Source organism: Ellagibacter sp. (assembly GCF_048412355.1).
Taxonomy (GTDB): Bacteria; Actinomycetota; Coriobacteriia; order Coriobacteriales; family Eggerthellaceae; genus Ellagibacter.
Genome location: NZ_DBFSAP010000007.1, coordinates 1 through 43,769, shown reverse-complemented (window position 1 = coordinate 43,769; position 43,769 = coordinate 1). Strand labels below are relative to the sequence as shown.

The 43,769-nt window shown below is 59.1% G+C and carries 36 protein-coding genes and 3 tRNA genes; 10 read left to right on the top strand and 29 right to left on the bottom strand.

Translation table 11 applies throughout. From position 1 onward, the window contains the following. Positions 1 to 350: 350 nt before the first annotated feature. From ACMRQN_RS00965 to ACMRQN_RS00950, 4 genes are all read right to left on the bottom strand, one after another. Positions 351 to 1,109, bottom strand: a complete 759-nt coding sequence (locus tag ACMRQN_RS00965; RefSeq protein ID WP_418733430.1) for an ABC transporter ATP-binding protein — start codon at positions 1,107 to 1,109, stop codon at positions 351 to 353. Then, positions 1,103 to 2,092: an ABC transporter permease gene (locus tag ACMRQN_RS00960; protein ID WP_418733429.1), complete on the bottom strand. Its 990-nt coding sequence runs from the start codon at positions 2,090 to 2,092 to the stop codon at positions 1,103 to 1,105. The genes ACMRQN_RS00965 and ACMRQN_RS00960 overlap by 7 nt, the downstream gene beginning before the upstream one ends. A gap of 44 nt (positions 2,093 to 2,136) precedes the next feature. Next, on the bottom strand, positions 2,137 to 3,147 hold the full coding sequence (locus ACMRQN_RS00955; RefSeq protein ID WP_418733428.1) for a radical SAM protein: 1,011 nt from the start codon (positions 3,145 to 3,147) through the stop codon (positions 2,137 to 2,139). Between the two features lie 201 nt (positions 3,148 to 3,348). Next, positions 3,349 to 4,089 (bottom strand): leucine-rich repeat domain-containing protein, encoded by a 741-nt coding sequence (locus ACMRQN_RS00950; RefSeq protein ID WP_170264482.1) that lies wholly within the window; start codon positions 4,087 to 4,089, stop codon positions 3,349 to 3,351. Positions 4,090 to 4,564: 475 nt separating this feature from the next. Between ACMRQN_RS00950 and ACMRQN_RS00945 the strand changes: the two genes are divergently transcribed. Then, the gene (locus tag ACMRQN_RS00945) at positions 4,565 to 5,935 is read left to right on the top strand and encodes a transposase (protein ID WP_418733427.1); all 1,371 of its coding nucleotides are present in this window, start codon (positions 4,565 to 4,567) and stop codon (positions 5,933 to 5,935) included. Between the two features lie 354 nt (positions 5,936 to 6,289). Here ACMRQN_RS00945 and ACMRQN_RS00940 read toward each other — a convergent pair whose 3' ends face one another. From ACMRQN_RS00940 to glf, 16 genes are all read right to left on the bottom strand, one after another. Next, positions 6,290 to 7,576 (bottom strand): type II toxin-antitoxin system HipA family toxin, encoded by a 1,287-nt coding sequence (locus ACMRQN_RS00940; RefSeq protein WP_158048582.1) that lies wholly within the window; start codon positions 7,574 to 7,576, stop codon positions 6,290 to 6,292. After that, the gene (locus ACMRQN_RS00935; RefSeq protein ID WP_170264483.1) at positions 7,566 to 7,832 is read right to left on the bottom strand and encodes a helix-turn-helix domain-containing protein; all 267 of its coding nucleotides are present in this window, start codon (positions 7,830 to 7,832) and stop codon (positions 7,566 to 7,568) included. Before ACMRQN_RS00935 ends, ACMRQN_RS00940 begins: the two co-directional genes overlap by 11 nt. Positions 7,833 to 8,229: 397 nt before the next feature. After that, positions 8,230 to 8,306, bottom strand: a tRNA-Pro gene (locus ACMRQN_RS00930). A 52-nt stretch (positions 8,307 to 8,358) separates the two neighbouring features. Further along, positions 8,359 to 9,621, bottom strand: coding sequence for a bifunctional phosphopantothenoylcysteine decarboxylase/phosphopantothenate--cysteine ligase CoaBC (gene coaBC, locus ACMRQN_RS00925; RefSeq protein WP_418733426.1), 1,263 nt, complete (start codon positions 9,619 to 9,621; stop codon positions 8,359 to 8,361). A 4-nt stretch (positions 9,622 to 9,625) separates the two neighbouring features. Then, a complete protein-coding gene (gene hemH, locus ACMRQN_RS00920; protein WP_418733425.1) occupies positions 9,626 to 10,648 on the bottom strand; it encodes a ferrochelatase in 1,023 nt (340 codons plus the stop codon). A 12-nt stretch (positions 10,649 to 10,660) separates the two neighbouring features. Beyond that, on the bottom strand, positions 10,661 to 11,713 hold the full coding sequence (locus ACMRQN_RS00915; protein WP_418733424.1) for an RluA family pseudouridine synthase: 1,053 nt from the start codon (positions 11,711 to 11,713) through the stop codon (positions 10,661 to 10,663). Then, positions 11,714 to 12,268, bottom strand: a complete 555-nt coding sequence (lspA, locus tag ACMRQN_RS00910) for a signal peptidase II (protein WP_418733423.1) — start codon at positions 12,266 to 12,268, stop codon at positions 11,714 to 11,716. It abuts the gene before it with no gap. Between the two features lie 3 nt (positions 12,269 to 12,271). Next, a complete protein-coding gene (gene ileS / locus ACMRQN_RS00905) occupies positions 12,272 to 15,112 on the bottom strand; it encodes an isoleucine--tRNA ligase (protein ID WP_418733422.1) in 2,841 nt (946 codons plus the stop codon). 176 nt (positions 15,113 to 15,288) lie between these two features. Further along, the gene (locus tag ACMRQN_RS00900) at positions 15,289 to 15,651 is read right to left on the bottom strand and encodes a helix-turn-helix domain-containing protein (RefSeq protein ID WP_418733421.1); all 363 of its coding nucleotides are present in this window, start codon (positions 15,649 to 15,651) and stop codon (positions 15,289 to 15,291) included. A 117-nt stretch (positions 15,652 to 15,768) separates the two neighbouring features. After that, entirely contained in the window at positions 15,769 to 17,556 is a 1,788-nt protein-coding gene (locus ACMRQN_RS00895) for an ABC transporter ATP-binding protein (protein ID WP_418733420.1), read from the bottom strand. A 5-nt stretch (positions 17,557 to 17,561) separates the two neighbouring features. After that, positions 17,562 to 18,437, bottom strand: coding sequence for a DegV family protein (locus ACMRQN_RS00890; RefSeq protein ID WP_418733419.1), 876 nt, complete (start codon positions 18,435 to 18,437; stop codon positions 17,562 to 17,564). A gap of 155 nt (positions 18,438 to 18,592) precedes the next feature. Further along, entirely contained in the window at positions 18,593 to 19,882 is a 1,290-nt protein-coding gene (dinB, locus tag ACMRQN_RS00885; RefSeq protein ID WP_417062671.1) for a DNA polymerase IV, read from the bottom strand. Between the two features lie 7 nt (positions 19,883 to 19,889). After that, positions 19,890 to 20,708: a type III pantothenate kinase gene (locus ACMRQN_RS00880; protein WP_418733418.1), complete on the bottom strand. Its 819-nt coding sequence runs from the start codon at positions 20,706 to 20,708 to the stop codon at positions 19,890 to 19,892. A gap of 81 nt (positions 20,709 to 20,789) precedes the next feature. Next, positions 20,790 to 23,474: an NTP transferase domain-containing protein gene (locus ACMRQN_RS00875; protein ID WP_418733417.1), complete on the bottom strand. Its 2,685-nt coding sequence runs from the start codon at positions 23,472 to 23,474 to the stop codon at positions 20,790 to 20,792. Positions 23,475 to 23,776: 302 nt separating this feature from the next. Beyond that, positions 23,777 to 24,799, bottom strand: coding sequence for a glycosyltransferase family 2 protein (locus tag ACMRQN_RS00870; protein WP_276995861.1), 1,023 nt, complete (start codon positions 24,797 to 24,799; stop codon positions 23,777 to 23,779). 5 nt (positions 24,800 to 24,804) lie between these two features. Next, the gene (gene glf / locus ACMRQN_RS00865; protein ID WP_417055774.1) at positions 24,805 to 26,022 is read right to left on the bottom strand and encodes a UDP-galactopyranose mutase; all 1,218 of its coding nucleotides are present in this window, start codon (positions 26,020 to 26,022) and stop codon (positions 24,805 to 24,807) included. A gap of 214 nt (positions 26,023 to 26,236) precedes the next feature. On the opposite strand from glf, the gene pta reads away from it, so the two are divergent. Next, positions 26,237 to 27,226 (top strand): phosphate acetyltransferase, encoded by a 990-nt coding sequence (gene pta / locus ACMRQN_RS00860; RefSeq protein WP_418733416.1) that lies wholly within the window; start codon positions 26,237 to 26,239, stop codon positions 27,224 to 27,226. Positions 27,227 to 27,370: 144 nt separating this feature from the next. Here pta and ACMRQN_RS00855 read toward each other — a convergent pair whose 3' ends face one another. The 5 genes from ACMRQN_RS00855 to rnd form a co-directional block, all read right to left on the bottom strand. Continuing rightward, a complete protein-coding gene (locus ACMRQN_RS00855; RefSeq protein ID WP_418733415.1) occupies positions 27,371 to 28,585 on the bottom strand; it encodes an acetate/propionate family kinase in 1,215 nt (404 codons plus the stop codon). Between the two features lie 225 nt (positions 28,586 to 28,810). Beyond that, complete coding sequence (gene xseB / locus ACMRQN_RS00850; protein WP_158048595.1) at positions 28,811 to 29,059, bottom strand: exodeoxyribonuclease VII small subunit; 249 nt, start codon at positions 29,057 to 29,059, stop codon at positions 28,811 to 28,813. 33 nt (positions 29,060 to 29,092) lie between these two features. Then, positions 29,093 to 30,652, bottom strand: a complete 1,560-nt coding sequence (xseA, locus tag ACMRQN_RS00845) for an exodeoxyribonuclease VII large subunit (RefSeq protein WP_418733414.1) — start codon at positions 30,650 to 30,652, stop codon at positions 29,093 to 29,095. A 5-nt stretch (positions 30,653 to 30,657) separates the two neighbouring features. Next, a complete protein-coding gene (locus tag ACMRQN_RS00840) occupies positions 30,658 to 31,326 on the bottom strand; it encodes a zinc metallopeptidase (RefSeq protein ID WP_418733413.1) in 669 nt (222 codons plus the stop codon). Positions 31,327 to 31,539: 213 nt separating this feature from the next. After that, positions 31,540 to 32,685, bottom strand: coding sequence for a ribonuclease D (rnd, locus tag ACMRQN_RS00835; RefSeq protein ID WP_418733412.1), 1,146 nt, complete (start codon positions 32,683 to 32,685; stop codon positions 31,540 to 31,542). A 79-nt stretch (positions 32,686 to 32,764) separates the two neighbouring features. Between rnd and ACMRQN_RS00830 the strand changes: the two genes are divergently transcribed. From ACMRQN_RS00830 to ACMRQN_RS00805, 6 genes are all read left to right on the top strand, one after another. Continuing rightward, the gene (locus ACMRQN_RS00830) at positions 32,765 to 33,730 is read left to right on the top strand and encodes a diacylglycerol/lipid kinase family protein (RefSeq protein WP_418733411.1); all 966 of its coding nucleotides are present in this window, start codon (positions 32,765 to 32,767) and stop codon (positions 33,728 to 33,730) included. Between the two features lie 515 nt (positions 33,731 to 34,245). After that, entirely contained in the window at positions 34,246 to 34,632 is a 387-nt protein-coding gene (locus ACMRQN_RS00825) for a helix-turn-helix transcriptional regulator (protein WP_418733410.1), read from the top strand. A gap of 35 nt (positions 34,633 to 34,667) precedes the next feature. Beyond that, a complete protein-coding gene (locus ACMRQN_RS00820; RefSeq protein WP_297151085.1) occupies positions 34,668 to 35,420 on the top strand; it encodes a DpnII family type II restriction endonuclease in 753 nt (250 codons plus the stop codon). 121 nt (positions 35,421 to 35,541) lie between these two features. Continuing rightward, positions 35,542 to 36,699, top strand: a complete 1,158-nt coding sequence (locus tag ACMRQN_RS00815) for an exonuclease domain-containing protein (RefSeq protein WP_418733409.1) — start codon at positions 35,542 to 35,544, stop codon at positions 36,697 to 36,699. A 161-nt stretch (positions 36,700 to 36,860) separates the two neighbouring features. Continuing rightward, the gene (locus ACMRQN_RS00810) at positions 36,861 to 37,778 is read left to right on the top strand and encodes an Abi family protein (RefSeq protein ID WP_418733408.1); all 918 of its coding nucleotides are present in this window, start codon (positions 36,861 to 36,863) and stop codon (positions 37,776 to 37,778) included. Between the two features lie 21 nt (positions 37,779 to 37,799). After that, the gene (locus ACMRQN_RS00805) at positions 37,800 to 38,006 is read left to right on the top strand and encodes a recombinase family protein (protein ID WP_418733431.1); all 207 of its coding nucleotides are present in this window, start codon (positions 37,800 to 37,802) and stop codon (positions 38,004 to 38,006) included. A gap of 60 nt (positions 38,007 to 38,066) precedes the next feature. On the opposite strand, the gene ACMRQN_RS00800 is transcribed toward ACMRQN_RS00805, so the two are convergent. Both ACMRQN_RS00800 and ACMRQN_RS00795 read right to left on the bottom strand, forming a co-directional pair. Next, positions 38,067 to 38,155, bottom strand: a tRNA-Leu gene (locus tag ACMRQN_RS00800). Between the two features lie 129 nt (positions 38,156 to 38,284). Beyond that, positions 38,285 to 39,181, bottom strand: coding sequence for a TerC family protein (locus ACMRQN_RS00795; protein WP_418733407.1), 897 nt, complete (start codon positions 39,179 to 39,181; stop codon positions 38,285 to 38,287). Positions 39,182 to 39,448: 267 nt separating this feature from the next. Here ACMRQN_RS00795 and ACMRQN_RS00790 point away from each other — a divergent pair, with 267 nt between their 5' ends. Together ACMRQN_RS00790 and ACMRQN_RS00785 are read left to right on the top strand one after the other, a co-directional pair. Further along, positions 39,449 to 40,249 (top strand): teichoic acid transporter, encoded by an 801-nt coding sequence (locus ACMRQN_RS00790; protein WP_418733406.1) that lies wholly within the window; start codon positions 39,449 to 39,451, stop codon positions 40,247 to 40,249. Between the two features lie 198 nt (positions 40,250 to 40,447). Next, positions 40,448 to 40,522, top strand: a tRNA-Val gene (locus ACMRQN_RS00785). 201 nt (positions 40,523 to 40,723) lie between these two features. Here ACMRQN_RS00785 and dcm read toward each other — a convergent pair. Together dcm and ACMRQN_RS00775 are read right to left on the bottom strand one after the other, a co-directional pair. Next, positions 40,724 to 41,983 carry a DNA (cytosine-5-)-methyltransferase gene (gene dcm / locus ACMRQN_RS00780; protein ID WP_418733405.1) on the bottom strand — a complete coding sequence of 420 codons (1,260 nt, stop codon included), beginning with the start codon at positions 41,981 to 41,983 and terminating at the stop codon, positions 40,724 to 40,726. Positions 41,984 to 42,092: 109 nt separating this feature from the next. Then, entirely contained in the window at positions 42,093 to 43,598 is a 1,506-nt protein-coding gene (locus ACMRQN_RS00775; protein ID WP_418733404.1) for a Sau3AI family type II restriction endonuclease, read from the bottom strand. Positions 43,599 to 43,769: the final 171 nt, after the last annotated feature.

The window sequence follows — 43,769 nt, the reverse complement described above, 5'->3', positions numbered from 1 at the left end:
CAGCCAAGAGAGCCTAAGAGCCTTCTTGCGGACAGGGACGATAAACAAGCCCAGCAGCCAAACGACCGTCCAAACGCCCGCGCACCCCAATAAGAAGGGCGCCCAATACTTCGGAACATAGGTTGCTGGATATACATTGGGAACAAGGACATGCACTAGATACGCAAGGAAGATGCCCGCAAAAGGTATGAGCATCTTCGCCGCTTCCGTCGAACGCGCCCGGAGAACCACCCTTCGCTCGGGGGGAACATCAGAATCGCGCATCATGAGGCTCTCGATTGAAGCCGTATCCTTTTGGTTTGAGCTGTCGGCTTCAGTTGAGGCAGAAAATCTCGCCATTGAACCTTCTCCTACTCAAACCTAAGAGCGTTGAGGATCTCGTGGCGCTTCGCGATGAACTCGCTGGATATGCGATCGCGGGGATGCGGCAAGTCAACGGGAATCTCGGCCACTTTCGTACCGGGACGAGGAGAGAGAACCACAACCCTGTCGGCAAGGTACACCGCCTCTTCAATGTCGTGGGTCACGAGCAAGACAATTGGCTTGAATTTCACGCACATAGCCAAGATCTCATCCTGAATAACGGCACGCGTGAAAGCATCAAGAGCCGAAAGAGGCTCATCGAGCAGCAGCACGTCAGGATCCATCACCAGCGTCTGGGCGATTGCCACGCGAGCGGCCATGCCGCCCGAGATCTGATGCGGGTATGACTTCTCGAAGCCGGCAAGGCCCATGAGGTCGATCATCTCCTGCACGCGATGCCGGTTTTCCTTGTACGTGCCGTTTGCCTTCAACCCGAAGGCGACGTTTTTCTCAACCGTCAGCCATGGGTAGAGGTTAGCCTGCTGAAAGACGAATCCGCGATTCGGGTCGGGGCCCGTGATAGGGCTGCCATTGTAGGTGAGCTCGCCTGACTGAGGTGTATCCAGGCCGGCCACCAAGCGCAAGAAAGTTGACTTTCCGCAACCGGAAGGGCCGATCAAGGCAACAACCTCGCCCTGTTTCGCCTCGAGATCGAAGTCACTCAAAGCAACCAATTCGGTTCCGTCGTCTGCTTTAAACGCGCGCTTGATTCCTTGAGCGATAAGATGATGATTGGGCGCTACCATTGGATGGCCCCCTTCGACCATTTCATGAGGTGTTTCTGACACTTGAACAAGATGGTCAGCAACACGAAAGCCATCAATATGAAAATGATTATGGTGCTGAAGATGAGATCGAACTCATTCCAACCCTGCGCGTAGTTAATGACCCATCCGAGCCCAGCCTGCACACCGAGCGTCTCGGCACCGACAAGCGACGTCATGGAAAAGCAAAGGCCCATGAACATCCCCGTGAAGATGTTGGGAAGGACCGCAGGGTAGATCACGTGAAGAATGATATGGAGCGGCGAGGCTCCCATGATCTGGGCGCGCTCTATGTATACCTTTCGCACGCCGCGAATGCCGCCCGACAGATTCACCGACAGCGGGAACCACGTGGTGAGCGCCACCAAGAACACCGAAGCGATGTGGCTTGAAGGCGCCAAAACCATGGCAATGGCCATCCAGGCCGTGGAAGGCACGGGACCTATTACCTTGATGATGGGCTGCAGCCAGTAATTGAAGAAGCGGCTGTAGCCCATGAGAGTTCCGTAAATCATTCCGGCAACGAAACCGCACGCTACGCCTTCAAGAAGAAGCGTGAACGAAGCCGAGAAATTCTTCCAAACCTTTGCGCCGTCTTCGAACACCGCTGCGATAATTGCATCGGGGCTCGGCATGACCGGCAAGAGCAGGTTTCCCGTTTTCGCCGTTTGGTAGGTGTAAAGCGACAACAGGGCAACTAGCGCAATGAGCAACCCCCAATATCGAACAACCCTCCTACGAATACCGGGAAACCAAACCGACAAGACGGAAAGCGCAAGATACGCGGCAAACAAGATGCGAAGAAATATCGGGTAATAGCGCTCCACATAACCTTCAGGATAAACCGTGGGCACAAGAGCATCGAAGCCTATCGCAACGGCGATGGCGGCAAGTGCGGCGAGAAGCTTCAGAGCGTCCTTCGCCTCGATGAAGTTAACCTTCCCGAAGATTGATTCTGTCGACATCATGTTTCCCAATTCACAACCGTCTCAGCAACACATGCGGGCTTTTAGAGCATCCAACCCGTTGACGGCCCCTCGAGAACCTTCCAGTCAGAGGCGGCAAACATCTTGCGCAGCTGCTTGATGTTGCCGCCGCGTCCGCCGTGCTCGGTGCGCTCGACGGTGTCGCGCGGGTTCGTGCCAACTTCCGCCCATGCCAGGTTGGCGCCTGCAGCAGCAGTCATCACCGTGTTTGCCGAGCAGTTCAAGCGCAGATCGCGGCCTGTCGCAAGGCGATAGACGGCAACCATGTTTGCGTTGACGATGTCGGTGAGCATGCCGCGGTCCTCCAGCAGGGTGCCGGGGACGGTGATGCGTTTGCCCACGCCAGCGGAAACCGGGTTGGTTGAGATGCAGCGCATCGTCGCCTCGGTAAGCTCCTCGGGCGTGTTCTCGGGACCGACCGGCTCGACGCACGTAGAGAGGGAAAGGCCTGCTTCGCGCATGTTGGCAAACGTCTGCATGCGATTCTCAACAGGGATGTCGGTGTCGATGCCCTCGCGCATGCGAACGGCATGGTAGGCGCCGTTCGCGCCCGCAGCCTTGAGCTCCTTGCACTGGGCAAGGTCCATGTCGGAAGTGTTGACGAGCAACGGCATGTCAGCCGGAATGACCTCGCGCACCGATCCCACCATGTCAACAAGCTTGTTGAAGCTGTAGCTTGCGGTGGTCAGCATGAGCAAAAGGTTCGCGCCCTCTTCCATATAGATCTTCGCGTACTCCAGCACGTCTTCTTTCGGGAGCTCATACTTGCCCTTGCGCACCGTGTTGCACGAGGCGAAGGAGCAGAACTTGCAGTTCATGGGACAGATGGTGCTGTTGAGGCCGATCTGCGCATGGATCTCGGCGGTCCCATTCGCTGCCTGCATGGACAGCTCCTGCCCTGCCCAGCGGATATACGCCGCTTCTTTGCTGCTGGCCTCAACGCGATAAAGGGCGAGCGTCTCCTCTTCGGTAAGCCCGTTGCCCTGAAGGCCCTTCTCGACGATGTCGTAAATGTGTTGGTCAAAAACCTGCATGTCTATGCTCCTTTTGAATTTGGTCTGAAAACGCACGATGCAATTGCGTTAAGCAATTGTATGTCATGATTCATTACTGGACAAGGTCTATTATAAAATCCAAGCGCATTCGCTCCCGAATGGCGCGGCAAGCGGAAGGGGGGCTGGTCTCCGTCGAGGTGGCGCGAGCGCAGCCTTACCCTATTCCCACACGCGTCCCTCCTAGCGGTCAGACAGCGTCGCCTTGTGCGGTAACGCCCCGGGGAAGGCCTCGGCCAGAGGCTGCATCCCCTCGATCGCATCAAGATCAAAGCACCCTGTGAATAGCCCCTTGCCGAGAGAGGCGACGTGATCGGGCATGCGAACCCTCGTCAGACGACGGCAGCTCCTGAACGCCTCGTCTCCTATCCGGTCCATCGAACGAGAGAGCGTCACCTCTTCCAACGCGGAGCATCCTGCGAAAGCTCCCCTGCCCAGTTCCTTGACGCCGGAGAGGAAGGACACTTCAGTTAAACGGCCACAGCCGCAGAAGGCGTCGCTCTCGACAGTGCCCACGCGCATGCCGCCCAAAACCGAGCGAAGGGAATCGCATTGGGCGAAGGCAGACGCGCCAATGCGAAATAGCCAATCCGGCAGCACGACCCGCTCAAGGGAGACGCAGCCGCAGAACGCCCCCTGCCCCAATTCGAACAGCGCCGGGGGGAGCACGATTTCGCGCAGGGAAGAGCACTGCGCGAAGGCTTTGCCCCCTATCGACTCCAAGCTCTCGGGCAACGTGATGGTCTCTATTTCGCCATGCCCCATGAATGCACTGGGAAGAATCTGAGTCGTTCCCTCGGGGACCGTGACGTGCTGGCGGTCATTTGAGCAATAGCGCTCGAGAATGAGAGAGAAGCGAGCGCCGCTGCCTGCGCCGCAGGACGAACGGGTTGCGGCGGCTTCCCTGTCGTTGAATGGATTCAAGGCATCTCCTAAACGTAGAGCCTGCAAGCGAAGAAGACAATACGGTCAATATGGCCAACAGCAAGGCTCTCAAGCAATAGGCGAACCAGTTTCGATCCGCGAAAGCAGCAAACAGCCCCGACCGAGTGGTAAAGCGAGACTCGGTCGAGGCTGTCCACTTGTGTTTCAGACAGTGGCTAGTGTATGACATTGTCCAATAGTTGTAAAGACCTTTTATTTATTTCTCGAAGAACCGCAGCCCTTTCCTCTCTTTCCGTGCTGGGGCCAAACTTTCCATACTCACCGCAACGCTAACCGCAAACTTGCAGACTAGACGCAACGGTTGCGGTCAGTTCGCATGCGGGGCGGGGCGCAAGCCCCCGGCAAACACGAGGGCCCTTCGGCCCGAGCGTTTGCCGCCGTACACAAGAAGGCCCTTTCCCGCTATGGTGCTTAGTCGCCAAACCTTGCCGTCCATAACAGATCGGAAAGAGCCATGGACAAACATTACAGCCAACTGACGCTGAGGGAAAGGAAGGAGATCAAGGCGGGCCTGGACCGCGGCGACCCGTTCAGGGGGATCGCGAGCCTGATCGGCCGCCAGCCGTCGACCGTCTCCCGCGAGGTGCGCGAGAACAGGCACCTGCGCGCCTACAAGGCGCGCAGGTCGGCATGCCGCGGCAGGAACTGGTGCAAGCGCGTCGGGGTCTGCGCCGAGTGCGTGCGCGAGGGCGCATACTGCGCCGGGTGCGACGCGCGCGACTGCCGGGACGAGTGCCCCGCCTACGCCGACCAGGTCGCCTGCGACGTGCTCGTCGGGGCCCCTTGGGTCTGCAACGGCTGCCGCAAGAACCGCTACGGCTGCAACCGCCCCAATCGCTACGTCTACGACGCCGAGGTGGCCCAGAAGGCCTCCGACGAGCGCCGAAGCGACTCCCGCAAGGGCATCGACATGCCCAGGGAGAAGGCGGAGGTCGCCCTCGCGCACATCAAGGACGGCCTGTCGCGGGGGCTGTCGCCCTACGAGATATCCGTGCTCTACGAGGACGCCGTGGGCGTTCACCGCTCCACGATATGCCGCTGGGTGGACGCAGGCTACGGCGGGCTGACCAACCTAGAGCTCGAGCGCAAGGTCGGCTTCAAGCCGCGCGACAGGAAGGCCCCGCGCAAGCCGACCCCGCACTCCCCCAAGCGCAGCCACGGCGAGTTCGAGAAGCTTCCGGGCGAGCGCAAGGGCGCCCGCACCGAGCTCGACAGCGTCGTCGGGAGGGCCGTCGACGCGCAGGCGGTCCTCACGCTCTACAACCTGCCCTGCCACGTGCAGCTCGCGCTGCTGGTGAGGGCGCACGACTGCGGCAGCGTGAAGAGGGCGATCGCGGACGTCAGGTCGGTCATGCCCGGGCGGATGTTCGAGAGGTGGATGCGCACCGCCCTCACCGACAACGGCGACGAGTTCGCCGACGAGGACGGGATCGGGAAGCTGCTCGGCGAGCGCGCCGAGGGCGGCGAGCTCAAGGTCCGCCTGTACTACTGCGACCCGCGCCAGTCCCAGCAGAAGGGCGGCTGCGAGAAGAACCACACGGAGGTCCGCCAGCTCCTGGAGAAGGGCATGTTCGCCTTCGACGAGCTCGTCCCGGCCGACATGGCCGTGCTCATGAGCCACGTCAACTCCAACCCCCGCGAGTCCCTCGGCGGGAAATCGCCCATCCAGATGCTGCGCTTCGTCTACGGCGACGGGGACGCCGGCGCGCTCCTCGACGCGCTCGGCATACGCGAGGTCCCGCGCGACGAGCTGACGCTCAGGCCGGAGATCCTCGACGTCGAGCGCGCCAGGCGCGGCGAGCCGCCGCTGACCCGGCTGAAGTAGCGGCGGGGACATAGAAGGGCGTTGCGCCTTGTCCGAAAGCCCCCGGGAGGGGGCTGGCGCGAGCGCGCCCTCGAACAGACCGCAACACCCCGGAAACCGGCCCGAGCCCGCGCCCGGCAGCAGAATCGGGCAGGGTTCAGCCCCGAGCCGTTGCGCCTACCTCGGGAAACACAGTCTCTCCACGCCCGTTGCGGTTACTTTGGAAAGTTACCTTCCGTGCTGGGGCTGGTTGTAGAGCGTTTGGCACTTCAGGATACGAAAGATCTTCGTTTTCGGCTGCGCGAGCCACCGGCGGCATCCCGATTTGTTTTTCGCAATACAAAGCAAGCGATTAATAGTCGTTAGCTTCCGATGTTAATTATTAACGCCGCAAAATATCCGGTCGATGCGCCGCAGCGCAGGCCCGCAATGCCTCGCGCCCGCCCTGGGATACAGTTCGGAAGCGCGCTTCATGCCCGTCTTCAGCTGATTGGCCACCTCGTCCAGAACGGCGCACGCACGTCTCCTTGGCACTCCCCACCTTACCGACTCCTCGACAAGGTCGTTTCGCCCAAGACGGTCTATGCGAATCAGGCCGTTGACGCGCATGCCCATATACGGCGTTTCGGGCGTAATCTCCAAAGCGGGAACAACGTCATACATAGGCGCCAGCGTAATCGTCTGACGATCGGGATGAAGCAACGCGTAGTTTTTTGCGTGGGCATCGGTATTGCCCAAAGCAACATTTACGGCCATCTGGCGAAGCAGCTGTTCGATTTCCCCCATAGGGTCAACGGAGTACATACGCAAGAGCTTGGCTATCCCCAAAAACGACGGGTCGCTTTTCTTCAGGGAGGAAACCGCGGCATACTTTCCCGATGGCGCCAGGCCAAGCGCCTGAGCGCAATCCTCCTGATGCAGGCGGACGACCCTGCCGTCAACCATTGCCCGGTCGAAGCGCTTTACCACCAGCGTCTGGGGCGCATCCTCGTTTTCGAGGAGGGCAACCTCAGAAGTGGCCGTCGCATACGCGGCGGCGCGCATCGCCCACGCCTCGCCCTCTATCATTCCCGGGAACTTATCCGGCTGCGGCTTCAGAATATGCGTCGAAATGGCCCCGTTCAGCGGAATGCCCACATGTTCCAACCGCACAAAACCGCTCTCGAGAGGGGGAGCGTCTTGCGCCGACACGCAGATCTTCTCTTGGAAACCGCCGAGAGAAACCCTCAGCGTTTTCGCGCTGTCGTAAGGATGGCCTGGAAGCGCCCCAAGTCGCTTGGCCAGGTCGACTTCGCCAATCTCTTCGAAACAGTCATCGGCAACCGCCGCACGATTTCGGTCCGGAGGCTCGACCGCAACGGCTCCGGCGCACTCCCACCCCACCTCTTCCAAAAGCGATAGATAGTCGTCGGCATCCACACCGAAGAACCGGGATATCTCTTCGGCGCGCGCATCCTCGGGCAACAGGCCGGCAAACCAATTCCTCGTTACATCCGAAGGGAACGGATTCGATGACACGGGAAGCGCGGTGGACAGAAGCGGAGAATCGGGATGGGCTGACGAAAGCGACTCTGCGAACCTAAAGCGCGCACCGTTTTTGAAGGGCTCCAAAAAACCAACCACTTCGCCATGAAGGCGCACAACGAGATTCTCAGATTTCATGTTTTGCCCCTTGCGACGGAACGGTCACGGAAACTTCGGCGTTTTTCGGAACGACCACAAGGCGAAGGCCCAACAACTGCAACGCGAGTTCAAGCGTTTTCGTAGAAACGCTCTTTCCGTTTTCGAGCGCGGAAAGCGTCGCATGGGAAACGCCAACCATTTCGGCAAATTCATCTTGGGTATAGCCGCGTTCACGGCGCCTCTTCTTCAGAAACGTCCCCACCTGTTTGACGGTGTAAGCGTTTGTCCAAGTCACGAAAACCAACTCCTCCGCTCAGTTTGTCAAACATATTAGACATTGTCAAACAGAATTGCAATATCAAATATCATTGATAATCTATTATTGCGGCGAAATATCAAGAATTTTTGCAAATTGCGAATATTCGGGCCAACTTTGGCGGAGCTAAAACGAGTTCTAGCAATTAAGGAAGCAGGTGCTCTTTGAGACGGCCTCAGCTGCGGTAATGCGCTTCAGCTTGCAGCAAATGGCGAACCACCCTTTCTGGTTCGGGCCATTTGCTCTCCGCCTGGTTGACCCTGTACAGGTAAACGTAGAAGTTCACCATGAGGATTCTTGCCCCCTGGGGCTTCACATTTGAGCGGGAAACAAAAAAGCAGGTCAGAAGATTTGTCTTCTGACCTGCTGTAATAGCTGGTCGGGTTGACAGGATTTGAACCTGCGACCCCTTGACCCCCAGTCAAGTGCGCTACCAAACTGCGCCACAACCCGATTCATTTGTTTGCCGTCCGCTTAAGACAGCTCGTTTATAATACCGTTACCCTTAACTGGTTTCAAGCCCCAATTTCAAGAATTCTAGGGCTTTATCGAGAATTCTGTCGGCAAGCTCGCGTTTTCCAAGCTCAGGAAGATGCTGCTCCCCCGAAGCAGACACAAAAGTCACCTCGTCCGAGTCGGCACCAAAACCTTGACCGCGAGAAACGTCGTTTGCCACGATAAAATCGGCCTTCTTGCGAGAAAGCTTGCTGAGAGCATTGCCGATGACGTCGTTCGTTTCGGCGGCGAAACCCACGACCACCTGGCCTTCGCGCTTCGCGGCCCCGCACGAGGCGAGGATATCGGGATTCTCGACAAGCTCGATATGCGCGAGCGCCTCGTCGTCGGCGCCCTTCTTGAGCTTACGGTCGGATACCGTGCGCGGACGGAAATCGGACACCGCCGCGGAGAAAACGGCGATATCGGCAGACGAAAACGCCTCGTCAACGGCAGTTTTCATCTCGAAGGCCGTGCCCACGCGCACCATCTTCGCACCAGGAACGTCCACAAGGGAAACAGGTCCCGTGACAAGCGTGACCTCGGCGCCGCGCTCAACGGCAGCCTCGGCGATCGCAAAGCCCATCTTGCCCGTCGAGGGGTTAGAGATGAAGCGCACGGAATCGATCGGCTCGACGGTGGGCCCCGCTGTCACAACGACGCGCTTTCCCACCAGGTCTTTCTCGCGTCCGAGCACTTCGAGGACATACGATACGATGTCCGCAGGGTCGGCGAGGCGACCTCGCCCCACGTCTCCGCAGGCCAGATATCCTTCTCCAGGCTCGATAAAACGCACCCCGCGCGAGGCGAGAAGCTGCATGTTGCGCTGCGTCGCCGCGGCCTCGTACATATGGACATTCATCGCGGGCGCCACCGCGATCGGCGCCGTGCAGGCGAGCGCGGTCGTCGAGAGCAGGTCATCGGCGATGCCCGCGGCCATCTTCGCCAAAACATTCGCCGTGCAGGGCGCGATGAGGAACAGGTCGCACTCCTCGGCAAGCGACACGTGATGAATCGGGTCGCCCGGACCGTCGCCGAACGTGTCGACGGCGACAGGTTCGTGCGTCAGGGCGCGGAACGTGGTCGGCCCGACGAACTCGCAGGCGTTTTTCGTCATGACGACTTTCACGCGCACGCCCGCCTTCTGCAAGCCGCGAAGGATCTCGCAGGATTTATAGGCAGCGATGCATCCAGTGACGCCGAGAAGCACCAACAGCCCGCTCGATGCCCTCCCGTCCGCATTCTGTATCTTCGCCAAATCGGTTTCGCCCATGACGTCATTTCCCTTCCCCAAGATACGGCTTCAAGACATCGCAGAGAGCGCGCACGTGCGCGCGGCTTCGGTTCAAGCACGGGACGTACACGAAGCGGGAGTCATCCACAGGATGCCCCGCCGCCCGCAAGTTGTCGCGGTAGAGCTCCCCGAATTCGATTTCCACGTCGAAGCGTGTCTCCAGGCAATCGACGGAGAAGCCAGGGCAGACGACGAAGGTGCGCCCATCGTCGACCTCGGCCAGGCGAGCGAGCGTGTCTTTCGTGAAAGGAGACAGCCACGTGCGCGCGTTGTCGAAGCGGCAATGGTAGCTTATCGTCCATGTCTTCCTGTCAAGACCCAGCTCATCGGCGACATGCAGGCTCGTAGACCCCGTTTGAAGCTCATAGGTGTCCCCATCTTCGATATCGACAAGCGGGATAGAATGGAACGAGAACACAAGGCGGTCGCCCGGCTGCTGGCCGAACCCGGCATGCTCGATAGAGGCAGCGAGCGCGCGGATATAGCTCGGGTGCTCGGCATATCCCCCCACAACCGTCGTCGGGTCTTTGAAGCGAGCCTGCCGCACGGCGCGAGCGACCCCGTCTTCCACGGAAAGCGTCGTGCTGTGGGCGGTTTGAGGGTACATCGGCAACACGACGATACGGTCGCATTCGAGCTCGCGAAACTCGCGGATCGCCTTTTTGATGGGCGGCTCGCCGTAGCTCATCGCGATGCGGACGGGGGCGTCGAATCCCTCGCTTTCAAGGCGCGCCCCGAGCGCTGCCGCGAGCGCCTTGTGCGTTACAAGCAGCGGCGAACCCTCTGGGGTCCAGATCTTTCGGTACTTCTCGGCCGACGCGACGCTTCGCTTCGGCAAGACGGCCAAATGGAGGATGAACCACCAGATGAAACGGTTCATGGGAGCGATGTGCTTGTCCATGAGAAATTGCCCCAGGTAGCGCTTGACGGCCTTCGGCTCAGGCGCCGACGGCGTCCCGGTGTTCACGAGGAGTACGCCCACTTTCTCTCTGCCATGCAACGCCATACCGCATCACTCCTATTCGGGTAGCTCGCCTTCGACCGAAGGGCGAGGCGCATCTGTCAAAAGGGCGGCAACTTCCCGTCCGGCGTCGGTCATGCCGAGACTTCGGTCGCCCAAGCTGCGAAGCGCTTCGTCAAGGTCGCGCGGCAGGTTATCGGCGAACTCGAGCTCCTCGGAGGTCTCGGGGTGGGTGAACCGAATCCTGAACGAGTGGAGGAATTGCCGCTTGAGCCCCAGCTGTGCGCGCGCGTCCTTCGGCCCGTTCGCCGTGTATACGGGATCGCCCACAAGCGGGTGCTTCGCGTACTGCATGTGGACGCGAATCTGATGCGTGCGGCCCGTGAACAGCTTGCAATCGATCAGCGTGTAGCCATCGTCGTGCTGGCGCGGCTCGAAGCGCTCGAGCACGCGGAATGTGGTGACGGCGTCGCGGGCGGAGGGCACGTCGCGCACAGCCATGCGCGTGCGCTCGTTGGCGCTTCGCGCGATGGGCGCGTCGATCATGCCCGTATCCGGTGCGATCACGCCGTGAACGAGCGCGAGGTAGTGGCGATCGACCGCGCGATCGCGGATATCCTCCATAAGGGCATAACCAGCCGCATCGGTCTTCGCAGCGAGCATAAGCCCCGACGTGTCGCGATCGAGGCGGTGCACGATGCCGAGGCGGTCGTCCTCGCCCTGCACATTGCAAAGGTGGTCGGCCCCGCAGTGGTAGATGAGCGCGTTAACAAGCGTCCCATCAGCATGGTCGATGGACGGATGGCACACGAGCCCTATCTGCTTGGACAGCACGATAAGGTCGTCGTCCTCGAAGCGGATGTCAAGGTCGATTGGCTGTCCCGTTACCGGGCCCGCCTCTACCTCTTCCTCTTCCTGGTACACGATCACGTCGCCCGCAGCGACCGCATACTTCTTGACAACGTTGGCCCCGTTCACGAAGACATTGCCCGACTCGATCGCCCGCGCGGCGGCGCTGCGGCTCGCAAAGCATGCGCGCGCCGCAAGAAGCGAGTCGAGCCGCTCCCCCGCATCAAGCGCCGTGACGGAATAACTCAACATACGCGCCATCTATTCCCCACCCCCGTTTTCGCTCCCACGCGCCGCGCGCTTCGCCTCGGTGCGCTCATGGATGAGAAGCGATACGATAAATAATATGATTCCGCAGGTCACACCAATGTCCGCAATGTTGAAGATAGGAAAATCGATAAACGTCGGCTCGATGAAGTCGACGACAAAGCCCAGGGTGAAGCGGTCGATCGCGTTGCCGATGCCGCCCGCGACGACAAGCGATATGCCGATAAGCTCGCCTGCGTTCGGGTGCTGCGGGGTAAGCGCAAGATACGCTGTGAGCGCGATGCAAACCACGAGCGAGAACGCGCCGAGAGCCCAGGTGGCGCCTGAGAAGATGCTCCAGGCACCACCCGTGTTGTAAACGAGATGGAAGCGGAATATGCCGAGAATCGGGTCGGAAATCACCTGTCCCGCATGGTATGAGCCGTTGAAGAACAACTTCGATGCCTGATCAAGGACAAGCCACACCACCACGATGGGGATAAACACGGCGAACCGCCGCGCAACTGCGCGCACGGTCCGCCCGTTCTCGAAATCTTTGTCGGCGCTCAAGCGCTAGTCCTCCTCGGAAAAGCCGATCGAGTCGAGCACGTCGCCGCAGCGCTCGCAGACATGCGGGTGATTGGCGTTGCCGCCGAGCTCGCGCACGTTCCAGCAGCGCGGGCACTTCTCGCCTACCGCAGGAGCGACAGCACAGGAGAAGCCCTCGCCCGCTACGACTTCCACCGCCGCGCAGACGAAGACCTCGGCGAGGTCGACATCGGCCAAAGCGGCGGCGACATCGGCGGGAAGGGTGAGCGTGGCGGAAGCTGCCTGGCTCGTGCCCTCCGTCACGACGCCCGCTTCCTTCGCTTCCTCAAAAGCCTTGGTGAAGACGTCGCGCGCGGTTGCGAGCTGGTTGTAAGCGGAAAGCAGCGCGGAGGCTTCCTCGGCGGACCAAGGGGCCTCGAACCAGTCGAACAAAGCCGCGCGGGTCTGGCCGTCGCGCATTGACTCAGGCAGAAACGTCATAACCTCGTCGCAGGTGAAAACAAGAATCGGCTGCAAATCGTGCACGAGCATCGAGAGGATCTGCGCCCACACGGTAAGAGCGCTGCGGCGATCGTGCCCGTCGGCCTGACCGCAGTAGACGCGGTCCTTGGTGGCGTTCAGATAACCGTTGGAAAGCTCGGTCACGTAATCGTAGAGGTTGCGGTACACCACGTTGAAGCGATAGCCCTCATAGGCTTCCGTCACGATCTCGTGTACCTGGCACAGGCGGGCAAGCGCGAGCTTGTCGTAGCCGGCCAGCTCTTCGGTCGCCACGGCATCGGTCGCGGGGTCAAAGCGGCCCTCGATCTCGCCGAGCAGGAAGCGAAGCGTGTTGCGGATCTTGCGATACGCCTCACCGACGTGGGAGAGGATCTCGCCATCGCACGTGACGTCGTTGGAGGTATCGACGGAGGAGACCCACAGGCGCATAACGTCGGCACCGCGGGTGTCGCATTCCTTGTTCGGGTCGATGACGTTGCCGAGCGACTTGGACATCTTGCGGCCCTGGCCGTCAAGCGTGAAGCCCTGGGAGACAACCGCCTTGTAGGGAGCTGTGCCGTACGCGCCCACCGAAGTCATGAGCGAGCTCATGAACCAGCCGCGGTGCTGGTCGGAGCCTTCGAGGTACATATCGGCAGGGAACTCGAGGTTGTCGCGGTGCTTGCAGACGGCGGTGTGGGAAACGCCTGAGTCCCACCATACGTCGAGGATGTCCTTGTTGGCCTTCAGGTGATGGCCTCCGCACTTGAGGCAGACGCACGCATCGCCGAGATAGCTTGCGGGGTCGTCGGTGAACCAGCAGTCGGAGCCCTTGCTCCGGAACAGTGCAATGACGGCGTCAAGCGTCGCGTCGTTCACGACCGTTTCGCCGCAGTCTTCGCAGGTGAAAGCAGGAATAGGAACGCCCCAGTTGCGCTGGCGGGAGATGCACCAGTCAGGACGGCCCTCCACCATGGACCCGATGCGCTTCACGGCATGAGGCGGATAGAACGCGACCTTCGAGAGCTCGTCGAGCGCCTCTTCGCGCAGCGTGTGACCGTCGTCGAGCGCTTTGTCCATCGAGACGAACCACTGGCTCGTCGCGCGGAAGATGACGGGCTGCTTGCAGCGCCAGCAGTGCGGGTAGCTATGGTTGATGTCCTCGTGGAGGATGAGCGTACCGCGCTCGCGCAGCCACTCGATGATCTTCGGGTTGGCCTCGTTGACCTCCATGCCGGACCAGGGACCGCCCGTGCCCAACTCATCGCCTTTGTAGAAGCGGCCGTCGTCATCGACGGGCATGACCACGGGGATATTGAATTTCATGCCGACGAGGTAGTCGTCGACGCCATGCCCAGGAGCGCCATGGACGATGCCGGTGCCGTCATCCAGAGTGACGTAGTCGGCGTAGACGAACTCGCCCTCGACTCCCTGGTCGCCGAAGATGGGCTGCTTATACTTGTTGTGGGCCAGCTCGATGCCGGTCATGCTCCAAGGCTCGCCGTCGGCGCCGCGCACAAGCTCGACTTCGCCATAGCCGAACTTCTCGCAGTCCTTCTCAACGAGCGCCTGCGCCATGATCTCGACCTTGCCGTCGTGGACGACCGCGACGTAATCGGCCTCGGGGTGCAGGATGACGATGTCGTCGGCGGGCAGGGTCCAGGGAGTGGTGGTCCAGATGTCGACCCAGAGCTTGCCTTCCCAGGCTTCAAGCCCAGCCGGCACCGTCGTCATCTCGAAGCGCACGAAGATGGCAGGGCTGACCTCGTCGCCGTACTCGATTTCCGCCTCGGCGAGCGCCGTGTGGCAGTGCGAGCACCAGTGCACCGGCTTGCGGCCGCGATAGATTGCACCACGGTCGAAGATAGCCTTGAAGATTTCGACGTCGGTGGCATCGTAGTCGTTCACGTAGGTGAGGTAGGGGTTGTCCCACTCGGCAAGCACGCCCAGACGCTTGAAGCCCTGACGCTGCGTGTCGACCTGCTCGACGGCCATCTTGCGGCAGAGCTCGCGGACCTTCTCGGTGGGCAGCTGGTTGAACTTCTCAGTACCGAGCATGGTCTCGACCTTATGCTCAATCGGCTGACCGTGGCAGTCCCAGCCGGGCACATAGGGGGTGCGGAAGCCGCGCATCGCCTTGTAGCGGTTGATTATGTCCTTCGAAATCTTGTTCTGCGCGTGGCCAAGATGAATGGGGCCGTTCGCGTACGGGGGGCCATCATGCAGGACAAAGGGCTTAGCGTCCTTGTTCTTCTCCTGCAGCTTCTCGTAAACATGGTCCTCTTCCCACTCCGCGAGGCGCTTGGGCTCGTTTTTCGGGAGATTACCCCTCATCGCGAAGTCGGTAGTGGGCAGGTTCATCGTTTTCTTGTAATTGCTCGCCATAAAAGCGGCCCAGCCTTTCCCGATCGGTTCCTATGCAAAGCGCACGAGTGCGCCATCCGTCAAACCACAAGAGTATAAGCCAAGAAGAAGGCTCGTTAATTGGAAGAGCGCACGGTTTCCCAAAAACACGATAGGCGGCATGGCCATCCCGCAGTCAAAACCGCGGCAATCCTCCGTCAACCGCAATCGGCATCCCCACCTCGAGAGGAGACAGGGTTCGCGTCACCGCAAAACGGCGCCAAGCCAGCATCACCGCCGCTGCCCAGCGGAGATTGGGGCGTGAGCAGATAGAGGGGGTCCACGTCGAGTGCCGCCGCAAAGCGACCGAGATACTCAAGCGTCGGGTTCGCTTTGCCGTGCTCGACTTTGTCGAGATACGGCCGCCCTACCCCGCAACGTTTGGCGAAATCTGTCTTCGTGATCCGCAAGGCCCTGCGAAGGCGGCGAACGTTGGCGCCGAACACTGCGCTGAGAAAAGACGAGCAATCGCGCTCGAGCAAGCCGTTTCTGTCCGCACTTCTTATATCCATAGATGCCATACTATAAGGCCCCGCACCGATAAGAAGGGAATCATGCTACGGCGCGCGCCCCGACACGAAATCCCAACAGGATACTAAACTTTTCTTGCTAGGCGAGAAGCGCCGGGAAACGCGAGGTCATTCCAGGTAGGCACCCGTCTGGCGCTCCCACAAGTTGGCGTACTCCCCGCCTTGAGCCACAAGCTCGGAATGCGGGCCATCCTCCACAATGCGCCCGTCGTCCAGAACGACAATGCGATCGAGGCTTGCCACCGTCGATAAGCGATGCGCCACCACGATACACGTGCGCCCGCGCATGAGCGTCGAAAGCGCATCCTGGACAAGCTGCTCGCTCTCGGAGTCGAGAGCACTCGTGGCCTCGTCGAGCACGAGCACAGGGCAGTCAGCCAAAAGGGCGCGCGCAATCGACACGCGCTGGCGCTGCCCACCCGAGAGTTTCACGCCGCGCTCGCCAGTGATCGTGTCGAAACCTTCCGGCAGCCGCTCGATGAACTCGAGCGCGTTCGCCAGCCGCGCCGCCTCGCGGATTTCCTCAGGCGTCGCGTTGGGGCGACCGTAGGCTATGTTCTCGGCGATCGTGCGGTGGAACAGCAGCGACTCTTGGGGGACGTAGGCGATCTGGCGGCGAAGCGATTGCTGCGTGCAGCGAGCGATGTCCTGCCCATCCACGAGAATGCTCCCCTCCTGGATATCGGAAAGGCGCAGCAACAGCTTCGTCAAGGTGGTCTTGCCCGCCCCGCTCATACCGACAAGGCCAACTCGCTCACCTGGGGCGATATGCAAGTTGAAATCCTCGAACACGCGCGTTGTCGCCGAACCGTCGGTATACCAGAACCCGATATCGCGAAAGTCGATTTCCCCGTTGCTCACCCGCAGATCGGGAGCGCCAGGAAGATCGGCCACGAGCCGCGGCTCGTCGAGCACCTGCGTCATCCCACTCGCGTCGCCGAACGCGCGGTTCATCTTCTGCAAACCGTTGTTGATGAAGTTGAACTGGTTCGTCACCGTATAGGTGTAGGTAAACATGAGCACGAGCGTGCCGGGCGTGATGCCGTACCAGGCATTCCCCCCGATGATGAAGACGGTGACCGCGCTCATGATGACCACGGCGATGCACGCCGTGACGATGCCGCGCGCAAGCGATGCGCGCATGCGCCGATTGTCGCGCTCGACGACGCAGCGGTTCGCCTCGTCGAAAAGCGCGCGCTCGTAATCCTCGCGTCCGTAGGTCTTCACAGCAAGGATGTTCGCGACCGAATCGGACAGCTCTCCCGACAGCTGGTTTTGTGCGCTCGCCGCCTTCTCGTTCAGCCCGAGAATCCTCTTGTACATATAGTAGGACACGCAGGCGTAAACCGCGAGCAGCACCATCAGGACGGCAACGTAGACGGGCACACGCGGGATTAACACGGCGCAGGTGAACACCACCGAGCAGAGCACCGGCAGGAAGGGAAACGACAGCGTCTCCAAGATGAGCTGATAGGCGCTCATGAACTTTGACGTCTGGCTCACGAGCGTCCCGCCAAAGCGGTTCGAATGGAACGACATCGACTGGTTGCACAGCGCGTCGAAGCTCATCGTGGCAAGGTCGTAGGAAGCTGCAATCTGCAGACGGTACATGCAGTAGTCCTGCAGCTTGCTCGCCGCCTGGCCGAGCACGTTCACGGCAACGAGCGCGAGCACGAAGGGACCGAACGCGGCGAACACCTCGTCAGCAGCAACGGGGTTCGCGCTCACCTGATCGACCACCATGGACATGAGGTAGGGATTCGCGTACGAAAGCAGGGCAACATAGGCAAGCGTGGAGACGACAAGCCCTGCGAACAGGCCGAAATGCGAGCGCGTGACCAGCCAGAAGTAATGGAGCGTACGACGAGTGGTCGCAGGCATTGCAGGGGCGGACATGATCGCTAGTTGCGGCTTTCCGCCATATAGAACAGGGCCATCGTGCCCGGGCCGGAATGTGCGCCAATGACGGGGTCGACGTAGTTAATGACGACATCGCGCACGCCGAAGCGCTCGCGCACCTTGTCGGCCACGTACTCGGCATCCTCAAGACAGTCGCCGTGCGTGATGAAGACCGTCTGGTCGGCAACGGGCGGAATGGCAGATTTCTCCATATGGTCGACGAGCGCATTCAGGGATTTCTTGCGGCCACGAACCTTCTCCATAGGAATGAGGTGGCCTTCATCGTCGACGTGCAACACGGGCTTGATGTTCAAAAGCGTGCCCGCCCAGGCGCTTGTCTTCGAGACGCGTCCGCCTCGCCACAGGAACATGAGGTCGTCGACGGTGAACCAGTGCGCCAGGTTGAGCCTATGCTGCTCCACCCAGTCGCGAAGCTCCTCGATCGAGAGGCCCTCACGCGCCTTCTGAACCGCATGCCATACGAGCAGGCCTTCGCCGCCCGACGCGGCAAGCGTATCGACGGAGAAAATCTTGCGCTCGGGAAATTCGGCGGCAAGCTGGTTGCACAGAAGCGAGATTGCCTCGTACGTTCCCGAAAGGCCGCTCGAGAATCCCAGGTAAAGAACGTCTCGCCCCGCTTCCAGAAGGCCACGCAAAAGCGCTTCGGAATCGGCCAGATTGGGAAGCGAAGTCGTGATGACCTTGCCCTCGCGCATCATCGTGTAAAACTGCTGCAAATCGGTGACCTGGCCTTTAAGGTAGCTTTGGCGCTGCTCACCATCGACCATGAACGTCAGCGGAAGCACGTGGAGACCGAACTCGTCGATCATTTCCTCTTTCAGGTTGCAGCTTGAGTCGGTGACGATCTCGAAATCCATGGCTATCCTTTCTTGACAAGACTCGTGCAAGCACCCCCAAGCGCGAGTCGTTTTCCTCCAAGAAGAAGTATACGGCATTGTGGTGAAAATCGGGGAATATGCCGCAGACGCCCGCGCAGCCAGTCGCAGGCGCCCCTGCAGCCCAGCCGCAAACCCTACTTGTAATCATCAGGGTTCTTAGCACCCGTACCCGTCGTGTTCCCCGCGTTGCGCAGCTCGTGCCCGAACCGCACGGCGCCTTCCCCAAAGCGGTCGCGCAAAGCATCGGTAGCGTCAAGCAGACCGCGTCGCTTCACATCGTCGACGATGACGGGCTCCGCATCGAGCGTCGTAGGTGCCTCGCGCGCGACGTCAAACAGCGTATCCTGAACGTATTCATCCTCGCGAAACCCGCTCATCCCCACGCCGAGGAGGCGAACGGGAATCCCCTCGCACCACACCTCATCGACCATGCGATAGAGAAGCGGGGTGAAGGCGAGCTCGTCGTCGCTCGGAGCAGGAAGGCGCTTCTGGACCGAGCGAACCGAGCGGTCACCGAAGCGCAGCTTGAGGGAAAGCGTGCGGCCCGCGAGCCCCTTCTTGCGCAGACGGCGGCCTACCTTCGCCGCCATCGTGGCGATCGCCGCCTCCACATCAACGCGCGATGTGAGGTCTTTCGCGAACGTCATCTCGTTCGATACCGACTTCGCGGCCTCCCCCTCCTCGACGGGCGTCATGTCGCCACCCTGCGCGCGGGTGCGCATCACGATCGCATTCTTCCCGAAGATGCGGCGCAAAAGCGACTCGTCCGCCAAGGCCAGGTCCCCCAACGTGCGCACACCGTGGCTTATAAGCTCGCGCTCGGCGACGGCGCCCACGCCGCTCATCTTCCGCACGGGCAGCGGCGCGAGAAATCCCTGTTCACATCCTGGGTAAACGACAGTGAGCCCACGCGGCTTGTCCATGTCGGAGGCGATTTTCGCAATCGTCTTCGACGTGCCCACGCCCACCGAGCATGTAACGCCGAGCGCCTCGACGCGCGATTGGATGCGCTCAGCGATGCGCACAGGATGCTCCGTATTCACCTTGGTGGGAGAGACATCCACGAACGCCTCGTCGATACTCACCTGCTGCACGAGTGGGGTCTCGTCCCGCAGAATGCTCATAATGGTTTCCGACATCTCGCGATAGCGGTCGAAGTGCCCGTGCGTCCAGATGGCATCGGGACACAGCCGCCGTGCAACCGATGCAGGCTGGGCACTGTGGACACCGAAGGCGCGCGCTTCGTAGGACGCCGTCGAGACGACCCCATGCTTGTCGGCGTCGCCACCGACGATGACAGGCTTTCCTCGCCAGCCAGGATGGTCGAGCTGCTCGACGGACGCGAAGAAGGCGTCAAGATCGACGAGCAGGATCGCCGGGCCCTCCCACGGCTGCAGGAGCGATTCGGCAAGAGCGTTCGACATAGGGAACCTACCTGCGCCGGTTCAATCGCTCGAGCATGCCGAGGCCGAGAAGGGTCAAGTCTGGCTCCACCTGCGCCTCATGGGAGCACAAGGCGGCGAGCGCCGCGGCGTCATCACCCGACATGACAACATCGCCCGCACACCCCATCTCCCGCCAGATCATATCGATGAGGCCGTCGATGCGCGCGACCTCGCCCATGACGGCGCCCGACTGAATAGCTGCGCGGGTGTTGGTGCCGACAATCGACGCCGGCGCCTTCATCTCGACCATGGAAAGCCTCGCCGCCGCAGACGAGAGCGCCGAGAGGGAAAGACGCAGGCCAGGCGCGATAATACCGCCCGCAAATGCGCCGTCCTCGTCTAAGACCTCGAAGTTCGTCGTCGTCCCGAAGTCGACGACGATAAGGGGGAAGCCGAAGAGCTCCTTCGCAGCAACCATGTCGGCGATACGGTCGGAGCCGACCTCGCCCGGGTCGTCGAAGCGCATCTTGAGTCCCGTTTTCAGGCCAGGCCCCACGACGAGTGGGCGTGATGCGCTCACCGCGTGAGCGGCCTGCACCCACGCATCGGTGATCGAGGGCACGACCGACGACACGATGGCGCGCTCAATCGAAATCCCGCGTGGACCGCTGGAGAACCCTCGGATGTGGAAGAACTCGCGCAGCATGGCATGGGCCTCGTCGACAGTGATGACAGGGCGCGTCGTTGCGCACCAGGTCGAAGCAAGCTCATTGCCCTCGAACAGCCCGAAGCGCGTAAGGGTGTTCCCCACATCGATCGCGAGCGCAAACGCCGAGCGGGCGGGCGCCTTCCTCGATTGAGTCATGATGCGATGGCCCCTTTCCCTAAAAGCTGCGCGCAACGTCCATGCGCGGTTCGTTTTGCTTGAGTTCCCCGATTATAGCCGCTAGGCGTCCTTGTGGCGCACGACGTATGCGGGATCGATGCGGCGCAGATCATCGAAATCGTCGATCTCCAAAATATCGTCGGGGCTGCAGCGGCGCACATGCACGGAGTATTCCTCCGGTCGTCGCACGATCGCCACGTCGTCCCAGAAGATCTGCCTGGCATCGTCGCGCTCGAACACCTCGGGGATGTCTCGCGCAAGCCGTACCCCGTCCGCCGCGGTCCAATACGACAGGCCGACCATCTGCCAGCACGGAGCATCCTTGCCCTTCGCCAAGCACTCGATAACGCCCTCGCCGTCGGCGTCGAAATACCAGTCATCGGTTCTCTCGACAGGAAAGCCCAGGTAGTTCGACCGATACTGATACTTGCTGACCAGTGTCGAGTTCGTAAGGAACAAATCGCTCTCGAAGACGTAGGCGCGCTCGAAATGCCCGCATGCAGCCACTGCCGACGAAATGTTGTTCGTCTGGTCGAACAACGGGTTGTCGATGAAGTGCAAGTTAGGATACTTGCTAAGAAGCTGGTCGAACTCCTCCGCCAGATACCCGCGCACAATATAGATCTCGTCGATTCCGGCTGCCATGACCGCGTCAATCAGGCGGTCGATGATACGCACTCCATGGACGCGAGCAAGCGGTTTGGGGGTGTTCACCGTGACGGGAAGAAGCCTGCTGCCGAAGCCAGCGGCCAAAAGCACGGCCCGCTTCGCACGATACGGCTCGAGCGTCGCAAGGCCGCGTGGGGTCACAACGCCGTCCGCAAGCAGCCCCTCCTCGCAAAGACGGGCGCATGCGGCATCGCGGGAAGCGTCGTCGATGGACTCGGGGTGCACGGTATTGCGCGTCTTTGCCTCGGCCTGGGCAAGCACGACATACTCCTCGTACGAAAGCGCACCGGCGCTCGACGTCGGCATCCCGACCGCCTCCGCCATGGAAAGCGCAGCTTCCGCGTAATCCTTTGCCGAGCGGTACCACACGTAGAACCACTCGCCCACCGGCGCGCCCTTGAGCTCGCGGTGCATGGCCCACACATACCAATACCACCCGACGATCGCTGTGCAGGCGATCAGATGGAACACCTCGTCTGCGGTGGCCTCGCGCCCGAAGTACAGAGGGACGGCTTGCTTCGCGCGCTCGACGCTGTAGCCCGACCCCTGCGCAACGAAATTGCCGAAATCGCAGCCGTAGTCGCCCATTGCAGCATATTCCCAATCGATGAGGCACAGCTCGTCGCCACGCACGAGGATGTTCGGGCCGTAAAAATCGTTATGGCACAGAACTGGCGCTCCCGATCCTGCGCGAACGAGCGGGACGAGCCGCTCGATTTTCCTCTTGACCTCAAAGAAATCCGCGGGGAACGACCAGTCCTCGGTCGCAAGCAGCGACTCAATCTTGCACGCCTCGTCATAAAAGTCGAACGACCAGGGGGAATCTGCGCCATTCTCGTGCAAGCGCCGCACGAGGCTCAAAGCACGTCCGACATGCTCGTCGTTGCCGTAGTCAAACGGCACGCAATCGGGAACATAACGGGAAATCTTCCACCCAAGCTCGGGGTCCTCATAGACAAACGAGGAGTCAAGTCCCAGGTCAGAGGCTATCTTGAGTGCATATGTCTCGGCTTGGCGGTTGATGATCTCATCGGTGCCGGCGCCAGGATGGCGATACACGAACGCCTCGCCGCGGCATTCGAAGTAGAATGAGAGGTTCGTAAGCCCCTTCTTGATAGGCTTCACGTTCGAGATGTCGCCGCGCTGGCAGTCGAGCGTCGCGCAGATGTTATCGAGCACGTTCGAGGCCACGTTCTCGATGAACAGCGGGTCGAAGTCCTGCAGTTGATAGAGGGAGTCGAACTCGCGGATCTGACCCTTCTCGTAGGGGCGCATGTACATGCGAAGCTCGTCTGCGTGCTCGAGGAAGATGTCGTCCCACAGCTTGCCAACCGTCTCGGTGAGATGGTACTCCTGGGACAGGAATCGCATGAAGTCGCAGGTGAAGTCACGGGTCCAGTAGGCGTGCCCCATGATAACCCACGAATGCGACCCGCCGACGACAGCACCCGTGATGCGCTTGTCGCGACCCTTCGTCTGAAGGCAGTACTCGTCGGTTTTGCCCTCCTCGAATACCGCCGCATAATACGAGTCGTAGACATAGCGCTCGAAGGGGTTGCTCACGAAGTAATTATCCGACGAGCAGATGTAAGTGTTACCGATGATATCTCGCACCTGGAACAACGTCGCGTGGTTGTTGCGCGTCGCGTAATCGGTGTTGACGACGATCTTCACACCGAAGAGATCTTCTAGATAGAAGAACTCCTCTTTCTTGAACCCAACGACTACCGTGATGTCGTCGATGCCTGCCTCCTTGAGCTGGCGAATCTGGCGTTCGATGAGAACCTCTCCGCGAACTTTGAGCACGCCTTTCGGGCACTCGTAAGAAAGCGGCGCCATACGCGACGAAAGCCCCGCCGCCATGATAACGGCGTTGCGCACCTTGTAGGGGGAAAGCTCGTCTTCGCCTTCCACCGTAAGTGTCCCACCCTCGACGAGGCCACGATCGCCAAGCGATTTAACAACCGCGTTCACTGCGCCGAGCGACATGCCGCACTCCGAGGCGATCGCGCGCTGCGAGGCCGCAGGCGTCTTCTTCAAAGCGAGCATCACATCGAATTCCGAGCGGGAAAGCATAGGGGGTGTCCTTCCAGGTTATATGCGAAAAAGCGCAAGGCAGCCCAGAGCCCCGCGCCGCAATCGTAAAACGTGAACTTGAATCAGGATACGGGAAGTGTTCAGCTATATCAAGCAAAGGTAATGATTTGAACACGAAAGCGTAAATACAAAGTGCGAGAGGGCTGCGAAACGCGGCGTGAACACGATGAGGAACGGGGTCCGAAGACGCAGAAAAGCCGCCCGAAGGCGGCTTTCTCAGGCTATACCAGCAGGAACCAAACACCAACTCACAGGCAAAACCCGAACAACTCGCAGGCGCGTTAGTTGAACTTGAACACCTTTTGCGCGAGATGATACCCGGAGATGCCGAGCGAACGGCCGAGCTCGCCGGGCAGATTCGTTCCCACATTGAGCGCGCTGCGGCGAACCGCACCATATGCGCCCGGGTTGTTCTCCTTCAGATACTCCCAGATGGCATGGCGCTTCTCGTCCGCCTCAAGCGTTCCGATCATGCGGCAGAAGATAGAGCAGATGCACATCATCATGGACAGGTAGTTCAACATGTAGCGGCGAAGCTTCGGCTCCACGACATCGTCGGGCAGACGCACCGCGTCGATCATGAAGCGCGTGATGCGAAGCTGCTGGTCGATACGCCCCATCATGACGCTCTCGTTCACGCTTTGATCCTCGCGGCCGATGAAGTAACGGTACATGTCGACATCGAGATAGCGCATGGTGTCGACGAACGGCAGCGGCACGTACACGAAGATATTGTCCACGTAGAAGCAGTGCTCGGGGAGCTTCAGGCCGGTTTCGCGGAGCAGCTCGGTGCGATAGATGGCAGAATGCATGAGCAGGTACTGGCTCTGGCGGAAATGCTTCACGTCTTTCCAGCCGAACTCTTCCTCGGTCGGGAACACGTTGAAGTATCCCATCACCGTGCGCGTGCCCTCGTGCACCTTCTCGTAGACATAGTTGCCGATGACGAGGTCGGTTGCATGATCTCGGTCAAGCTGCGAGCGAAGATAGGCCATGACCTGGCGCATCGCGTTCTCATCGAGCCAGTCGTCGGAGTCGACGACCTTGAAGTACAAGCCCTCGGCAGCAGCGAGGCCGGTGTTCACGGCAGCACCATGGCCCCCGTTTTCCTGATGGATGGCACGGATAATGCCCGGGTGGGCCTCCTGCCAAGCGTCAGCCTTCTGGGGGGTGTCGTCTTTTGTCGAACCGTCGTCGACGATGATGATCTCGATGTCGTCACCGCAGGCCAAAAGCGACTCGATGCATTTGTCCATGTAGGCGGCGGAGTTGTAGCACGGCACCGCGAACGAGATGGTCTTCATGAAAGCTACTCCTCAACCAGCTTGTCGGAAAGCTCGAGCGCGAGGCTGATAATCTTGTCCATGTTGTAGTAGCGGTACTCGGCCAAACGTCCCAGCGGGTAGAAGTTCGAAAGCTTCGCGGTGAGTGCACGATAGCGCTCGTAGTGCGCGCGGTTCTCATCGGAGAGGATGGCGTAATAGGGAGTCTGCGTATTGGGGTCCTCGTAGGCGCGCGAGTACTCTTTCATGATAGTGGTCTTGTCCGACTTTTGGCCGGTCAGATACTTGAACTCCGTGATGCGCGTGTAGTCCTCGGTGACCGTGAAGTTCACGGTTCCGCACGGCAGCACATGCTCTTTGTCGAAGGTCTCGTACACGAAGTCGAGGCTGCGGTAAGGCAGGCGGCCGAAACGCGCGAGGAAGAGCTCGTCGAGCGGACCGGTGTAGACGATGGGCCCCTCGAACTTCTTGCCGTGGAGCTTGATCGCGGAAAGCGGCGCGTCCTCGGCTTCGCTTTCGAACTCAAGCTCGAACACGCTTTCCGCCTCAGTGTTCAGGCAGACCTGGATGTTTTCGTGGTCGAGCATCTCCTCGAAGAGCTTCGTGTAGCCGAAAACGGGCATGCCCTGGTAGGCGTCCTGGAAGTAGCGGTTATCGCGCGAGATGAAAACCGGCACGCGCGCCGTCACCGACGGGTCGACTTCCTCGGGCGTGAGCCCCCACTGCTTCTGCGTGTAGTACAAAAAGACGTTCTTGTACACGAAATCGGCAATCTCGGCGAGCTCGGGGTCGTCCTGCTCGCGCAGCTCGTTGATGGTCACCTTGCGCTCGTCGCCGAAGGTGTCGATAAGCTTCTCGATGTAGTGCGCGGCCTTCTCCTCGCCAAACGCGATTTCCATCGAGTTCTTGTTGAAGGGCACGGGCATATAGGTTCCGTACCAATCGGCGAGCACGCGATGCTGATACCCCAGAAAGCCGGAGAAGCGGCGCGCGTAATCGAAAGCGCGCTTGTCGTTGGAGTGGAAGATGTGCGGGCCGTACTTGTGCACGAGGATGCCCGCCTCGTCTTTCTCGTCGTACATGTTGCCGCCGATGTGAGGGCGCTTTTCGATGATGAGAACGCGCTTACCCGCGCGCTCCGCGAGTTCGCGAGCCACGACACCGCCGGCAAATCCGCTGCCGACGACGACCGCGTCGATGTCATTCATGTTCACTTCGTTGAACTGTGTGTACTGCACGCCCATGTGAGCTTTGCCTTTCGTTCGCATGTAATGGTTTCAGGGAACCGCCGCGAGCGGACCCGTTCGGATGGTGCGCACGATGAAGAATGCCGACATCCGAATCTTGATTATTCTACCGATAACATCCTACCCTATACGCCATCACATACAAACGGGACAAAAAATGCCGTCTTACAAGGGTAAAATGCGCAGCGTATACCTGGAGAAAGGAATGCGCATGTCGTTTTTGGAAACCATGCTCGCGCGAGCGAAGGCCGACAAGCAGACGATCGTGCTGCCCGAGGGCAACGACCCCCGCACGCTCGAAGCGGCCGAGAAGCTCATCGCGCACGACGCCTGCAACGTGATCGTCCTTGGCCGCGAGGAGGAGCTGAAGGCGGGAGGCCGCGAGCTTCGCGGAGTCCGCATCATCGACCCCGAAACGTCTGATCTGCGCGAAAAGTTCGCTACGCGCCTCTATGAACTGCGCAAACACAAGGGAATGACGCCCGAAGACGCGCTCGACAAGATTTCCGACGTCTTGTATTTCGGCGTCATGATGGTGAAGTGCGGAGAAGCGGACGGCATGGTGTCGGGCGCCTGTCACTCGACCGGCGACGTGCTGCGCCCCTGCCTGCAAATCTTGAAGACCGCCCCGGGCGTGAAGCTCGCGAGCTCGTTTTTCGTGATGGTGGTCCCCGATTGCGAATACGGCCAAAACGGCACGTTCATCTTCAGCGACTGCGGCCTTGAGGTGCAACCCGACGACGAGGCGCTCGCCCATATCGCGGTGAACTCCGCACGCTCGTGGAAATCCCTCATGGGAACCGAGCCCGCCGTCGCGATGCTCTCCCACTCCTCGAAGGGTTCCGCGCGAAACGACGATGCAAACAAGGTCGTACGCGCGGTGGAGATTGCCCACGAGCTCGACCCGAGCCTCGAACTCGACGGGGAATTGCAGCTCGATGCCGCCATTGTGCCCTCCGTGGGTGAATCGAAGGCGCCCGGCTCGCGCGTCGCGGGGCACGCGAACGTGCTCATCTTCCCCGACCTTGACGCGGGCAACATCGGGTACAAACTCGTGCAACGCCTCGCGAAGGCGGAAGCCTACGGCCCCATCACCCAGGGACTTGCCGCACCCGTGAACGACCTCTCGCGCGGATGCACCGCCGATGACATCGTGGGCGTCGCCGCAATCACCTGCGTGCAGGCACAGGCCATGAAGTAGGTTCAAGCGCAAGTTTTACCCGGCACTTATACCGGCAACGAATCGGGGGGCTCAAACGTGAGCCCCCCGATTGTTTTTTCAACCTCGCACTAGCGCCCTTGCGCTTTTAACCGACGCGCACGCGAAAAGAAATTGCCTGCAGAGCTAGATATCTCGATCGATTTCGCTTTCCTCCACAATGCGGAAGGTGTCGAGCGCGATCATGTACTCCTCGTTGGTGGGGATAATGATGATCTTCACAGCCGAGTTGTCGGCGGAAATCTCGCGCTCGAAGCCGCGCTGGCGATTCTTCTCCTCGTCGAGGATGATGCCGAGCGGCTGCAGGCCGGCAAAGATCATGCGGCGCATCTTCTCGCAGTTCTCGCCGACGCCTGCGGTAAGCACGATGGCGTCGACGCCGCCCATGACGGCAATGTAGGCACCGATGTATTTCTTCACCGAGTTCGAGTACATGTCGTAGGCGAGCTGTGCACGCTCGTTGCCGCCCTCGGAGGCGTCGCGCACGCTGCGAAGGTCGTTGCTCACGCCCGAGATGCCAAGCAGACCCGACTTCTTGTTCATAACGTCGTTGACCTCGGAGGTGGTGAGATTCTCGTGCTCCATGAGGAACGGAACGATGGCCGGGTCGATCGCGCCGCAGCGCGTGCCCATCATAAGGCCGTCGAGCGGCGTCAGGCCCATCGAGGTGTCCACGGCGACGCCATGGTCGATGGCGCTCATGGAGCAGCCGTTGCCCAGATGGCAGGTTATAAGCTTCAAGTCCTCCAAGGGCTCGTCCAGCACGACGGCCGCGCGCTCGGAGATGTAGCGGTGCGACGTGCCGTGGGCGCCGTACTTGCGGATGGCGTACTTCTCGTAGTACTCGTACGGAAGCGGGTACATGTAGGCCTTCGGCGGCAGCGTCTGGAAGAACGAGGTGTCGAACACGGCGACCATAGGAATATTCGGCATGTGCTTCTGACACGCGCGAATGCCCATGAGAGCAGCCTTGTTGTGAAGCGGAGCAAGCTCGGCGAGCTCGTCGATCTTCTCGATGACGACATCGTTGATGAGGACCGACTTGTCGAAGTACTTGCCGCCCTGAACGATACGATGCCCGATCGCATCGATTTCGTCGAGGGATTTGATGGGTGCGTCGTCGCTGTTGATAAGCGAGTCCAGAACGAGCGCCATAGCTGCATCATGGTCGGCCATCTGCGCATCGATGACCACTTCGTTCTCGTCGATTCCGTGCTTGTGGAAGGCGTTTGCCGAGCCCACGCGCTCGCAGATGCCCTTCGCGATAACAGCATGATTCTCGACGTGGACAAGTTGGTACTTCAGAGAGGACGAGCCCGCATTGATGACCAGAACGTTCAACAGCCAACCTCCTACAACGTTACGTTTTGGTAAATTGTAGGCATGCGCCGCAAACAGCGGACGTGCGAGCCGTTCGAATTCGGCAAGCGGTTCCGCTGTTCATTCGAGACGAAAAGCGGACACGCAGGCTTTCTCTCGCATGGGAAAGCAAGCCTGCGTTCTCGCAAAGCCGCTGATGGACGGTAGTGAGTCCAAGGTTTATCAGCAGAGAACCGTCGCTCGCGCCTAGGACAGCGTCGTGTCGCGGACCTCGTCGTCTGCCGGCTTCTCCAGCTCGCCCATGAGGACGTCGATGCGCTGCTGGGCGCCGTCGATGCGCTTCTTAAGCGAGGCGATCAGCTTCACTCCGCGCTCATAGGCCGTGACGCTCTGCTCCAGCTCGAGCGAATTGCTCTCGAGCACACCCACGATTCGGTCGAGCTCCGCCATCGCCTCGCGGAAGGTGAGCTCCTCAATCGGCTTCTCTTCTACCATAGGGTTTCTCCTTTATCGATCGCTGTCGTTAGTCTATTCGGATGCGACATCTGTCGCGGGCGCTGCCGCGTCCACCGTGCACGAAAGCGTGCCGTCCGACACCTGCACGGCGACTTTCGAGCCCGCAGGCGCCTGACCGACGCTCTTCACCACCGCTCCGTCGTCAGTACGGGCAATCGCGTAACCGCGGGCAATGACGGCAAGCGGAGAAAGGTCGTTCAAGCGCGAGGCGGCAAGCCCAACCTCGTGAGCGAAGGGCGCGACCAGGCTTTTCCCTTGTGAAGCAAGACGGCCCGAAAGCGTCTCGAGACGCGCCTCATCTCGCTGCGCGATGCCTGCGCCCGCTGCGCGCATGCGGACGGTAAGCGAAGCGAGCTCCATGCGATTTCGCTCGGTGTTCGCAGGAAGCGCGCGGGCGAGGCGGGCGGCGAGTGCATCGACTGAATCGCGCTCGCGCGCTATGCGGGCAGGTTCGGTGCGTATAAGCCGCTCGGAGAGGAAATCGATAGTCTGCATGTCGGTGCCAAGCAGATAGGACGAGTCCTTGAAGACCGGGCGGGTGGCAACGCGGTCGACGGCCACGCGGGAGCGGTCGAGTCTTCGGATGAGACCGTCGTGGATTGCCCGCGCACGGGCGACGAGGTTCCCCGACAGCTCAGCAGATGAGGGCGACACCGCCTCGGCGGCGCCGGTCGGGGTGGAAGCGCGCACGTCTGCCACGAGGTCGGCAATGGTCGTGTCCGGCTCGTGCCCGATGCCTGTCACCACGGGGACGGGACATGCGGCGATGGCGCGCGCAAGCCCCTCGTCGTTGAAGGGCATGAGATCCTCGTACGACCCGCCGCCGCGGACGAGCAGAACCGCCTCGGCACCCGCGCGAGACACGCAATCGATGCCGCGGACGAGCTCCTGCGGCGCACGCGCACCTTCGACAGGTACGCCCGCGACGAGAACCCTCGCCAGCGGCCAACGACGTCGAAGCGTTCGCAAAACGTCGTGCACCGCGTCTCCGCGAGGCGAGGTGACAAGGCCTACAACCTGGATATTTGCAGGAACGGGACGCTTTCGCGCCTCGTCAGTGAGACCTTCCACGTAAAGCTTGCGCGCGAGGTTCGCAACCTGCATGCGCAAGTTCCCCTCGCCCGCCAAGCTTACCGAGAACACGTCGAAGTTCATGCGGCCCTTCGGTGCATAGAGGGTGAACCGCCCCGTCAGCTCGACAAGCGCGCCGACGTCGAGCTCGACTCCGCATGCTCGGTAGCGATTGAGCCACATCATGCAGGGAAGCGATGCCTTCTGATCCTTCACCGTGAAGTAGACGGCCTTGTAGCCCGCCTTGTTCGACACCTCGGATACCTCGCCGACGAGCTTCACGGTAACGTTCTCAAGCGCTCCTTTTGCAAGCGCCATGGCACCCGAGACGGTGAGGGGCTCGGGTTCTGCCTTACCTTCCCCGCCCGCAGACTCGACCGCGTAAGACGACCCGTATTTCGACTGGTCGAAAGCATATTCTCGAGAAGTTGCGCGCGTTTGACCCTCCGCAGCTCGCGCTGCGCTGCGGGCGCGCTTGAGGCTTTCCTCCCAGCGTTCCATGGCGGCTACTCTTCGCGCTGGCCCAAAAGCCAGAGAAGCTGAAGCACGGAGATGAGCGCCGCGGCCACGTAGGTCAGAGCGCAAGCGCGCAACACGTTGAAGGCGCCTTTGCGCTCGGCGGAGACGGCACCGACACCCGACAGGTAATCCATCGCGCGATGCGATGCGTTGAACTCGACAGGGAGCGTGACCAACTGGAACACCAAGACAACCGCGTACATAGCGATTGCGAGCGCCTGAAGGCCCTCAAGCTGCAGAACGATTCCTATCACGAGCAGGAACACCCAGGCGTTCGATGCAAGGTTCACTGCGGGGACGAGCGCGCCGCGCACCGTCATGGGCGTATAGCCCTGCGCGAACTGGCACGCGTGGCCCGCCTCGTGGCATGCCGTGGCGATCGCCGTGATGCTCGTGCCGTTGTAGGCTTCAGGGTCGAGCGTGATGGAGTTGTTGCGCGGATCGAAATGATCTTGCCCTGCCCCGCCTTGCCTGATCGCGACGTTGGTGATGCCGTGGTCGGCGAGCATACGCTGCGCCATCTGGGCGCCGGTCACGCCAAATGACGACCTCACGCGCGAGAACTTAGAGATTTGCCTGTTCACATACCACTGAGCGCCCAAGCCGATCACCATGGTAAGAACGATGAATGCGAGGTAGCTTCCACTCATAAACATAAGTACCACTCACTCCTTCATGAAGGGGAGACACTGCTTCTTGATTTTACGAACAATTGTACACTTTAGCGTATGCGGACCCGCGCCCAAACGCACGGCGGCGCTTTACGCGAAACGTCCGCAATCGCTGCGCAGGGGCGACACCGGTAGCGAGAGCTGTCCCCCTTTGGACGCTCCTCCGCAACGCCGAAACCGACCCCCGAAAGCAGGCCCCTACCCCAGACGCTCGACGACGAGTTCGCCTTTGTTCAGGCTCAGCGCAATACGGCCTTCGAGGAGGTCGACGAGTTCCTCGCCCACAAGCGCCCATCGCCATCCGCGCATGAGGTCGCTTCCCTCGGAGTGTCCGCGCGCAAGCGCCGCCAAGTCACTGTGGCTCGCCAATGTCTGCATGGCGACCCCGTTCTCCTTCGCGCGCAGGCGGACAAGCGCCGCCATAAGGTCGATCGAGGCGTCGACGTTGCGCTCATTGCGCGACGGTTTCCCCAGGTTGGGCCATTCGTTCTTCGGGAGCGAGCGAGACTTATTCATACGTTCGATCACCACACGGGCATCGCGCACGGGAAGCTTCTCCCGCACGCCTCGAACCATGTAGAGGTCGTCAATCGTACGCGCATCGCGGCGGCACGCTTCCACAATCTGCTCGTCGGAAACAAGCCACTTGCGAGGCATATCGCGCTTGCGTGCTTCCTCCTCGCGCCAGGCCGCGAACTCGCGCGCCGCGCACAGCTGCCGCTCGTCGAGCTGCGCCACGCGCTTCAACCGCCGATAGCGCAGACGCGGGTCCTCGTGGTATTTCGCGGGGTTCATCATCTCCTCGAAGTCGGGGGTGAGCCATCCAAGGCGCCCCTTCGACTCAAGCTCGCTTCTCATCTTGCGGTACACACGCGGAAGGTAAATCACGTCGTCGGCCGCGTAGTCTATCTGCGAATCGGAAAGGGGACGCTGCGACCAATCGGTGAAAGAGTCGGTCTTTTTGAGCGTGACACCGCATACAGTATGGACAAGCGCTCCGTACCCGATCTGCTGCGTATGGCCGAGAAGCGCCGCGGCAATCTGCGTGTCAAAGAGAGGGCGCGGCATCGACCCTACCTCGCGCAGGAGAATCTCGATGTCTTGCCCGCCTGCGTGGAAAAGCTTCATCGTGCGCTCGTCTTCGAGAAGTGGGGCGATCACGGAAAGATCGTCCACCGAGAGCGGGTCGATGATCGCGACCTCGTCGTCGGTCGCCATCTGCAGCAGGCAGAGCTTCGGGTAGTAGGTGGTCTCACGGAGGAACTCGGTATCGATGGCGAGCACCTCGGCGCCCGCGACACGTTCGACGAACGCTTCGAGGCTCGCTTGGTCGGCTAGGTACAAAATGGTTTCCTTACTTATCTAGCACGCCTGAATCGCGTGTTGCTTTACAATCCTCATAATAGCAATCGAAGGGGAATCTGTGAAACTACTCGTGCTGAACAACCTGGCGTCTGGTTATGGAGAGGGCGCGATTTACGATTTCGTGCGATCGTTCGCCGTCGACGGCGACGAGGTCTGCCTGCGCTCGACCGACGGGACGACAGAGCTCGAAAGCTTAATCACCGACGCTCGCGACTTTGACGCGGTCATCGCAAGCGGCGGGGATGGGACGGTCACAGCGACCGCGTATTCCCTGGCCGGCACGGGAATTCCCGTCATGCCCTTCCCCGCAGGCACCGCGAACCTCCTCGCGCTGAACCTTGCAGCACCCAACGAGCCCCATGCGCTTGCGAAGATGCTGCGCGCAGGAACCACGCTCGATTTCGATATGGCAGAAATCGAATTTCACGCGGAGGGCGGCGAGCCCGTGAAGAAGGGCTTTGGCATCATGGCGGGCGCCGGATACGACGCGGCGATTATGAAAGGCGCGCAGCCCTCGAAGCGCCTGCTCGGCCCCATGGCGTACTTTTCCGCCGCGCTCGCGAATCCCCTGCCCCCCACCTCGAAGATCACGCTCACGCTCGATGGCGAGACCATCGAGGAAGAGGGGTTGGGAATTCTCATCGTCAACTTCTCGAAGATCCAATTCGATATCTCGGTCACGAACAAGAACAGCCCGCGCGATGGCATGCTCGACATCGTGGTGCTGAAGGCCGAAAACGCGTTCGGGCTTTTGCCGGCGCTCTTCGCGCGCGCCATCGACCACGAGGGCAATTTCAAGGACAGCCCCGAGACCATCGAGACGTTCCAGGCGAGGGAGGTCGTCGTCGAAGCCGACCCGCCGATGCAGATCCAATACGATGGCGAGGTCGCCAAGGCAACGACGCCCTTCGCGGCACGCATCCTTCCCGGTGCAGCACGCTTCGTCGTGTCCGAAGAATGCGTCGAGCTGTTCGGCGCCGAGGACGACGCGAAGCTCGCCCCCTGGGCCGGCGGCGAGGAATAGTCAACAAGGGGCGGCGGGCGAATCGGAAGCCGCCGCCCTGCAGGCCGCACGCTTCCATCGGCAGGGTCAATACCTTGTGCTCCCCGCAGCCGAGGGATATTCCTCCCGCGCCCTTACGAGCGGCACCACCGTCTGAAAGAGCTGGCACGACTCGCCGTTCTCATTTTTTACACTTACGGCACTCACGCCAGCGGCCTTAGCTGATTCCTCTTGGCTCATGCGGGCGTCTGCTCGTGCTACTCGAATGCGGTGCCCAACCATCGACTTGAAGTCGGTCAATCTACTCACCCACTCTTGAACCCGAACGCGGAGACCAGGGCGAAAAGCGACCACGGGGCAATTTGCTCCATCGATGCAATTGACTTCGCTATAGGTTTCTTATTTCAAAATCTACCGCTTTCGTAGATTTCCTGACTTTTTTTACGGCTTCAAAAGCTTGTAGTAAGAAACCTTCGCTTTTCGTAGATTTCCCTAATCGAAACTGTTAGAATCCTTAGCCACAGGAGGTGAATAGCATGGGCTATCAATTGATGCTTCGTAAGATTCGCAAGACGAAACACATGACCCAAAACGAGCTTGCGAAAGCTATCGGCTCGACAGATAGAATCATTGGCTCATGGGAACGCGGCGAGACGGATATCTCTCTTGAAGACGCATTCAGCGTTTGTCTTGTTCTCAGCTGCACCCCGAACGACCTTTGCGGATGGGATGGCAATAACAGCAGCACGTCCTTCACCCACAGCGGTCAGGCCGCCCTTAACGGGTACTACGATTCGATGAATGAAGCGGGTCGCGAACTCCTTGTCCAAACGGCCAAATCGATAAGCGCCGACCCGGAGCGGCGCATAGTTAAAGACAGCGCCGAACATAGTGCATATAAAGCCGCGATGGGGCCAAATTAATGCAAGCCAAACTTAGTGTGAGGAGATAGTTAAACATGTACGTCTATCAGGAAAAGGCCATCGAGCGCATCAAAAAGGGCCTGCGCCGCATGAACGGCATCGTCGAGCGCGCTATCCGCGATGACTACAAAGAAGCCGACACAAGGAAAATAGTCTCGGACATGCTGAGCGAGTATCTTGGATGGGACAAGTTCGAGAATGTGACAGCAGAACAGATGATTGGTTCTCGTTACGCCGACTACGTTGTCAAAACCAGCGATGAGAATGTGTTCGTTATCGAGGTCAAGCAGATCGGTTTGAAGCTCAAGGAGACGCACCTCAATCAAGCGAGGCAGTACGCAGTCGATGAGGGCATCGACTGGGTCATCCTCACAAACGGCGACGAGTGGCAAGCCTACCGCACAGAGCTTGAGGGGAAGATCCCTGTCACCAAGCATGTGTTCACCGTCAAGCTATCCGACGACGGCATGAAACCCGCCGAGAAGGCTCGCCTGTTCTACTTATTCTCGGAAGAAGCGAATCGCAAAAAAGAGATCGAAGACTACTATCAGCGGCGCATTGCGCTGTCTGGCGCGAACCTCGCAGATCACATACTGTCCGACGATGTGATGAACAAGCTTCGCGTCTCCATCAAGAATGCCACTGGGCAGCGGTTGACCAATTCGGAAATAGCTTCGGCATTGCTCAAACGGCTGTTCCGCAATGACGTCGTTACCGAGGAGCACGAGAAGGCGATCAAGCGCATGGAACGCGCTGAAAAGCAGAAGCAGAAGCCCAAAGAGGACTAACCTCCCGAGTCTCACAACCCCGAGCACGAGAACATGTATATCGCCGCCCAGGACGACTGTCAAGTCCACGTAGAGTACGCGGCCTACTTCCAATCCAGGGAAGCTTTCTAAAGGAGGAAAGATGGGACTCTTCGGATTATCGCAAACAGATAAGGCATCGGGCGACGAGCTCATAACGTTCCTCGACGTCGAGACGCCCAACAGGCACAACGACAGGATATGCTCTATCGGAATCGTTCAAACGGACATGCGCGGCGACGTCGTCAACAGCCTCTCGCGACTGGTGAACCCAGAGGCGCCGTTCGACGATATCTGCATGAGCATTCACGGGATCGCGCCCATCGACGTCAAGGGCGCCCCGTCTTTCGCCGATCTGTGGGACTCCTCCCTCTCCACGATGCTCGTCCAGTCAAGCATCGTCGCCCACAACGCGTCATTCGACCTGTCGGTAATCTGGAAATGCCTTACCGGGTACGACCTGCAAGCACCAGAGCTCCGATACGCGTGCACTATGTGCATGATGAAGTCGATGCACCCCGAGCTCGCAAGTCATAAGCTTCCTTCGATATGCGACTTCTTCAACATCCCCATGAGCAAGCACCATGAGGCAATGAGCGACGCTAAGGCGTGCAAAGACATCTTCTGGGCAATGGTAGCCGAGTCTCACCAGCTCCCCTCGTTCGAGAGATACGAGTATTGCAGCCGACCATCATACAAGGCCGCAGGCTCAGGAATCCTCTATTCCGAGGAGACGAAGGAGCTGCGACTCATGAAAGGGCTTGCCGAGAAGGTTATAGAGGACGGCGATGTCTCCATTGACGAGGCGTGCGCGATCCTCGAACTTTGCGACGCGCTGCCAGATATCGCGAACGACCGGTTCATCAAGCCGATACTGTCGACGATCGAGTCAGCAATCGTCGACGGCCAGATCGACGAAGAGGAGTCGGCTGATATCGTCCAGGCGCTTAGTCGCTTCGTCAACCCGACATCGTCCTCAGATGGTGCTGCGGACATATCCTTCGAAGCGAAGAACTTCGTGCTGAGCGGAAACTTCGAGCACGGAACGAAAAGCTCTGTCGCGGAAGTGATCCAGGCAAGAGGCGGGCTGATCATCAAAAGCGTGACGAAGAAGTGCGACTACGTGGTTGTTGGCGGCATGGGTAACGAGAACTGGTCGATGGGGAACTACGGCTCGAAGGTCAAGGCGGCGCTCGACTGGCAAGCCAAGGGCTCCGCAGTGCAGATCATCTCGGAGTCAGACCTCTACGATGCGCTCTGATAGAGGTTAACGACCTTTTGATTTTCGTCGAGTTTGCAAAGAGCCTTTGACATTTCTTGACGATGAAGGTAAAGTAAAAGGCGTGATGAGGCTGCGATACGGTACGTCCGTCGCAGTCCAAGAAGACCGCCGAGAGGCGGTTTTCTTGTTTTGGAGGCAATATGGACAAACCGTTCAAAACCATCGAAGAGCAGGTCGAGCTGCTCGAAGCGCGCGGCGTTGCAACAGACGATGACACGCCTGAGGTCCTTTTGCGCGAAGGCTACTATTCCGTAGTCAACGGATACAAGGCGCCGTTCATCGACAAGGAAAAGTCGGAATCGGCGAAAGACGACCGCTACCTACCTGGAACCTCGTTCGCGGACATATACGCGCTCTTCATGTTCGACCGCGAGCTGCGCATGCTGTTTTTCAAATACTTCGCCATTGCAGAGGAGGCCCTCAAGACGACATCGGCGTACTGCTTCTCAGAAGCCCATATCGGAGAGAAAGAGCCGTACCTCGACGCAAGTAGCTACGACACAAGCCCCAACCAAATCGGCCTCCTTCTCTCGGATTTCAACACAGCTCTCGGCAGAAACTCTCACAGGAAGCCAAAACGCAAGCTTTACCTCGAACATTATTCGAAGAATCACGACGAGGTGCCGATATGGGTGCTGATGAAATACCTCACACTCGGGCAGGCGTTCAAGTTCTATTGCTTCCAGCCGGAGAGCATCCGGAACGAAATCGCGAAAGCGTTCTCGTCGCTCTACGCGAACGACCACGAGAAGCCGATAAGGATATCGCCCAGGCGGCTCAGGCTTGCCTACGACCACATCAAGGATTTCAGGAATATCTGCGCGCACGACGAGCGGTTCTATTGCGCGAAAGCATCTCCATCGCGCGACATTGCCGTGACGGACGTGGTCAACGATATGCAGCTCGTGCTGTCAAAGAACACTTACGTGGAATTATTGGCGCAATACGCTGCGATGCTTTTGAAGCTGTCGAATAGCCTTGGGCCCGATGTCCTCAAAAAAGTGCTGAAAGAGATGAAGGTCGAGTCGATATACAGCGCGTTCAGCGTCAACGAGTAAAAAGAAGCAAACGAGGCGTCCATTGACGACCAGCTGCGCATGCGCAAGGCCTACTGCGAGGCAGAGGGCATCAAGGCGATTACTGCGCGCAAGGACTACGCCCTATCGAGAAAGACCCACCACCGCCCCGAGTTCCGCAGGATGATAGCGAACGCGCTCGAGTCGGACTACGTGGCTGTCTGCATGTTCGACCGTTTCAGCCGAGATTGCTACGATTCCCCGAGATGAGGTTCGCGCTCCAGGCACAAAAAAGTGCGAACCAGAAAAAGGGTTCGCACTTGATTTCTTTGGTGTCGGAGGCGGGATTTGAACCCGCACACCCGTTAAGTGGGCACTAGCACCTCAAGCTAGCGTGTCTGCCGTTCCACCACTCCGACGAATTTCTCGGCTGCGTCAGACGCAACGTTGCATATATTACCAGAACCAGCTGAGCGCGCAAGGGGTAATTTCAACTTTTTTGAAACCCCTTCGATAAACCCGCCCAAAGGCCCTTCGGCATGCGGGAGCTACTCGCTCTCCCCCTTGGAGGCATCGCCCGCTTCAACAGCCTTTACGTCTGCAGAAGCCTCTTCGCACGCCATCTTCCCCACCGTGCCGTCGTTCGCAGAGGTCGAGGCAACTTCCTGCTTCCACTTCGCGAAATTCGACGACCAGCGCATCTGAATGAGCTCGAGCACAAAAGCGAACACCATGGCGAAGTACACCATGAGCTTCTCCATGTGCATGTCGAGAACCTCGATACCCGAGTTGATGCCAAGCGAATCGAGCACGAGCAGAATGCCGATGACCGAGATAAAACAGAGCGCGAGGATCTTCATTTCCGTGTGCTTGTTGATGAAGTCGGAAATCGGGTCGATGAACACCATCATCATGATGACCGCGATCACAACCGCGAGAATCATGATGATGAGGTAATTCGCCAAGCCCACCGCCGTGATAACCGAGTCGATCGAGAAGACGATATCCATCACCATGATGGTACCGATAGCCTGACCAAGACCAATCTGATGCTTCGCCTTGTGCTCCTCGGAATGCGACGCCTTCTCCTCAGTGAGCGCGAGCACGTCGCGCATCTCGTCGATGCCCTTGTAGATGAGGTACGCACCGCCAAGCAGCAACACGATGTCGCGCACGGAGAAGCCATGGGCGAAGAACCCGAGGTCAATTGTGAACAGCGGTGCAACCATATGTACGAGATAACTCGCGAAGCAGAGGAAAATGCAGCGGGAAAGCATCGCGCCGGCAAGGCCGAGCTTGCGGCCGATATGCTGCTTCTCCTCCGGCAGGCGATTCGAGGTGATCGAGATGAACACGATGTTGTCCACACCGAGCACGATCTCCAAAAAAATGAGCGTCACGAGGCTGATCCATGCCTCAGGACTTGCAAAGATGGAAAGGTCCACTGTCGTCGTCTCCTTTTCAGTTCCGGCCTTCTCGTCAAAATGCTCGGGGGCATAAAAAAAGACTCATGGCGCACCGACCTAATCGATGCGCCATGAGTCTCGCTATTTCAGACACGCCAGATCCGCCTTACGACGAACCACGATGTTGAACGTGCCGCGCGTATATCGCGCCAGCTACTCCCCCACGGGCAGTGGGTATCCTACCATGGAGCTATGAACGGGCAATGCTATAATCGGCGAAATGCACAAACCATCCAGGAGCAAAGCATGACAATCGATAAGTTCGAAGATGCGCCCTATCGCAACCACGAGCCCGAGTTCACCGACATCGAAGGTTCCGTAAAGTATATCGACGGCTCGAGCCTTGCGCGACCGTTCGAGCTCCCCCGCAAGTCGTACGCACTAGCGGGGGTCTTCATCATTGTTGCAGCCCTCATCGGCGCCTTCATGCTCGCGAAGTACTTCGACGGCGTCTACGGCGCACCTGCTCGAGCGGAGCAGACGGTCGCAGACAACCTCGCGCGCGACGTGAGTTACGACATCCCCAACCTCACGACGTATATGGAAAGCGACGACAACGCGATTAAACAGGCGCTCGCCAACGCGGGGTACACCACCTACGAGACGACTAAGGAAGGCGAATACCCCGATGGCGGCTTCGATATCGTGAAGCTTCCGAGCGATGTCTCCCTCGCCGAAGCCGGTGTGATGTACGCAAGCGGCATATCGAGCCTTTCGGCAACGGATGCCTCGCGCCTTCTGAAGGGCTCGTGGACGCTTTCGGTTAACCGTTCGGGCACGACTGACATGAGACTGAAGTTCGCCGACTTCTCGTCGGGCGGCGTAGATGCGGCTATCCAGGATGCTATGGCGGCTTCAGGGCTCGCTGAGGCGCCGATTGTCGATTCGGGAACCGACAGCGCAGGAAACACCTATCGCTCTGGCACGATCGAGGCGAACGGCGCGACATACAATTGGCGAGTTTCCGCGATTCCGCTGTCGAGTGTCTACAAGATCAAGGGACTCCCCGACACCGCGATCTACGTCGGCGTGCGCATGACGAAGTAAAAGACGGAAGGCGGCCTTAGAACGCCGCTCACGGCAAGACATTTCAAGGTGCGAGAACGGGTTGCAACTCGGGCGGACTTCCCACCCTACCAAACTTTTTCAAAAAAGTTGAGATTAGGGGTTGGCAAAGATTCTCGTTCTGGTAAACTATCGTCTTGTTGACGCGCCAAGCAGATACACGGAGCGAAAACAAATCATGGGCGGTTAGCTCAGGGGGAGAGCACTACCTTGACACGGTAGGGGTCACAAGTTCAAATCTTGTATCGCCCACCATGAATCCAAGAGCCAGGCAAATCGCCTGGCTCTTTTGTTTTCCGCAGAATCCACTAGGGTCAACCAAAGCCATGCCCCATCATCGGGACGCCTTCCGCTGCCAGGATAAACCAAGGCCGCCATCGCCCGGCCAAGAGGCGATAGCGGCCTTCTTGATAGCTAAAAAGGTGATGAAACTCTCAAGCGAGAGAGCAAGCCACGTTAACGTTGTTGTGCCGCTATCTGCTCCCCGATGAGATGCGGGATTCCCACGACGAGCGCATTGCCCATGCAGAACGCGCGATGGCCATCGGTCATGCCAACATTTGTCCAACCCCTCGGAAAGCCCTGCAGCTGGTCGAGTTCGTCTGGAACAAGGCGACGATAACGCCCATCAATTTCCACAATGTGCTTAAAGCGGGAAGCCCCCGAGCCGCCCTCCCCAGTCAGAATCGTACGGGACGGGTTGGTAAGTAAGTCGGGAAAAGCCATCGATCCTTCAGAATAATGGTACTTGAAACCCGTCTGCTTGTTCACGCGCTCCTCGCTCTTCGAACCCTTGAGGTAGCGCCACCTCTCAAGCTTCTCCTCGGGAATATAAAACGACTCTGGTACTTCCTTCGGCGAGACAATCACATCACCGAGCGTACGGCGCTCACCGCAGAAGTCCTCGGCGACATCACACGTGACAACATGGCAATCGCTCATCGCCCCAGCGGTGCCGAACGGCGATTTTCCTTTGCCGCCTACGTTGAACGATTGCGTAGCCTCGTACGGGTCATTCGGGACCACGAAATCATTGAAGACTTCTGGCTTTACTATCGGCAAAGCAGAAGACAAAACCCCGCTCGAAATGCGCTCTTCGAGATTCCAGCTCTCAGATGTGAGCTCAGCGTAAATGTAAACGCGCTTGCGGCGCTGCGGGAAACCGTACTCAGCGCTGTTGACCACGCGCCATTCAACGGAGTAGCCAAGATCAGACAGGCACGACAACATGATGGCGAAATCGCGACCGCGTTGCGAAGCCGGACTCTTTAATAACCTGTCGACGTTCTCGAGGAGGACATATCGAGGTTCCTTTAGATGCAGGAATCGATAGATATCCCACCAGAGCACGCCCTTCTTACCCTCGATACCGCCAGCCTTCGCAAGAGGTTTGGCGACTGAATAATCTTGGCAAGGAAAGCCGCCGACGACCATATCAACGTCGGGAATATCGATATCGCCCTTTTCGTAAGCATCGAGCACCTTATTGATATCCTCGTTAACGCAGCTTCCTTCCCCGAAGCGCTCTTCGTAGCAGCGCCAGGCAAACTGCTTGCTATCGTTTCCGGGCGGTTCCCATTGGTTCGCCCAAATTGTTTCAAAGGGACCCGCTGACGCCATATCGAATTCAGGGTTGTCGGGATTGCTATACCCCTCTAAGCCAAGGCGAAAGCCTCCCACGCCGGCAAACAGCTCGGCAACTTTGATAGTATTCATGGCACGTTTCTCCTTAGCTACTGTGCCTGTTGAATTTCACAGAAGGCTATTGTATCCGATCAACGCTTATATGGGAAGATCCGATTATGGGACACCCAGAAAAAGAGCACTAACCTCTTTCGCTGTCGTCACCCTCTGCCAAATCGACGATGCCGTACACGTAATCGTTGTTCAACCAGAAACTTTGCTTTGTCATCCATCGTCCGTCCGGTAACGGCGAGGCATGCCTCTCGACATCGCCGATTTCCGAACCGTCCATGAAGCGATAGGCACTCTTCCCCGTGTGCGGACGGACGTGCGCAACAGGATTATCCTGCTTCCCAGGTAGGTTGTTTTTGACAACGATTTTGCCGTTCTTCTGCCTTGTTGGCACGAGTTCAACGCCTTCAGCTATGACCTCCCTCGTCTTATCCCAAACATCATGCAAGGGGCCCTCCAGGTCAGTAATCGGCATGCTCCAGAAGCGGGCTCCGCGCAGAACCATCGAGTCGTCAACCTGCTGAAAGACAACGAAGAGAAACCTTGTCTCATCGAAATAAGTAAAGAGATCGGAGTGTTCCCAATCCTCCTCTTCGAGCAGCTCGATAAAATCGAACGTATCGAGTGACAGACTTTCTTTCACTCCTCCATGTGGTTTTACCCTGATAGTGCGGACGCTGATACCCGCCTTCTCGAACTCCTGTGCATGCTCGCCTCGTAGACCGAGGAGCTTGTAAGTTATCGAAACCCACTGTGCCTTGTTCCCCGTATATTCCATTCCAAGCATTTCGCAAAGCTGTTTGTCGGTTTTCCCAGCATGAGCGTTTATTTCAGACAACACGTACTCATCGAAGGTCAGCTCATTCAGAACGGAAGCGTCGTCAATAATGCTCTCGCTGTCTTCCGGCTCGCTCATCACGTAGTGGTGCAGCACGTAATCCATGTACTGACGTTTGAAGCAGAAATTACGCTGCTTCGCCTGTCTGGCGGGATTTCGATACTGATTTACCCAGGACTTAGCGGCAGTTGCACCTTTGGTGCACGCACCGAGATAACGCGTCAGACTCTCGCTCAGCATGTCGGCTTCGCCATCCATTACCATTTTCTGAATCAACTCATAATCTTGTTTGATAATTGCCCAATCGACATCGGACGGCGTAAACATAATCACGTACTTGATTTTCTGATCAAGCTTTTCGATGGAGCGATCATGCTCGTAGTAGATAAGAAGAATCAGGGAAGCCTTATGCCAAACCCCAGAATCTTCGAGGTTGGCCTCAATCCGTTCATCGTAATGAATGTTAGTGATGGAAAGACGCTCTCCGGCCGATAATTCTCCATCCTTCTTGATGTCATAGCAGGTCGCCTTCAACTCCACGCCAGCATCTGGAAAATCGGGGTGCTCATCGCTATTCGCCTTATATCCGAAGTAGCATTCCTCGATAAGCGTGCCCATACCGCCTTTGAATTTTACGTTGCCATAGTCCTTCACTGGCGAATCATCAGGAGATATACCGAGCATAAGCACTTCTCGAAACGAATGGCCAACAAGCTTTTTGGCATATCGCAACAGTTCATCCGGGTTGCTAAGGTCAAGCGTTCTGCACTCATTGGGCGAAAGCTTCCATACCGGCATGATTCTCCTCCCCTATCTGAACACGAGATAGTGCTAACGATTGGCGTAAACCCATGATAGCCGCCTTTTCAGGATATGAGAAAGAGGCTTGTGATATAAAAAACGACCCAGTCGGATGACCAGGTCGTTTGAGTTTCTGGAGCGGACAACGGGGTTCGAACCCGCGACCCC

Bases quoted from the DNA above. Each gene is read 5' to 3' on its own strand.
- ACMRQN_RS00965 (WP_418733430.1), bottom strand. From the start codon at position 1,109: ATGGTAGCGCCCAATCATCATCTTATCGCTCAAGGAATCAAGCGCGCG.
- ACMRQN_RS00960 (WP_418733429.1), bottom strand. From the start codon at position 2,092: ATGTCGACAGAATCAATCTTCGGGAAGGTTAACTTCATCGAGGCGAAG.
- ACMRQN_RS00955 (WP_418733428.1), bottom strand. From the start codon at position 3,147: ATGCAGGTTTTTGACCAACACATTTACGACATCGTCGAGAAGGGCCTT.
- ACMRQN_RS00945 (WP_418733427.1), top strand. From the start codon at position 4,565: ATGGACAAACATTACAGCCAACTGACGCTGAGGGAAAGGAAGGAGATC.
- ACMRQN_RS00940 (WP_158048582.1), bottom strand. From the start codon at position 7,576: ATGAAATCTGAGAATCTCGTTGTGCGCCTTCATGGCGAAGTGGTTGGT.
- coaBC (WP_418733426.1), bottom strand. From the start codon at position 9,621: ATGGGCGAAACCGATTTGGCGAAGATACAGAATGCGGACGGGAGGGCA.
- hemH (WP_418733425.1), bottom strand. From the start codon at position 10,648: ATGGCGTTGCATGGCAGAGAGAAAGTGGGCGTACTCCTCGTGAACACC.
- ACMRQN_RS00915 (WP_418733424.1), bottom strand. From the start codon at position 11,713: ATGGCGCGTATGTTGAGTTATTCCGTCACGGCGCTTGATGCGGGGGAG.
- ileS (WP_418733422.1), bottom strand. From the start codon at position 15,112: ATGGCGAGCAATTACAAGAAAACGATGAACCTGCCCACTACCGACTTC.
- ACMRQN_RS00900 (WP_418733421.1), bottom strand. From the start codon at position 15,651: ATGGCATCTATGGATATAAGAAGTGCGGACAGAAACGGCTTGCTCGAG.
- ACMRQN_RS00895 (WP_418733420.1), bottom strand. From the start codon at position 17,556: ATGTCCGCCCCTGCAATGCCTGCGACCACTCGTCGTACGCTCCATTAC.
- ACMRQN_RS00890 (WP_418733419.1), bottom strand. From the start codon at position 18,437: ATGGATTTCGAGATCGTCACCGACTCAAGCTGCAACCTGAAAGAGGAA.
- dinB (WP_417062671.1), bottom strand. From the start codon at position 19,882: ATGTCGAACGCTCTTGCCGAATCGCTCCTGCAGCCGTGGGAGGGCCCG.
- ACMRQN_RS00880 (WP_418733418.1), bottom strand. From the start codon at position 20,708: ATGACTCAATCGAGGAAGGCGCCCGCCCGCTCGGCGTTTGCGCTCGCG.
- ACMRQN_RS00875 (WP_418733417.1), bottom strand. From the start codon at position 23,474: ATGCTTTCCCGCTCGGAATTCGATGTGATGCTCGCTTTGAAGAAGACG.
- ACMRQN_RS00870 (WP_276995861.1), bottom strand. From the start codon at position 24,799: ATGAAGACCATCTCGTTCGCGGTGCCGTGCTACAACTCCGCCGCCTAC.
- glf (WP_417055774.1), bottom strand. From the start codon at position 26,022: ATGGGCGTGCAGTACACACAGTTCAACGAAGTGAACATGAATGACATC.
- pta (WP_418733416.1), top strand. From the start codon at position 26,237: ATGTCGTTTTTGGAAACCATGCTCGCGCGAGCGAAGGCCGACAAGCAG.
- xseB (WP_158048595.1), bottom strand. From the start codon at position 29,059: ATGGTAGAAGAGAAGCCGATTGAGGAGCTCACCTTCCGCGAGGCGATG.
- xseA (WP_418733414.1), bottom strand. From the start codon at position 30,652: ATGGAACGCTGGGAGGAAAGCCTCAAGCGCGCCCGCAGCGCAGCGCGA.
- ACMRQN_RS00840 (WP_418733413.1), bottom strand. From the start codon at position 31,326: ATGTTTATGAGTGGAAGCTACCTCGCATTCATCGTTCTTACCATGGTG.
- ACMRQN_RS00825 (WP_418733410.1), top strand. From the start codon at position 34,246: ATGGGCTATCAATTGATGCTTCGTAAGATTCGCAAGACGAAACACATG.
- ACMRQN_RS00820 (WP_297151085.1), top strand. From the start codon at position 34,668: ATGTACGTCTATCAGGAAAAGGCCATCGAGCGCATCAAAAAGGGCCTG.
- ACMRQN_RS00815 (WP_418733409.1), top strand. From the start codon at position 35,542: ATGGGACTCTTCGGATTATCGCAAACAGATAAGGCATCGGGCGACGAG.
- ACMRQN_RS00810 (WP_418733408.1), top strand. From the start codon at position 36,861: ATGGACAAACCGTTCAAAACCATCGAAGAGCAGGTCGAGCTGCTCGAA.
- ACMRQN_RS00790 (WP_418733406.1), top strand. From the start codon at position 39,449: ATGACAATCGATAAGTTCGAAGATGCGCCCTATCGCAACCACGAGCCC.
- dcm (WP_418733405.1), bottom strand. From the start codon at position 41,983: ATGAATACTATCAAAGTTGCCGAGCTGTTTGCCGGCGTGGGAGGCTTT.
- ACMRQN_RS00775 (WP_418733404.1), bottom strand. From the start codon at position 43,598: ATGCCGGTATGGAAGCTTTCGCCCAATGAGTGCAGAACGCTTGACCTT.